The sequence below is a fragment of the Streptomyces sp. NPDC007095 genome, assembly GCF_040634475.1.
GTDB lineage: Bacteria > Actinomycetota > Actinomycetes > Streptomycetales > Streptomycetaceae > Streptomyces.
Window position 1 is genome coordinate 1 of record NZ_JBEYFS010000051.1, and the last position, 57671, is coordinate 57671.

The window sequence follows — 57671 nt, forward strand, 5'->3', positions numbered from 1 at the left end:
ACAGCCGTCAGTCTGATGGGCATGCGGCACTATCTGCTCGACCAGGTCGACACGGAACTGTCCAAGACGCGGGAGTCGCTGACCGGTTCGAGTGCCGTCGTAACTGGAGATGAGGCAGACCGCCGTGATGCGCAGTCTGATCGTGCGGGCCTCGGGACGCAGGGCGAACTCGGGCCACACGTCCGGGCCGCACGACCGCGAACCGAGTCCGTGCTGAGCCGCGTCGATGGTCAGACGGCTCGTCGTCGAGGCGGGGAGCTCATACGGGTGTCCGGCCCGTGCGAGCTCCTGGGGCGTGTGGCGGCTGAGCGTGAAGCCGGGCCGCCGTCCGTGCGTGTCGGGCAGGGCCTCGACACGGAGCACCTCCGCACCCGTGCTCGTGAGGGCCAGCCGACGCAGCCCGGACCGGTGTCCGGTCTCCTGGGGACGTGCGTAGTCGACCGAGAGGTCGTCGATGCCGGAGGAGAAACGGCCGGTGCGTGCCGCCCGCAGACTGTCGGGATACGACTCCGACGGGCCGAGCCCGAACCACTCGGCGCCGTCGACGGGTGCCGCGCCGTCGGGCAGGTCGAAGCGGATTCCGATCCGCGGCCACACCGTGGTCCAGCCGCTCGACGGCTCGATCTCCACGCGGAGTTCCAGCTCGCCGGCTTCGAGCGACCAGACGGACTCCACCATCACGAACAGGGTGGAGTTCGCCGCGGAGACCTTGTCGAGCGTGCGCAGCGCGTTCGCCTTGTCGTGGGGTCGCTCCACCGACACGCGACGTGTGGTCAGCCGGTCGAGACCGTCGCGACGCCACAGCTCGGCGTTGGACACCCCGGGGACACTCGCGTCGCTCTCCTCCACCCCGTCCGACGGGCTCTCGTCGTTGTCGGTCGGGGCGCGGAACAACTCCAGCCGTGGTCCCGTCACGGCGCGGCCGGCGAGGCTCACGAGGGAACCGTCCACGAACTGGGCGGCCCCGAGAACCAGCGTTCCGGCGTCCGGTCGCCAGCCCGTCCGGTGCCGGACGGCGGGCACGGGGACGTCCGGCGAACGGTCCGACTGGACGGTGGCCACCACATGGCCCGCGGGGGCCCAGGACGCGGCGGTCGCCAGGACCGCGTCGATCGTCAGCCATGTCTCGCCCTTGTGCGCCACCGGGACCGGCGGGAGGGACACCCACCCCGACTCGCCCGCCGCGACCACCGGGACCTCCAGGTCCCCGGCGTCCACAGGCGTTCCGTCGTGCTCGACGCGCCAGCGAAAGCGCAGGTCGGAGGTGTCGGCCGAGTGCCGCAGGTTCGTCACCGCGACCTTGTCGCCGTCGAAGACGAAACGGACCGGCTGTACCACCGCCTTGTACTCGTACAGGCTGGGCGTCGGGACGTCGTCGCTCAGCAGCATGCCGTCCATCACGAAGTTGCCGTCGTGCACGACCTCCCCGAAGTCGCCTCCGTAGGCGTGGTACGGCGTGCCGTCCGGCGCCGTGGCCAGGATGCCGTGGTCGCGCCACTCCCAGACGAACCCGCCGTGCAGCCGCGGATGTTCGTGCACCAGCGCCTCGTACTGGTCGAGCGCCCCAGGTCCGTTGCCCATGGCGTGGGCGTACTCGCACAGCAGGAACGGCTTGGCCCGCTGCCGCGCGCTCTGCGCGGGGGTGCAGTTCAGCAGCGGCGTGTCCGTGCCGTCCTTGCCGATGCGCTCGGTCTCCGGCACCGACGCGTACATGCGGGAGTACACGTCGGTGTACTCGCCGGTGTAGTCGCCCTCGTAGTGGACGGGGCGTTCGGCGTCCCGGGCGTGCACCCAGGCCGACATGGCGGCGAGGTTGCTACCGGTACCCGACTCGTTGCCGAGCGACCAGATCACGATGCTCGGGTGGTTCTTGTCCCGTTCGACCGTCCGCCGGATGCGGTCGAGGTACGCCTCCCGCCACGCCGGGTCGTCGCTCGGGTTGCCCGCCCAGCCGCCCTTTTCGAAGCCGTGCGTCTCCAGGTCGCATTCGAGCACGACCCAGAAGCCGAGTTCGTCGGCGAGGTCGAGCAGACGCGGATGCGGCGGGTAGTGGCTGGTGCGGATGGCGTTCACGTTGAACCGCTTCATACGGGCCAGGTCCTCGCGGGCGTGCTCCTCGTCGAAGACCCGGCCCCGCACGGGATGTGCCTCGTGGCGGTTGACCCCGTGGAACACGACACGACGGCCGTTGACCAGGAACCGGTCACCGCGGATCTCGACCGTCCGGAAGCCCACGCGCAGCGCGATGCTCTCCGCCGCCGTCGACACGGTGGCGTCGTACAGGCGGGGCCGCTCGGCCGACCAGGGCTCCACCTCGCCGGCGTCGACCGGCCTCACGTCGGCCGCGGTCGCCCAGACCTGCTCGACGCCGAGTTCGGGGATGCGCAGGGTGACCGGGAACGCGGACGCCTCGGCGGTGATCTCCGCCTCGAGGCGCCCGCGGCCGTCGCGGAACCCGGTCCGCAGCCAGGCGTCCTCGATGCCGCCGAGGGGCCGGGCGGTCAGCGTGACGTCGCGGAAGATGCCCGGCAGCCACCACTGATCCTGGTCCTCGACGTAACTGGCCGCCGACCACTGATGCACCCGCACGGCTACGACGTTGTCGCCCGGACGCACCGCCCGCGTGACGTCGAACTCGTGGGCGAGCCGGCTGCCGCCGGCGCTGCCGATGTCGACACCGTTGACCCAGACCCGGAAGAGCGACTCGACACCGTCGAACCGCAGCACGATCCGCTCGGCGTCGGACCATCCGGCGGGCATGGCGAAGTGACGCCGGTAGTCGCCGGTGGGGTTCTCGTCCGGGACGTGGGGCGGGTCGATCGGGAACGGGAACTGGATGTTGGTGTAGATCGGCCGGCCGTGGGCTCCGTCGCCCTCCAGCACCCAGTGGGACGGCACCGGGATGCTCTCCCAGCCGTGGTCGTCGAATCCTTCGGCCGCGAAGTCCTGTGCCACCGACGCCGTGGGCGACAGCCGGAAACGCCAGGATCCGTTCAGCGAGAGCGAGGGAGCGTCGGAGTGCAGCCACGAACGCGCCGGGCGTAGCGCACCGCGCCCGGGTGTGGGGTCCGAAACGTACGCGGAAAGCTCGGAGGGCAAGAGGTCACAACTTTCTTGGTGGCAGCGGGGAGATTCTTTTTTTGGGTGGGGCTAGCGGAGGACCACGGTGCGGATCTCCCAGGGGCCGAGGGCGAGTTCGAGGCCGTCGCCGGACGGTTCCGCCTCCGCGGAGAGCGGTCTGCCGAGCAGGTCGACCGTCGTCGCCTCGGTGAACGCGCCCGTCACCCGGACGACCGAGCCGGTGGCGCTCATCGCGGCCAGCCGCACCTCGGTTCCGGACCCGCGCCCGTCGTCGGTGACGCGGCGGACGCTGGAGACGAGGACATCCCTGCCGTCGACCCGGAGTCCGGTCGCGTCGTCCGGAAGGTCGCCTCCGCCGGGCGCGGTGCCGCGGGTGACGAGCACGTCGCCCCGGAACTCCTCGGCGAGGGCGACCGCGTCGGCCCCCTGCCAGCCGGTCGCGGAGGGCAGCACGGCGAAGCGGTTCGTGATCCGCATCCCGAGGTCCTGCGCACCCGGCGCGGGGATCTCGGTGGCAGCGGGTTCGTCGCGCAGGGGGTGGATGTTCACGCTGATCGAGCCGATCGCGCGCAGCAGGGTGACGGCCAGTTCCGCGCCGCCGTCGACGAGTTCGTACTCGCTGGAGTGGTCCAGCAGCACGGTCGCCGGTCCGGCCGACACGAACGAGCTCGCCGGGAAGGTCGGGAGCGGGTACTCGCCCCAGCCGCCCTCGGCGGTGAGCCCGCGCTCGGTCACGGCGAACTGCCCGGCGGACGCGGAGACGGCCACCGGCTCGGGCAGCGGCACGTGGAAACGCAGCCGGTGGTCGGCGGACTGGTTCAGGAACGACGTGGAGACCCGGACGAACGGCTCGCCCGCGCGCAGCTCCACGAGCGTCTCCACCGGAGTCGCCACGGTCCTGGCGGCGCGCAGATCGCGGTCGGCGGAGAGCGCGGCGGGCCACGCGTAGACCCGGGTGACCCGCAGCCTGGAACGCAGCGGGCCGGATTCGAGGAGGTCTACGGTCGTCTCCACGGGCTCCGACACGAGTACGTCCCGCGCCGGGGGCGCGTAGTTGTAGCTGTCGCCGCGGTCACCGCCGTCGACGAGGCGGCCGACGCCGCGCAGGACGGTGCCGTCGGCCCCGGTCACGGTCAGGGTGCCGTCGGCGGCGACCTCGACGTCGACCAGGCTGTTGGACACGCCCCGGGGCGTCGCCGTGGCGTTCGCGAGCGTGGTCGACGGGGCGGCCGGCCACTCGCTCGGCGTGACCCGGAAGCTCGCCAGCCCGGAGGCCGGCACGTGCACGGGCACCAGCGCGGTCGCCCGCGCCTCCTCCAGCGTCAGCACCCGCCACTCGCCCAGGTGCGCGGCGGCCGCCTCGGCGACCTCCCGGCGCAGGATCAGCAGGTCGAACGGTCCGCTGGTGGGCACCTCGGCGAGGTGGAAGACGAGCGAGTTCGGGGTGAGTTCGTAGTGGTCGATCAGCCGGCCGAACAGCTCGCGGCGGTGGATACGGCGCAGGACGCGTTCGAGCTGGGAGGCGTCCATGCGCTCGTCGCTCAGCACGGACGGGGCCTGCGAGATGAGCTGCACGGGGTGCGTGGAGCCGTCGGCGGCGGTCGCGACCAGCCCGGCTCCCGCCGGTGGTGCCACGACGTCCACCTCGAGCAGCGCCGTACGGGCGAACGGCAGCGGGTTGGCGACGAGATGTGCGTCGCTCGGCACCCGGGCGGCGGGCTCGGCGAGCGCGGCGTCCCGTACGGCGCGTGCGGTCTGCGCGGCCTCGGCCAGGCGGGCGTCGACCTGGTCGCAGGTCTCGTCGGTGCCCGAGCCGACGACCGAGTCGTGCGCCGTCGACTCGATGATCTTGTGCCAGGCGAGTGACAGGAACGGCGCGTCGTCTCGCCGGGACCACAGGGCGTTCACGCGCTCGGCGTGGTCGACGGTGCGCTCGGCGACGGCCATCCGCTGCTTGAGCCCGAGCCGCACGGAGAGTACGCCGGGCAGGATGTTGCCGCGGACATGGCTGCGCAGCTCGCCGGTGACGACGGCGGACACCTCGTCCCGCACGTGCTCGCGGATGTACTCGTCGAGTGTCGCGATCGTGATGGCGCGCTCGTCGTCGCAAGCACGCCGCAGCCAGTCCGCGAGCCGCGGGTCGGGCGCGTTGTGGTCGGTGCCGGCCATCGCCAGCACCGGGTCGCCGCCCCAGCGCGCGGCCGTCATTCGCGCGTAGTCGCCGAGGGCGGGGCCGATCCGGTCGGGCACCAGCAGGACGTCGAGACCGTTGTCGTAGCCGTCGAAGAGGAACTCGGTGCGCACCTCGGAGCCGTCCGGCGCGCGCCAGCGGAAGGCGTGGCCGTCGACGGAACCGGGCACACCGCGCCACAGCGCCGCGTGCTCGATCCCGGCGCGGGCGAGGATCTGCGGCATCTGCGCGATGTGGCCGAACATGTCCGGCAGATAGCCGACGGGCATCGCGCCGCCCAGTCGCTCCGCCGCGGCCCAGCCCATCTGCAGGTTGCGTACGATCGTCTCGCCCGAGCAGAGGAACTCGTCGAGCAGGATCAGCCACGGTCCGATGGCGAGGCGGCCCTCGCGCACCAGTGCCACGAGCCGGTCGCGGTTCTCCGGCCGCATCTCCAGGTAGTCCTCGACCGCGGCCATCTGCCCGTCGACGGTGAACCGGAAGTCCGGGTTCGCCTCGGCCGTCTCCAGTACGGTGTCCAGGGCGGTGACGAGCCGGTGCCGGAACACCTGGAACGGCTCGTACCACTCCCTGTCCCAGTGGAAATGGGGCACGAAGACGGCGGAGTTCTGCATGGCGACGGGGACCTTCTGTGCGGACGTGCGGGGGAGAGCGGTCACTTGAGGGAACCGGCGGCGAGCCCGGTGCGCCAGAACCGCTGGAGGAGGATGAACACGATGATCACGGGCACGATCGAAACCAGCGAGCCGGTGATCACGGACTCCTGGAGCAGTGGGGCCCGGGCGGTCTGGCCGTTCCACTCGTACAGGCCGAGCGTGATCGGGAACAGTGACTCCTTCTGGAGCATCACCATCGGCAGGAAGAAGTTGTTCCAGATGGCCACGAACTGGAACAGGAAGATGGTCACCAGGGCCGGTGTCATCAGCCTGGACGACACCGAGAAGAACGTGCGGAACTCGCCCGCGCCGTCCAGCCGCGCCGACTCGATCAGCTCCTGCGGGACGGCGGCGTTGGCGAAGATGCGCGCCAGGTAGACACCGAAGGGGCTGACGATGCTGGGCAGGAACACCGCGAGGTAGGTGTTGACGATCCCGGTCGCCGAGAAGAGCAGGAACAACGGCAGGGCGAGCGCGGTGGTCGGGACGAGGACACCGCCGAGGACGACGGAGAAGAGGAACTCCTTGCCGCGGAAGCGGAACTTGGCCAGAGCGTAGCCGCACAGGGCCGAGATCAGGGTGCCCACGGCCGCGCCCAGCACCGCGTAGATGACGGTGTTGAGGGCCCAGCGGCCGAAGATGCCGTTGCTGCGGGTGAACAGGACGCGCAGGTTCTCGAACAGGTTGAAGTGCGAGAACGCCAGCCCGTTGGTGGCGGCGAGGTCACCCTGCGGCTTCGTCGCCGCGACGATCAGGAAGTAGACCGGCAGCAGGAAGTAGACGGCCAGGAGGAACATCAGGGCCATGACGGCCGTACGGCTGCCCCGGCTCTCGCGGATCGTGGATGGGTTGCTCACAGTCCCGCCTTCTTCGAGGTGAGTCGCATGAACCCGAAGCTCAGGACGAAGGTGATGACGGCGATGACCACCGAAATGGCCGCGGCCTGCTGGTAGTCGTTCCCGGAGGCCACCGCGTACGCCAGCATGTTCGGGGTGAACGTGCTGGAGATGTTCGAGGAGATCTGGCGCAGCACGGCCGGCTCGGCGTAGAGCTGGAGTGTGCCGATGATCGAGAACACCGTGGTCAGGACGATCGACGGGGCGATGATCGGGACCTTGATCCGCCATGCGATCGTCCAGTTGGTCGCACCGTCGATCTTGGCGGCCTCGTAGAGCTCCTGCGGGATCGACTGGAGCGCCGAGTACATGATCAGCATGTTGTAGCCGGTCCAGAGCCAGGTGGAGACGTTCGCCGCCGACCACAGCACGGCGCCCGGACCGAGGAAGTCGGGATGCAGGCCGATGCGCTGGAACAGGTCGACGACCGGGCTGAGCTGCGGCGAGTACAGGTACGACCACATGATCGCGGCGATGACGCCGGGCACGGCGTACGGCATGAACGCGGTGATGCGGAAGAACGCCTTGAGCTTCAGCAGGGGCGTGTCCAGCAGCAGTGCCATGACCAGCGCGACGAACAGCATGACGGGCACCTGCACGATGCCGAACAGCCCGATGCGGCCGATGCTGTTCCAGAACTCGCTGTTCTGGAACACCTGCGTGTACTGGTCGAATCCGCCGAAAGTCGTGTACGAGGTCCCGTACTGCCCTCCGGTGCGGCGCACGACGCGGAAGCTCTGCCAGAGCGCGTAGCCGACGGGCACCAGGTAGAACAGCACGAACGGCAGGAAGAACGGGGTGAGGAACGCGATGACGGTGCCTGCCCGGGGGCCGCCGCCGTTGATGCGGCGGCGGCCACCTGACGTCACCGCGCGAGGTGCGATGTCGGTCATTCCGTGGTCACTTGCCCGCCGTGGCCGGGATCGCCTGGGCCTTCATCGACTTCAGGGCGGCGGCCTGGGCGGCGGAGAGCGCGTCGGCCAGCGTGCCGTCACCGGCCGCGGCCTTGGCCATCGCGTCCTGGAGGGCCAGGTTCACCGTCTTCTGGGTGGGGCCCCAGGCGAATTCGGTGTCGATCTTCTTGGACGAATCGGCGAAGACGTCGAAGATCTTCTCGTTGTTGTAGTACGGCACGCCCTTCGACAGCGCGGGCAGCTCGAGCCCCGCGTCGGCCGCCGGGTAGAGGCCGCCCAGCTGGTTCTCCAGCGCCAGCGCCTCCGGGTCGGAGTTCAGCCACGTGTTGAACTTGACCGACTCGTAGAGGTGCTTGCTGCCCTTCATGAACGCGACGGTCGAACCGCCCCAGTCACCGGAGGCGCCGTTCGCGCCCCATGTCGGTATCGGTACGATCGACCACTTGCCGGCCTGCTTGGGCAGGTTGTCGCGGAACATGCTGTAGCCCCAGGCGGCACCGACGTAGCTGGCGATCTGGTCCTTCTGGTACGCGGCGTACATCTGCGTCGAACCGTTGGCGAGGTCGGTGCGCACGAGCTTGCCGACGATCAGCTTCTGCCAGTAGTCGGCGACCTGCTTGCTCTGGTCCGACGCGACGGTGACGTGCCACTTGTCGCCGGAGTAGCTGTACATCTGGGCGCTGTTCTGCCAGAGGAGCCCGTTGAACCACTCGGCGTTGTTCGGGTCGAAGAACGTGATGTCGAGGTTGGGGTCCGCCTTGTGCAGCTTCTGCGCGGCCGCCGCGTACTCGTCCCAGGTGGTGGGGATCGCGATGTCGTGCTTCTTGAAGATGTCACTGCGCACGAACAGGGCCATCGGGCCGGTGTCCTGCGGGAGGGCGAAGACGCCCGTGCCGCCGAAGCTGGTCTGGGACCAGGTCCACGGCACGAACTTCGACTTGGCCGCGGTGGCCGCAGAGCACGCCGAGGCGTCCACGAAGGCGTTCTGGGTGCGCAGGTTGGGGAGCTCGTCGTAGCCCACCTGAGCGAGGTCCGGCGCCTTGCCCGCCTTGAGGGCGTTGCCGAGGGTGCCGTACTGGTCGTTGGAGATGTTCTTCGTCTGGACCTGGATGTCCGGGTTCTTCTTGTTCCACAGGTCCACGACCTTGTCCATGCCCGGAACGGTGTTCCAGTACTGGAGGGTGACCTTCCCCTTGGCGGGGGTACAGGAGGCCGCGGACGCCTTGTCCGAGGGAGCGGGCGACGAGCACCCGGCGAGTACGACGAGAGTGGCTGCCGCGGCGACGGCGGCGAGACGGGTGCGCGTGACTCTCTTGCTCATGTTTTCCGTTCCAGAGAACGACTAGCGGCGGCGCTAGGCGGGTCGACGTTGACAGCTCGGGCGGGGAGGCCTTCTGGTTGGGATAAGGTCCGTGAGCGTTCACGTGAGCGTTCACGTGAACGTTCACGGGAGCGCTCACGGGAGCGTGCTATGAATTGATTCGGAGTCTGCGCCGCGGCACGGCCGAGTGTCAAGACTCTCGGGTCGTCCATGGGTCCGGCAGGTTAAGGAGAGCTCATATGACACCGCTGACCACCGGTGATGGCCTGGCGCCACCGGCGAAGGGCTCACGACGGCCATGATCGTCGAGGGCCCGCGCAAAAGGTCGCACCATGGCTTCGGCCCGGTGCATACTCAGTGTCCCAACGGCGCGGCCGCGTCGACACAGGTACGGAGGTAGTGATGGCGTCGTCGGGGACCGGACCCCGCAGAGTGACGATTCACGATGTGGCCCGGACCGCCGGAGTGTCCCGGCAGACGGTGTCGCGGGCGCTCAACGACAAGGGCGAGATCGACGTCACCACCAAGCAGCGCGTCCTCGACGCGGCGCTCGCGCTGGGGTACCGCCCCAGCAGGTTCGCCAGGGGGCTCGTGCGGCAGGACACCATCAGCGTCGGGCTGGTGATCCCCGACCTGCTCAACCCGTTCTTCACCGAGGTCGCCGCGGCCGCTCTGGACGCGGCGCGGACCCGTGGCTGGCACGTCGTCGTGTACGACACCGGTGACCGCATCGAGGAGGAGCGCGGCACGCTCCAGGTGATCGCCTCCCAGGTGGACGCCGTGGTCGGCTATCTGAGCCAGCCCGAGGACGAGATCGAAAAACTGGCACGCGGGCTGCCCGTGGTACTCATCGACCGGGAGCACCGCACCGAACGGTTCAGCTCCATCCGGATCGACGGCGAGAAGGGCGTCCGCGCGGCGATCGCGCACCTCGTCGAGGCCGGGCACCGGCACATCGGCATGCTCGACCACGCGGGCCGGTCCGAGCCCAGCATCCGCCACGCCTGGTTCGCCGACGCGATGGCAGCCTGCGGGCTCGACGCCGGGCCGGTGAGCCGCGCCGACCAGAGCGTGGAGGGCGGGGAGAGCGCGCTGAAGGTCCTGCTCACCCAGCACCCGGACGTGACAGCCGTGTTCGCCTTCAACGACATTGTCGCCATAGGCGCGCTGCGCGGAGCGCGCCGGCTCGGACGCGCGGTTCCTCGCGACCTCGCGGTGATCGGCTTCGACGGCCTCCAACTGGGGGCGCTCGTCGAGCCGCCGCTGTCCACCGTGGCCCTGGACACGCGGGCGCTCGGGGCACTCGTCGTGGAACAGACGGCCCGGCTGCTGACCGGCGAGGATCCGCTCGGCCAGGACGAACTGGTGGTAGGGGCGGAGCTGAGGCTGCGTGAGTCCGCGTAGGCCGTGTTCGGAGAGCCGTTCGCACGGCCTGCCTCGCGTCGGGACGCTCGCGCGGTGGGGCGATGCGGTGCGGACCGCCGACGGACGTTGCCGCACCTGTCGGTGTCAGGCGCGAGCGTGGCCAGGCCACCGCGCCGACAGCCGAGCGCGCCGGAACGACATGTCAGAGGGTTCTTCTACGGTGCCCGCATGAAGCATCGCCCTGGCGCCTGGGCCGCCGTCGGCCCAGGCGTTGAGACGAAGTGCGCACACGGACTCATCGCTCGCATGTCTTTCGACAGAGCTTGAACGCTGCTGTCGGCCGCGGGCCATGGCGATGGAGCCCGAGAGCCGTTCCCCTGCTTCGTAGATCATGTAGGGCACGCCCCCGTCGGTGCCGAACGAGGGGGCGGCAGCGCGACCGTTCTCAGGTGCACTGCTGCGGGAGTTGTAGAAGGCTCCAAGGTGGTTACGCCTGCTGAAGTCGTTGCCCACCTCCGTGATCATCAGGTCGCCGCCACTCTCCTTGTCCATGTTGTAGACGACGTAAGTGCTGTTGTCGCGGTACAGCAGATGCGGACCGCCGACGTTGACGGCACTGACGTCGGAGTGGCGGATCAGGGGCTGTTGGTCGTAGGTCCAGGTGCGCCCGTCGGCCGACCAACCCCAGTGGATGTCACGGTGGTCGGTGGTGTTGTCCAGCATGAAGACCATGACGTGGTGGGCGCCGCGAGAGGGCAGCTCGTGCGGGAAGACACGGGCGTACGACGTCTCGGTCGTGCCGCTCGGCAGCATCGACGTGGACAGGACGACCTTGTCGTACGTGAAGTTGATGCCGTCCTTCGAGCGAGCCAGGCGCGTGGTGGTGTTCTCGCCGTGGAAGTACAGCCACAGCTCTTTCGTGCTCGCGTGCCACATCACGTGCGGGGACGCGACGTGGCTGACGGAGTAGTGGGGCTGCCAGTAGTTGGCGACGATCGGGTTGTCCGGGTATTCCGTGAAGGGCCGTTCCAGGGAGTTGCCATAGGCCAGGCAGATGCCGCCGGGCGCGTCGTGCGGCCCGTAGTACAGGTAGTAGCGGCCGAGTGGGGTGCTCAGCTTGTCGTGGACGCCCCTGACGCAGGGGAAGATGATCTCACCGGTCGGGTTGTACTTCAGTTGGGACGGCGTGAGCAGGGTGCGGACGTAGGTGTAGTCGGGGAATCCGCCGGGTGCGGCGGTCTGGGTACTGGTGAGGTCGGCGACTCCGAAGACCTGGTTGTACGAGGTGGCCATGCCGAGGACGGCCGCGGCCGGGTAGATGCCCGTGGCGATGAGAACGCCGGAGACCCCGGCGCCGAGCCCGAAGACGTTCAGCGGCCCGCGGTAGAGGCACAGCGGGACGAGCAGCGTGAAGACGAGGACGAACAGCACCGAGTTGTGCGGGCTGACCGCCTTCATCGGCCCAGCCGCAGGGCGGTGTGACCGAGCACCTCCTTGAGCGCGGTCCGCATCGCCTTGCGGTGGAGCAGTGCGTGCGCGGTCTCGTGGGCGAGGGCCGCGGCGCGCACGGACCCGACGGGATACCAGGAGCGCCAGCCGAGTTCGTCGGTCAGCGACTCGGCCCGGTCGATGGTGTCGGTGTAGAGCTCGACGGTGGCCGGACGCGAGGTGTAGCGGGCGAGCAACAGCTGGAGCCCGTCGCCGCGCTCCACGATCCGGGCGCGGCACGGCAGGCCGGGGTCGAGCGCGGCGCCGAACGCGTCGGCGGCCAGAGCCCATTGGCGCAGCTCGGCGGGGTCGCGCTTCTCATTGATACGGCGCGACTCGCGGACGTACGGGGCCTTCGCCAGGCCGTCCGCGGTACCGGTCACGTCGGGGCGCGGCCGGAGGCCGGGGAAGCCGGTGCCGCCGTCCGGCCGGGGTACTTCGGTCTGCAGCCAGTACAGGACCGACAGGGACAACTGCCGTGCCTCGGTGACCGCTTCGGCTCCGGTCTCCGCCCCCGCTCCGACGAGCGGCTTCAGCCAGTAGTCGTTGAGCGGCCGGTTGACGAGCGTGATGTCGGAGTCGAAGGCTCCGGGGCGGTGCAGCTTGCGTGCCAGGATGCGAGGGCGACCGCGCCGGCCCCCAGACGATGGCCACCTGGAAAAGTGGGTGGCCCCGTGACGTTCCGCGACGTCGAGCAGGTCACCATCGTCCAGTGGGCTGTGGCCGCCACCCAGCGCGAAGAACGGCATGAAGGCTATGCCGGCTCGCGCGCACTCGTCGACCAGCGCGGCGTTGCTTTGCTCCAGGACGCCGAAGCGGTTCTGAACGGCGGCGACCGGGGCGATCGAACGGGCCTCGGCGCCGAGCCCGTCGCCACTCAGCTCGCGACCCTCGACGCGGTGGCACAGCAGCGCGCCGCCGAGGCCCAGGGCGCCGACGCGGCAGCAAGGCCGGCTCCCTGTGGCAGGCCGAGCAGCTGCTGCCGCGGGTGAACAGCCCCAAGGAGCCGGCTGTCATCGACGCCGCCGGACACGTCTTTCTCTACGACGTCCCCGAGTACGTCGACCAAGTCACGGCCCACCTGCCGCCGTTCTTCATGAAGCACCTCTGACCCGGCGGCGACCCGGCGGCGAGAAAGAGGCGAAGGAAACGAAGACGAACGCCACCTTCCCCAGCAGCGGGCTGAACCTCGCCGCACACCTCTACACGCCCGACGATCACGACGGTGGCCGCCTGCCGGCCGTGGGCGTCGGCCACCCCTTCACCGGGGTTGGCGCCGCCACCGCAGCGCATCACAGCGTCGCGGTCGTCTCCGTCCCGGACGCGCTGCCCGCGAGCCACTGGTCCCATCCCAGGTTGAAGTCGGCGTACCCGTTGTCGGCCGGGGCCTTGGCGCGGGGCGAGCCGGTGATGGTGACGGGGTCGCCCTGCTTGACCTGGCCGTAGAACCACTTGGCGTCCGACATGGACAGGTGGACGCAGCCGTGCGAGCCGCGGGCGCTGCCGCTGCCCGGATTCGGGTCGCCGGTCGAGTAGTGGACGTACGTGCCGGACTGGGTCAGGTGGATGTCCCAGGGCAGCGTCAGGTCGTAGTAGTTGGGGCTGCCCTTGTCGCAGCTGATGCCGACGCTGCAGGAGGTCATGTGGACCTTCTCCTCCTTGTCGATGACGGCCATCGTGCCGTTCCACGTCGGATACTCGGCGCTGCCCGCATTGATCGACAGGGTGCGCACCGGCTTGCTGTTCCGGGTCACCTTCATGGTGTGCCCCGTCACCGAGACATCCGCGCGCACGTCGTCGCCGATCTGGAAGGTGTGTGTGTAGTTGTGCACGCCGTAGCGTCCGTTGCCGTTGCTGACGCCGTTCATGTCAGCGTCGATCTTCACCTTCGTGCCGGAGGGCCAGTACGTCTTCGGTCGCCAGTCGGCGCGCTTGTCGCCGAACCAGTGCCAGGCGCCGGCGACCGGCTGCGAGGCGCTCACCTTCATGTGCTTCTCCACCGTGGCCCGTGCCTTTGCCGCCACCGGGTTGGTGAAGACCACCGAGATCGGCATGGCCACGCCGACCGTGGTTCCCGTCTGTGGGGTGATCGTCTCCAGCAGCATCGGCGGGCCCGCGGGCTTAGTCGGTGACGGAGAGGCGCTCGCACTCGGCTTTCCCGGCGCCTTCGCGTCGTTCCCGCCCGCCTTGTCACTGCTGCCCCCGCCGCAGGCACTCGTGCCCACCAGCATCACACCTGTGACGAGTGCGATCCCTATGCCGCCCTTGCGCCGTCCCACGACGTGCCCCGCTCTCTCGCTTCTTCGGCCCTGACGGGGCCCGACTCCTTGTCAGACAGTGACGGGGTGGGCGGCAGTTGCGCGCGTCGTGTAAAGCGTGTCTCAAGTCTCGGTGCGTACCTCCTGGAAACGCAACGGCAAGACCATCACCGGTGCCACCCAGTCCACCTACGTGCTGGTGAAGGCCGACAGGGGCCAGAAGATCACTGTGAAGGTGACCGCCCACCGCCACGGCTGGACCGACGGATCGGCCACCACCGCATCGGTCACGGTGCACTGAGGGGACCCGCCCCGGCCGCACCCACGCCGAACTGGTCGGGCGGGCCACTGGAGGGCCTGCTGCGCTTCGAAACCCGTCCGTATTTTCGTCTCGCTGCTCCGGTCCGTGCCGGTGGGGAGTGCCGGTACGGACCGGGCGAGGGCGATGGAGACGGGGCAGTCCAGCCGTCCATCCTGTGGCGAGGTCGGCGTTGGTGCGTGCCACGGACACGAGAACCCCTGCCCGGGCTCACCAAAAGATGTCGCGTGGAGGGTCGTCTCCCCTCAGGATGACGGCCATGCAGTGCATCGAATTCCTGAACTACCCGATCAGCGAGCAGCCGTCGGACCTCCAGTGGGGCTTCCGTATCGACGGCACGGATCTGCGCGTGTACGCCGCCGAGGCCACTCGCGGCCTCTGGCGCCAGGAGAGCGAGGATGAGGGCCCGGAAGAGGAGGAACGCTTCCTGCTCGCCCAGCACGGCGGCCTCAGTCTGTCCGAGACCGGCGATCCCGTACGCCATTTCCTCGGTGACCCGGTCCCGGGGTTCGCCGATCCCTCCACCGGCACCACACCGGTCCTGGGCTGCTCCTGCGGCCTCTGGGGCTGCTGGCCCCTGCTGACGGTCATTACCACCACTCCCGAGACCGTCACCTGGTCATCCTTCCGGCAGCCCTTCCGTAAGGAGTGGGGTGAGCTTGCCATGGGCCCGTACGTCTTCGCCCGCCCTGCCTACGAGGCCGCGCTCGCAGAGCCGGTCCGCCTTGCCGCGGATCCGCTGCGAACGCTTGGGGAAAAGAAGCGGTGACCCGCGGTCGGGGCAGACGTGCAGGGAGGCACATCCCACCGTCGGCTGGACACCTGCGACGTCGGCGAGGCTGTGAGCCGTCCGGTGTGAACAGCGAAGCGATGCGGTCGTAGTCGCGCATCATCACCGCGTCGGTGAACTCACCGTGTAGCGCCTCGATCTCGACGCGATCCGCGATGGCCTGAAAGTCATTCATCGATTTCCTCCTCATGGTGGAGCGCGTCGCCGCCGAACGGGACGCGCGTGACTGACGGCGGGCGACGGACCCTGGCTCCCGGACCGCCTCCCGGCATCCGGGACCGGCACGACGAAGGAGGGGCATGGCACTCACCGCTTGCACGCCGCCGGCGAAGGGCTCGCCGCTGTTCGACCTGCCCGAAGACGCGGTCGAGATGGGCGTGGGCATCCACGGCGAACCGGGCCGGAAGCGGGAGAAGCTCCAGTCGGCGGACGCGATGGTGAGCGAGCTCGTCAGCGCGGTGGTGGACGACCTGCCGTACTCCTCCGGCGACCGCGTCGCACTGATGGTCAACGGCCTCGGCGGCACACCGATCGGCGAGCTCTACTTGGTGTACGGACGGGCCCACAAACAGCTGACCGAGCGAGGCATCGACATCGGGCGCAGCTACGTGGGCGAGTGCTGCACCTCGCTCGACATGGCCGGCGTCTCCATCACACTGGTCCGGCTGGAAGACGAGATCTCCGATCTGCTCGCCGACCCTGCCGAGATCCCGATCCGCGTGTTCTGAGGGGGCTCATCCGGTCTCCTCGGGGCCACTGCGGGGCCGCGGAACATTGCAGCGCCGACGCATGCTCAACTAAAATTCAAGATCATCGGTATCCGACCGGTTCAGCCGGAGCGGAGGCCCCACCGATGGAGGACGGCCATGGCAAAGATCCTTGCGGTGCTCTATCCCGACCCCGTGGGCGGATATCCTCCCGACTACGCCCGCGACGAGATTCCGGCCATCACCGGATATCCGGGCGGTCAGACAACGCCGACTCCACAAACCATAGATTTCACCCCGGGGCAGCTTCTCGGCTGCGTCTCGGGAGAACTGGGACTACGCCGGTTCCTGGAGGACCGAGGCGACACCTATGTCGTCACCAGCGACAAGGAAGCACCGGACTCCACCCTGGACCGCGAGCTGCCCGACGCCGACGTGGTGATCTCGCAGCCCTTCTGGCCCGCTTATCTGACCCCCGAGCGGATCGCCTCCGCTCCCCGGCTCAAACTCGCGATCACGGCGGGGATCGGGTCGGACCACGTAGACCTGCCCAGCGCCATCGACCACGGCATGACGGTGGCGGAGGTGACCTACAGCAACAGCATCAGCGTGTCCGAGCACGCCGTCATGCAGATCCTCACTCTGGTGCACGACTACATGCCGGCCCACGACTGGGTGACCGCCAAGAAGGGCTGGAACATCGCCGACAGCGTCTCGCGCGCCTACGACCTCGAAGGCATGGACGTCGGTGTTCTCGGCTCCGGCCGTATCGGCCAGGCGGTACTGCGCCGACTCCAGCCGTTCGACGTCACGCTGCACTACAGCGACGTGCACCGGCTGCCCAAGGAGGTCGAGGAGGAACTGGAGCTGACCTGGCATCCCGACGCTCGCTCGCTGGCCTCCTCGGTCGACGTGCTGTCGATCCACACTCCGCTGCATCCGCAGACGCAGAACCTCTTCGACGACGACCTGATCGGAGTCATGAAGCGCGGTTCGTACATCGTCAACACAGCACGCGCGCTCATCGTCGACCGGGACGCCGTGGTGCGGGCCCTCAACAGCGGCCGACTGGCCGGTTACGCCGGTGACGTCTGGTATCCGCAGCCGCCACCGCCCGACCATCCCTGGCGCACCATGCCGCACGAGGCGATGACCCCGCACGTGTCCGGTTCGACCCTCTCGGCGCAGGCCCGCTACGCCGCGGGTACCCGGGAGATCCTGGAATGCTGGTTCGACGGGCGCCCCATCCGCCCGGACTACCTGATCGTCGACGGTGGTGGGCTTGCCGGGACGGGAGCGCGCTCCTACACGGTTGCCGGATAACGCACCTCGAGTGCCTTTCCGCCGTCAGGTGTCGGCTCGACCAATTCCGCTGAATGGCCGGGGCCGGCTCTGCGGTACGTCCCTGACGAACACGATGCCGTCGCTGTCCGCCAGGTGGGCCGGGTCGAGCGGGGCGTAGCCGAACCAGGGGGAGACGCGGGGCGCGGGCCGCGTCTCGCCGACGGCGGTGGCCAGCCGCGCGGCGTCGATGACGCAGCGGTCCTCCGGGAGCGCGTAGAGGAGTCCTTCGACGGTGTCCGGCGGCGGGGTGTCCACTCCCTGGTGCCGGATCGTGCCGAGGGCCGTGGCCACGAAGGCGTACTCCTTGCCGAGCCGGGCGCTCACCAGCGCACCGGCGCTCCACCACTCCAGCGGCATGCCGCCCATCCGCATCGAGCTCTTGGTCCGTTGGAGATGGGAGTTGTGGGCGTGGATGAGCGCCGGGCCCCGTTCGGCGACGCCGAGAAGGTTGTGGGCCATCATCTGGTCCCGGACGCCCAGCAGCCGGGTCATGCGGGCCGGTGAGGTGTCGGCCATCCAGTGGTGGTAGCGCAGCAGGCCGGTCGCGGTGCGCCCGTACAGGCGCGCCCGGTCCCAGTCGTCCCGCGAGGTCGTCACGAGCAGGTGCGGCGTCTGCTGGTCGAGCAGTGCCACCAGATCGTCGGCGAGCAGCCGCAGTTGGTCGGCCTCGGCCGACTGCCCCGTGGACTGGCCCGGGTCCATCATCGCGGCGGGATCGGTCCACCGGCCGTCGGTGCCGAGCAGGCGGTCGAGTGTGTCCGCGGTGCAGGGGAGCAGGTCCGCGTCCACCCGGGCCGAGAGGTAGCCGTGGAGTGCGGTCAAGGCCTGCCGGGGGCTCGCGGCGTGGCTGATCTCCAGCGGGCCGTCGAAACCGGCGAAGCGGAGCCGCTCGGACGCGGGTCGGCCGTCGTTGTCGGCGCGGACGTTGTAGGCGCGCATCCAGCGCACGAGCTCGCGGTTGGCCGCGAAGGTGCCCCAACCGTGGCTGATTCCCTGCTCCATGACTTCGTCGAGGGTGCCCGTGCCCGAGGTGATGTGGTCGTCGACGACCAGGCCCATCATGCAGTCGCTCTCGATCGTGATCGTCCGGTAGCCCTCTTGCTCGACAAGCTGCCGGAAGAGCTCGTTGCGCAGGTCGAGCAGAGTGTCCTCGCCGTGGGTGGGCTCGCCCAGGGCGAGCAGCCGGGGCCGGGCCGGGAGCAGCCTCATGACGGCGGCGGTCTCGACGGCTTGGGCGGTGTCCTTGATGTCGGTGGCCATGCCTTCAACGCTATCGTTGAACCATCGGTTGAAACTTTTCCGCGACATCGGCAGGCTCATGGGACGAAACCTTCAAATCCGCGAGCGACTCAGGCCGGTTGATCTGGCGCGCGGGCACGGTCTGTCCACGCAGGCGATCAGGAACTACGAGGAGGCCGGCATCCTTCCGGCCGCCGGTCGCACGCCCCACGGCTACCGCACCTACACCCCGCTGCACGCGGGAGCCCTGCGCGCGTTTCTTGCCCTGGTGCCCGGCCACGGCCATCAGACGGCGACGTCGATCATGCGGGCGGTGAACCAGGGCGCGGCTGAGGAGGCGTTCCGCCTGATCGACGAGAGCCACGCCCAACTCCTCGACGACCGCCGGACCCTCCAGGCCGTCGAAAGCGCCCTCCGCGACCTGGAGCCCACGGGGGCGTCCGAGCCCGAGCCGACCACGGTGCCTGGGGCCGACGGCACGTTCATCGGGCCGCTGGCAGGCAAGCTCGGGATCCGACCCGCGACGCTGCGCAAATGGGAGCGCGCCGGACTCGTGAGCCCACGCCGCGACCCGCAGACCGGCTACCGCATCTACGACGAGGCCGACGTGCGGGACGCCCGGCTGGCCCACCAGCTCAGGCGGGGCGGCTACCTGCTGGAGCAGATCGCCCCGCTGATCGCCCAGGTGCGGGCGGCCGGCGGCCTGGAGCCGCTGCAGGCCGCCCTGCGCGACTGGCACGGTCGGCTGTCCGCCCGCGGACGCGCGATGCTGGCCGGGGCCGCCGAGCTCGAGGCGTACCTCCACGAGCTCAGACCGACTAGGGCCTGACCTGCGCCTTCGAGGTTGAAAGACGCCTACTGAACCGGAACGACGCAGTCGCCGCCAGGCAACGTTGTCGTGCGTGCGGGGTCACCGCCGTTGGCCATGGCTGTCCTTCCTGAAGGGTACGAGGTGGACACGGCGTCGCACCGCGACGGGCCGGCGCGGGTGTGCGACGGCCGGCATCGTGGAGTCGGCTCGCTTTGCGGTTCGAGTCGCTTTGCGGTTCGAACCGGGGTGCCTTCGCGGACGAGCAGGCGGCCCTTCCTCAGCGTGCGGGACGCGCGGCTCGGCGCGATTCAACCGAGGCACACCAGGAGCAGGCAGATCTGCGAGGGTGAAGTCGTCGTCGGCGCGGGGCTCGCCTGCGGTGCTCCCGAGGCCGTGTCATCGGAGCGGGCAGGCGCGGACGTCTCCTTCGCCGCCGTAGTGGTGCGGTCGGGCACCGTTCCAACGGAGGACGGGGCGGCGCTCCGAGGCCCCGGGGTCGCCGACGTCGCCGTCGGATGAGGAGAGGCAGCATCGAACGGCCGAGCGCTCGGCGGCGCGACGTGGGACGGGGCAGCGGCGGACTCCCGGCGCGGAAGGTCGGTCGTGAGTGACTGCGAGGGGGGAGTGTGCGAGGACAGGCGGGTTTCAGGGTGTGTCGACGACGGGCGGGGCTGCTCAGCCGCCTGTTCGTCCGCGGTGCCCATGGCCTTGACCTCCGGCGCCGAGGCCGCCTGTGCTCGGTCGGCGGAGTTCCGGTCCATCGAGGCGACGGTCAGGCCACCTCCGACGAGTGCGACGGCAGTCGCCACCACGGCCCGGCGCTGGTTCTTCTTCCAGCGGGCCAGCTGGCGACGCCGCGCCGCCCGCCCTTGTGGTGCGGGCGACGCGCCCTCGAAGTCGCCGTACGCGTCGGTCTGCGGGGCCTCCTCCAGGCCGGCCCCGGCCGCTGCCTCGTCACGAAGACGGCCGTCGTGCCACGTGTTTGAGGCCGTGTACTCCCACGGCACCGATGCGCTCACCGCTGTGCCCGTCGTCGCCATGCCGGCCCAGGTCGGGACGACGTCACCGTCGGCGATGACCGGTGCGATGTCCGGAGCGTAGGCACCACACCCGGGACACACCAGGGCGCCGTTGAGATGCCGGCGACACGAGGAGCAGTAGTCCATTTGCGGTCTTCCTGAGTTCACTTGCCGTCGCCCCGCCGGGCCTGGTCACGTTCGCACGTGGGATCGAGCAGCCAGCAACGCTAACGAGGCTTTCGAAAGCCTGTGTGCAGTCCGTGTGGCGCTGTTGTGCGGATTCTCCGGGCCCCTCGCGTGTGTGCCGTACGTGTCCGGGTGCCGGAGCCGCGTGCGGTCCTCTTTGCCGGATCGCATGGCGAATCCTCGACAGCAGCGGGTTGCGCCGGTTCGGGTCCTGGTTGAGGTCGGTCAGGCAGAGGGGAGGGGGGACGGAGGCTGTGCCGCGGTGACGTCATAGCGCCAGAACGGTTGTACAAGCAGTGCGCCGACGATGACGACGATCACGCAGAGCAGTGAGCTGCCTGTCCACGCGACGCCGAGACCGGTGGCGGAGGCCATGGCGCCGGCGCGCAGGTCTCCGAGCCGGGGACCGCCGGCGACGACGACGGTGAAGACGCCTTGCAGACGGCCGCGCATGGCGTCAGGTGCGTAGGTCTGCAGAATCGTCTCGCGGTAGACCGCGCTGACGAGGTCCGCCGCCCCGGCCGCGGCCAGTAGGGCCGCGGCGGCGAGGAGGTGGTGGACGGTGCCCGCGAGGGCGATGGCCGCCGCCCAGGCGGTGACGGCGATGGCCAGCGCCCTGCCCTGGCGGCGCACGCGTCCGATCCATCCGCTGAACAGCCCGGCCGCGATCGACCCGATGGCGATGGCCGAGTACAGCAGCCCCACCCCTCCGCTGAAACGCACCTGCGCCGCTTCCGGGAACAGGGCGGTGGGCATGGCCAGCGCCATCGCCGCGATGTCGACCGCGAAGGACATCCAGAGCACGGGGGCGGCAGCGATGAACCGCAGCCCGTCGAAGACCGAGCGCAGCCCACCGGTCCGGGCCCCCGGTCCGGTCGGCATGATCGGGGGCAGATGAACGGCCGAGTACAGCAGGAGTGAAAACAGGACGGCGTCGGCGCCGTATGCCCAGCAGTAGCCGTTCGGCAGCGAGATCAGGATGCCCGCTACAAGCGGCCCGGCGACCTGCCCGACATTGCCGGCGGTGAAGTACAGCGTGTTCGCGGCAGGTACCAGGGGCGTGGGAACGATGCGGGGAATGATCGCGCCCCGGGCGGCGGACGACACGGCGAAGGCGCCGGACTGGACGGCGACGAGGGCGAGGATGAGGGGGACCGAGCGCAGATCGGCGACTGCCTGAAGCAGCAGGGCGAGTGTGGTCACCCAGGTGAGGCATGCCGAGGCCAGGTACAGCAGACGGCGGTCGAACCGGTCGGCGACGGCGCCGCCGTACAGCCCGAAGACCACGAGCGGCACGAGACCGGCCAGTCCCGTCAGCCCTACGGACAGCGACGACTGCGACAGTGCGTATATCTGCACCGGGATGGTGACGCCGGTGACCATGGTCCCGACGTATGCCGCGCTCTGGCCGATCAACAGGCGCCGGAAGACGGGGTGGGCCAGCGGGCGGGTGTCGAGGGCGACGCCGCGCAGACCGGAGGCCAGCCGGACCTTGAGCGTCGGCGGGGCGGCGGGAGGAAGATCACGCGGGGTGTGAGACGTCGTGGGCATGGCCATCACGCTCGCAGGACCGCACGGTGCGCCGCTTCCGTTAATCTGCCGTCATATGTCGGAAAACAGTCAGGCAGAGAAGGCGGCGGCGGAACCCAAGGACAGCACCCATGCCCACCTCGCGGGTGAGGTCATCGGCCGCCACCAGCATGGCTATCACCAGCTTCTCTACGTCAGCGCCGGCGTGCTGGCGGTGCGGACGGGTGAGGCGTCCTGGGTGGCGTCCAGCGCGCGCGCCATGTGGATTCCCGCGGGCATCTGGCATCAGCACCGGGTACACGGGCACAGCTCTGTGCACACGCTCGGCTTCGCCGCCCACGACATGCTGCTGAGGTCGCGGACACCGGTCGTCGTGGCCGTCGACGCCCTGGTGCGCGAGCTGATCATCGCGTGCAGTGAACCGTCCCTGTCAGAGCAGGAAGCACGGCGCCTGCGTGCCGTGCTGCGGGACCGGCTGCGGCGGGCCCTCGTCGAGCCGTTGACGCTGCCCACCCCCACCAACTCCCTGCTGAGGCAGGCGTGTTCGCTGGTGACCGAGGACCTGCGGCAGCCGCGGACTGCCGCCTGGCTCGCACGGCGCATCGGTGTGAGCGAGCGCACCCTGGCCCGGCTGTTCAGGACCGAGTTCGGCATGACGTATCCGCAATGGAGGACCAACATCCGGGTCTTTCACGCCATGGTGCTGCTGGCGGAGGGAGCGAGTGTCAGCGAAACGGGACGACAGTGCGGATGGGCCACGACCAGTGCGTTCATCGACACGTTCAGCCGCACCATGGGCCAGACACCGGGAACCTATCGCATCGGACCCGGGGTTAGATCCACGAGCCGCCTGCGTGGTCGAGCGACCTGGGCGCCCCCGCAGGACCCGCCCGGACACCCAGGCCTGATCCAAAAGACGGGCCCCAGGTCGCACAGCTCTTGACCCGGCAGCCGATGCTTCGAGCACGGCCGACGGGTTCCTGGATGTCAGGGTTCCTGGAAGTCAGAGCGACGTCATGACGTGCTTGATCCGGGTGTAGTCCTCGAAGCCGTACGCGGAGAGGTCCTTGCCGTAGCCGGACTTCTTGAACCCGCCGTGCGGCATCTCGGCGACGAGGGCCATGTGGGTGTTGATCCACACACAGCCGAAATCGAGGTTCTTCGACATCCGCATCGCCCGCGCGTGGTCCTTGGTCCACACCGAGGAGGCCAGTGCGTAGTCGACGCCGTTGGCGTACTGCACGGCCTGGGCCTCGTCCGTGAAGGACTGGACGGTCATGACAGGGCCGAAGACCTCGTTCTGGATGATCTCGTCGTCCTGCTTGAGCCCGGAGACCACGGTCGGGGCGTAGAAGTAGCCCTGCTCGCCGACCCGGTGGCCGCCCGCCTCGATCCTGGCGTGCTCGGGGAGGCGCTCGATGAAGCCACTGACCTGGGCGAGCTGGCCCGCGTTGTTCAGCGGTCCGTAGAGCACGTCCTCGTCGTCCGGCAGCCCGGTCCTGGTGTCGGCCGCGGCCTTGGCGAGGGAGGCGACGAACTCGTCGTGAACCGACTCGTGGACCAGGACGCGGGTCGCGGCCGTGCAGTCCTGACCGGCGTTGAAGAAGCCGCCGACCACCAGGTCCTCGACCGCCTTCGTCAGGTCGGCATCCTCGAAGATCACAGCCGGGGCCTTGCCTCCGAGCTCCAGGTGGACCCGCTTCACGTCCTTGGCCGCGCTCTGCGCGACCTGGATGCCGGCGCGCACCGAACCGGTGATCGAGGCCATCGCGGGGGTCGGGTGCTCCACCATCAGGCGGCCGGTCTCACGGTCGCCGCAGACCACGTTGAAGATTCCGCCCAGCAGTGCCAGCTCCTCCAGGACACCGCCGATGATCTCGGCGATCAGCACCGTGGAGGCCGGGGTGGTGTCCGAGGGCTTGAGGACCACCGCGTTGCCCGCCGCGAGCGCCGGGGCGAACTTCCACACCGCCATCAGCAGGGGGTAGTTCCACGGCGCGACCTGCGCGCACACACCGACCGGCTCGCGGCGGATGATGGAGGTCATTCCCTCCATGTACTCGCCGGCCGAGCGGCCCTCCAGCATGCGGGCCGCGCCCGCGAAGAAGCGGACCTGGTCGATGGCGGGGGCGAGTTCCTCGCTGCGGGTGAGGTGGAGCGGCTTGCCGGTGTCCCGGCTCTCCGCGGCGACCAGTTCGTCGGCCCGTGCCTCCATCGCGTCGGCGATCTTCAGCAGCGCGCGCTGCCGCACGGCCGGTGTGGTGTCGCGCCAGACGGGGAACGCCGCGGCCGCGGCCGCCATCGCCGCGTCGACGTCTGCCGCCCCCGAGAGCGGGGAGGTCGCGTAGATGTCACCAGTGGTGGGGTCCACCACATCGAGCGTGCGGCCGTCCGAGGCGTCCGCGAACGCACCGTCGATGTAGTTGCGGAAGGTGGTGCTCATGGAACGTCTCTCCTGGTCAGGCGGCGGTACGGGCGGACAGGTGCTCGTGGACGGCGACCCAGCCGCCGTTGTCGGCGCGGGTGAAGACGATGGTCTCCCGTTCGTGGACCGTCTCCTCGCCCGCATTGGTGGCGACCTGGGTTTTGACGTCGTGACTGAAAACGGCGGTGTCGCCGAAGTGCTGGATCAGCTGGGCGGACGAGGTGCAGCCGAGGATGCGGAAGCCGTCCTCTTCCACCCACTGCTGCCAGAGGGCGCGGTACTCGGCCGTGGAGCCGAGCCGCCGCGGGGTGGTGTGGAAGATGAAGGTCGCGTCGGGGGCGAAAGCGCCGAAGTAGTCGTCGAGGCGGCCCTCGGCGAAGGCGGCGACAAGCGCGTCCGCGGCGGTCCGGACTTCCTGGACGGTGGTGGTGCTCATGCACGGCTCCTGGTCACGGGCGTTCGGCGGCGGGGCCGGAACGGCGGGGCGGTCGGTTATGGGGGCGACGGAGGGGCCTCAGTGGGCCACGGCGGGCTCGGGGACGGTCTCCTCGGTACCGCCGGTGATCGGCGGCACCGGGGCGTCCGACGCCCGGACGAAGCGGGGTCCGGCCGGTCCGTACACGGCGCGCGGCTCGGGGAACAGAGTGAGCAGGGCGAGGTAGAGCACGACCGCGAGGGCGAGGCCGACCGGCAGCGAGATGTCCGTACCGCCCGCGAGGTTGCCCAGTGGGCCGACGAACTGGCCGGGCAGGTTGGTGAAGAGGAGCGCCACGACGGCGGAGACGAGCCAGGTGGACATGCCGCGCCAGTTCCAGCCGTGCGTGAACCAGTAGCGGCCACCGCGCCGGCGGCGGTTGAAGACCTGCAGCGCCTCCGTGTCGTACCAGCCGCGCCGGGTGACATAGCCGAGCGTCATGACGATCATCCACGGTGCCGTGCAGGTGATGATCAGCGTGGCGAAGGTGGAGATGGACTGCGCGAGGTTGAGCGCGAAGCGGCCGGCGAATATGAACGCGATGGACAGGGCGCCGATGAAGAAGGTGGCCTGGACGCGGCTGAAGCGCGTGAAGACGCTGGAGAAGTCGAGCCCCGTGCCGTACAGGGACGTCGTGCCGGTGGAGAGGCCGCCGATCAGGGCGATCAGGCAGAGCGGCAGGAAGTACCAGCCGGGCGAGATCGCGAGCAGTCCGCCCACGTAGTTCGGGGCGGCCGGGTCGACGTATTTCGCGGCCTTGGACGCGATGATCGACGCGGTGGCCAGGCCGAAGAGGAACGGCAGCAGGGTGGCGATCTGCGCGAGGAACGCCGCCCCCATCACCCGGCGGCGCGGAGTTTCGGCCGGGATGTAGCGGGACCAGTCACCGAGGAACGCGCCGAAGGAGACCGGGTTGGAGAGCACGATCAGCGCGGCGCCGATGAACGACGGCCAGAACAGCGGGTCGGCGCTGGAGGTGAAGGTTCCCGCGTAACCGGGGTCGAAGTCCCCCGCGAAGGCGAAGGCACCGAGCACGAAGAGGGCCGATGCCGCCAGCACCGCGATCTTGTTGACCAGCAGCATGAACCGGAAACCGTAGATGCAGACGACGAGTACGAGCCCCGCGAAGATCGCGTACGCGATGCCGTAGGTGACGTCCGACTCGGGGACGTGGACGAGCCGGTGCGCGCCGCCGACGAGCGCGTCCCCCGAGGACCACACGGAGATCGAGAAGAACGCGACGGCGGTGAGCAAGGAGAGGAACGAGCCGACGACCCGGCCGTGCACGCCCAGGTGCGCGGAGGAAGAGACGGCGTTGTTCGTGCCGTTGGCAGGGCCGAACAACGCCATCGGGGCCAGCAGCAGCGCACCCGCCACGAGACCGAGGACGGTCGCCGCGAGCCCCTGCCAGAAGGAGAGCCCGAAGAGGATCGGGAAGGCGCCCAGCACACAGGTCGCGAAGGTGTTGGCACCGCCGAAGGCGAGCCGGAACAGATCGATCGGGCGGGCCGTGCGGTCCTCGTCCGGGATTCGCTCGACACCATAGGTCTCGATTTCGGTGATCGAGCTCGTCACGGGCGCTTCACCTTCCGTTCATGCAAGGGGGACGGTTTCACAGTCTGTGGCCCATGGCTGACCAGCGACAATTGTGTCCATCACGGAGACGTACGCTGTTTTGTGTGGCCAGCAACAAACTCACCGTCGGGGACCTGCTCTCCTTCCCGGCGCTCCAGCTCTCCGTGAAGGCCGGCAGCGGCGGTCTGAACCGGTCCGTGTCCTGGGCGCACGCCAGCGAGCTCGCCGATCCGACGCCCTGGCTCCTGGGCGCCGAGGTGATCATGACGGCGGGCCTGGCGGTCCCCCGAACCGCGGCCGGACAGCGTGCCTATCTGGAGCGGCTGGACGACGCCGGGGTATCCGCTCTGGCGCTCTCCGCGCAGTTGCACATGCCCCCGCTGCACGACGCGTTCTTCCAGGCGGCGGAGGAGCGGGGCTTCCCGGTCCTCGAAGTGCCGCTCGCCGTTCCGTTCATCGCTGTCGCCCAAGAGATCGCGGCCGCGGCCCAGGAGGACGCCCGGCACCGGCTGGGCGCGCAGCTCCAGGTCTTCGGCGCGCTGCGCTGGCTGGTCGCCGAGAACCTCGACACGCCGACACTTCTGCGCCGTCTCGAAGGCCTGTCGGGTTACGACGTCTACCTCTGCACACCGCAGGGCCGTCCCCTCCTGCCCGGCGTTCCCGTACCGGATCCCGCTGTCCTGCCCGCTTCCGTCGACGCTCCACCGACGATCCCCGGCGGATTCGTCCTCCCGGTGCCCGCGCCCGGGGGCCCGGCGGGCTTTCTCGTCGCGTACGAGCGTCAGGGCGCCCAACCCTCGGGACTCGCCGTCGTCCAGCACATCGCCACCGTGGCGGCGCTGCGGCTGGCGATGGTACGCAACGAGCGCGAGACGCTGCGCCGCGAGGGTGCCGAGACGCTGGCCGAACTGCTGCAGGAGGTGCTCGACCCGGAGGCGGCACGCCGCCGGCTCGCCCGGCACGCGATCGAGGGCGACACCGTACTCCTCGTGGTGCGCCACACCACCGACGAGGCACTGCTGCGCTGTCTGGAGGACCAACCCCATCTGCTGCTCACCCGAGGCGAGGACCGCTACGTCCTGGGGGCGCCGGAGCTGGCAGTGGCCGTCGGTGAGCTGCCGGCCGTCGCAGCCGGGATCAGCCGCCCCTTCCTGCCGGGCGCCGCACTGAAGATCGCCCAGCGCGAGGCGCTCTGGGCGGTCTCCAAGGCGGTGGAGTCGGGCCGCCCGGTCGTCCGATACGGCGACGACTCGACGGGCCGGTGGCTGCCCGACGACCCCGCTGTCCTGACCGCGCTGGTCGAGCACGTGCTCGGCGAGGTCCTGCGCTACGACGAGGCCCATGACTCGCAGCTGCTGGTCTCCGCCCGCACCTGGATGGAGCGCGACCGCCGTACCGAGACGGCTGCGGCGGCGCTCCACATCCACCCCAACACCCTCGCCTACCGGCTGCGCCGCTTCGGCGCTCTCGCGGATCGTGATCTGACGTCGACGGGGGCCCTGGCCGAGGTCTGGCTGGCGATCCAGGCGGCGGGGGCGCTGGGCCTCACCGACTGAGCGGGTTCGTCGGGGTCTGCCGGCGCGTTTCGGCAAGTGGACGACCGTGTGCGAGAGGCACGGACGATGGTCGGCGGACGGCACCTGGGAGAAGATCTTCGCAGCCGTCCTGGCCGGTGCCGACGCCGAAGGCCGCATCGACTGGTCGATGGTGAGCGTGGACTCCACCTCCTGCCGAGCCCACCAGCACGCTGCCGGAGCGCGCAAGAGCCCCCCCGAGGGTGCCGGGAAAAGACGCACGCCTCGGCAGCACCGCCCCGACGAGGGACTTGGACGCTCCGGGGCGGCCTGACCTGCGAGATCCACCTCGCCGGGGAAGGCGGCCGCCGCCCTCTGGCCCTACTGATCACCCCGGGCCAGTGGGGCGACGCCCCGCAGCTCATCCCCGTCATGGAACGAATCCGGGTCGGCCGACTCGGCGGTGGACGTCCCCGGACCCGGCCGGATCACCTCGGCGGCGACAGGGCGTACTCCTCCCTGCGCAACCGCCGTCACCTGCGCGGACGCCAGATTGCGCGGTCGGCCGTCCGTCCTTGCGGAACTGCTCGCCGCGGGTCTCGTACGGCTGCGGCCAGCCTGTCGGGGAGTCCTCCCAGATCTCCTGGATCTCCTGCCGTCCGTAGACGGTCATGTCGAGGATGCCGTAGGAGGGTGTCATGCGCTCGACACCTCGGCCGGTGGTCCAGTACGTCTCGTACACGCCGTTGCGGAGGTAGCACGCCTTCATGCCGAAGCGGCGGCCGGCGAGGAGCCGTTCATGGGACTCGGCGGGTACGGAGTACCAGGGCATCTCCCAGCTCATGAAGCGGCGGTAGCGTTCGGACCCCTCGTAGGGACCCTGGCAGAAGGAGGCGAAGGTGACGTCACGCTGGTGCAGATGGGACAGTTCGCGGACCTGGCCGGTGAAGAAGGTGCAGCCCTCACATTGGTCGGCGGCTGGGCGGCCGTCGTGCCACATGTGGTACGACGTGAACAGCTGGGTACGGCCGTCGAAGGCGTCGATCAGGGGAACTTCTCCGTTGCTTCCCGACGAGCGGAGTCGACGGGGCGACCTCGGTCATGGGAAGCCGTCGCCGTGCGGCGGCGATCGCATCGCCCTCCCGGGTGTGTCTCCCGGGCGCGCAGGGTGTCGCTCGCGGCCGGCCACTCCGAGCGGGAGACGACCGGCGGCTTGTTCGTAGCAGTGCCCGTACTGACCCGGCAGCCGACAGAAACTCATCGGCGGGGTCCGAGGCGTGCGGCCCAAGCGTCCGCAGCCAGTCCACGATCCGCCCGCCGTCATCGGCACGCCGGACAACTTCACACGACCAGCCGGACCGAACAACTCGGCCAGGCAGGCAACGTGTTGATTCTCGCCGACACCCGGTTTCGTGAAGAAGGGCACCACCTCTGCAGGGGCGCAGCGCCGGTACTCCGGCACGGTCGGGCGGAAAGAGAAGTCGCCAGACCGGTGTCTTCGCCGCCTGCGCCACTGCCCGCGGCAACGCCTTGCTCGACCGCTAGTGCCGCGGCAGGCAACGTTTGCCCGTCAAGGAGCGGCGTCCGGTGCGTGCTCTCGGCGTGCCGGCCGGAAGTCCTCGTACTGGACGTACTTGGGCTTTCGTCCGGTGCGGCGAGAGTGCGTGCCGGGCGTCGCGACGGGGCGAACGTTGCCTGTTGCGGCACTAGCTCTACCTGCCCAAGTCCTGGACAGGCGACCGGGAACGCTTGTCGGCGGGGCCGGGAGCCATGGGCGAACGGTTCTACGACTGGGCCGCCGCTCCGTGGGCTGGTACCGGCACATCACGCTGGCCATGCTCGCCCACGCGTTCCTCGCCGTGAACTGGTTCCGATGGCGGCGGCGTCCCCACCAGGCGCGTGCCCGACGCTGTCATTACATGCGGCGCGGGCACTCGTTGGTGGGACCGTCGGCCCAAGACCGTCCCACCCATGCCAAACCCTCGCTAAACTCCCCACCGCCAGGCCGTTGACCAGGAGAAATACAGAAGTCCGGCTGGAGTACTAGCCTTGAAGACCGGAGTACTGGCGTTGAAGAAGAGAGTCCTCCGCATTCGCCGACGGAAGTGATGATCATGGACATCAATGGTTCGGTAGCCCTTGTCACGGGAGCCAACCGCGGCATCGGAATGGCCTTCACGGAGGCCCTGCTCGCTCACGGCGCAGCCAAGGTCTACGCCGGTGTCCGGGACCCGAAGACCGTCCTGGCCTCCGGGCTCACCCCGTTGCGACTGGACGTCACCGACGAGGAGCAGGTCGCCGCAGCCGCACGTGCCGCCGATGATGTCAGCATTGTCATCAACAACGCCGGGGTCACCGGTGGCCCGTCCCTTCTGGAGGGTTCATTGGACGGTGCCAGGCGCGAGATGGAGGTCAACTACTTCGGCACCTGGGCTGTCTCGCGTGCGTTCGCGCCCGTGTTGGCCGCCAATGGCGGGGGAGCGCTGGTGAACATGCTGTCCGTGGCGTCGTGGGTGGCCAATCGGCGGTATCCGAGCTACGCGGCCTCCAAGTCCGCTCAGTGGTCGCTGACGAACGCCTTCCGGCTGGCACTGCGGGAGCAGGGCACGCTGGTGGTCGGCGTGCATGCCGGCTATGTCGACACCGACTTGGCGGCGGACGTCGACTCCCCGAAAATCCTTGCGGGCGACGTGGCCGAGGCGGCGATGACGGGGCTGCTCAATGATGAACCCGAAGTGCTGGTCGACGATGTCACCCGCCAGGTGCGCGCCGCGCTCTCGGGGGGACTGGACGAGCTGTACGCCAATCGGTGAGTGCCCAAGGCCACTGTGATCCCGGCCGTCGAGCAGGCCGGGGCTGCGCGTTCGTTCCTGCCCTTCCTTACGAAGCCGGTGTCGTCGAGATCAACGGCGAACTGAAGAACGTCGTCGTGAACGGCGTCGACATCGCACCGCTCGTCGAAGCCGAACTGAACCGTCGCATGCCCGAGCGGGCGAGGATGCGCCCCGACGACACCGACGGATTCCGTGAGGCGTGGGCCATCCTCGAGCGGTTGCGGGAGGGCACCGTCGCGCGTGCGAGGACATTTCCCGAAGCGGCGCTCCACCGCAGCATCGATGACGAGTGGTCCTTCATCCAGACCTTGCGGCACCGAATCCCCGGCCGGTCCCGACACGCCGACCGATTCCTTTCGGAGCTGACCCGAGTCTTCATATTCGAGGGCCGGAACGTCCGACCCCGAGAACGGAGACCATCATGCGCAAGCTCATCGCGGGGGCATTCGTCACGCTTGACGGTGTGGTCCAGGATCCGGGCGGATTCAGCGAGATCGAACGCGGCGGCTGGGCACTGGACTACTTCGACGATCCCTCACGCCGGCGGGCCACCGACGCGCTCTTGGCGAGCGACACCTTTCTGCTGGGGCGGGCGACCTTTGAGATCATCGAGAAGGCCTGGTCGGGCAACACCGGGCCGTATGCCGAGGCGATGAACAACATTCCCAAACTCGTCGTGACGAGGACCCTGCGCGGCCCGTTGCCCTGGAACGCCATCGCCCTCACCGGTGAGGCGGCGCAGACGGTCGCGAAGCTCAAGCAGGAGCCCGGCGGCAACATCGTGATGTACGGCAGTTCCACGCTCATGCGAACTCTGCTCCAGCACAATCTGATCGACGAGCTGAACCTCGGCGTCCACCCCTTGGTCGTCGGCGCGGGAAAGCGGCTCTTCGAGGGTGCGCTGCCGGGCTCGCTGCGGTTCGTGGCCGCAACGCCGAGTGCGACAGGCGTCGTCACGCTCACCTACGCCCCGTAATGTCGATCGGGATGGGCGATTTCGCAACGGACACGGAACCCTACCGGCGCGAGCTGCTGGCGCACTGCTATCGCATGCTCGGATCGGTGGACGACGCCGAGGACGTGGTCCAGGAGACCTACCTGCGTGCCTGGCGTTCGTACGAGACGTTCGAGGGCAGGTCGTCGGTGCGTACCTGGCTCCACCGGATCGCCACCAACGCATGCCTTTCCGCGTTGTCGCACCGTAGTAGGCGTTTCCTGCCGTCGGGCCTCGGCGGACCTGCTGATGACCCCATGAACCCACCGATGGCTGCGCAAGCGCAGTGGGTTCAGCCCATTCCCGACTCGATGCTCGACCCGGCAGCGATCGTCACGGCGCGCGACAGCCTGCGGATCACGCTGATCGCCGTGCTCCAGCAGTTGCCGGGCCGCCAGCGGGCGGTGTTCATCCTGCGCGACGTCCTGGCGTGGCCGGCAGCGGACGTCGCGCAGGTGATGGGCATCAGCACGGCAGCGGTCAAGAGCACGCTGCAGCGCGCGCGTGCGCGACTGGAACAGGCGCCACCTGACGTCGGGGAATCGGTCGAGCCCGGCGAACTGAGCGCCGTCCTCGCCCACTACATCGCCGCAGTCGAGGAGGCCGACGGCGCGGCGCTCGAACAGCTACTGCGTGTCGATGCCAGGGTCGAGGCAACACCTTGGCGCACCTGGTTCTCCGGCCGCGCCACCTGCGTGCCCTTTCTCGTGCAGCGGGTCCTGGGCTCGCCGGGCACGTGGCGGTTGCTGCCGACCAGCGCGAACGGCCGGCCGGCGGCGGTCGGCTACCGCGACGGTCAGCCCTACGGCATCCTCCTGCTCACCGTGACCCCGGCGGGCATCGCGAGAATCATCGCCTTCGGAGATCCGGGACTTGTCAAGCGGTTCGGCTTTCCAGCGTCCGTGTGAGCGCGAAGACCCGCTCGGGGTTGGACAGCCGCGCCGAAGGTCACGATCTACGGCTGGAGTACCAGGAGTTCACCTGGCGTCCGCGCGACAACGACGAGGCAGGCTCGGTCTTCGACGAGCCTTATGAGCGCTACCTGGACTCGGAGGACGTGATCGCACCGCCGTTGCCATGCCCCGGGCCCGGTCGTCCATCTGCGCATGTCCTACAGCGGGGCCGAGGAAGCCTCTGAGTACGCGGCCGCATTGGCTCACGAGCACGGGCTCATCTGCTTTGATCCGCAAGGAGAAGCCCTGCGGTCCTGAACCGCATGCCCCGATCGGCGGGCGGCGGGCCCCGGCGGCATGTTGGTGGGCACGACGATCGTGGAATCCACCGCCACCCCAGTCACCCGTACTGCCCCATCCCAGGGTTTCCGGACATGATCGGTCATTCCGAGGAGAAGAAGTGCCATGACGGCTGACAGCCGCCGAACCCACGTCGGGAAGGGAAAGACATGCGCCTGGACCTCACGGGACGGACCGCGCTGGTGACGGGATCCACCCAAGGCATCGGAGCCGCGATCGCGGCCGGACTCGCGCGGGCCGGCGCGCGGGTCGGGGTCAACGGACGCGACCGGGACAGGGTCGAGGACGCCATCAAACACCTCAGAGCCGACGTGCCGGACGGCGACTTCCTTCCGGTCACCGCCGATGTCGCGTCCGAGGAAGGCGCCGTCGTCGCCCGGGAAGCCCTGCCGGACGTCGACATCCTCATCAACAATCTCGGCATCTTCGGCGCCAAGGACCCGTTGGAGATCACGGATGACGAATGGCGTCGCTACTTCGAAGTGAACGTGCTGGCCGCCGTCCGTCTCACCCGTACCTACCTGCCGCAGATGATCCAACGGGGCTGGGGCCGAGTCCAATACATCGCAAGTGACTCCGCAGTGGTGATCCCCGCCGAGATGATCCACTACGGCATGTCGAAGACCGCCCTGCTCGCGGTCGGCCGTGGCTTCGCAAAGCACGCCTCAGGGACCCACGTCACCGTGAATTCCGTCATCGCCGGCCCTACCCACACCGCTGGTGTGGAGGATTTCGTGTACCAGCTCGTCGACCGTGACCTTCCCTGGGACGAGGCGCAGCGAGCCTTCATGCGAGAGCACCGCCCGCAGTCGCTGTTGCAGCGGCTGATCGAACCAGAGGAGATCGCCAACATGGTGGTGTACCTGAGTTCCGACCTGGCGTCCGCCACCACAGGCGGCGCACTGCGGGTCGACGGAGGGTACGTCGATTCCATCCTCCCCTAGGTATGGCCCGAACTCCATCACCCATGTCCGAAGAGGTCGGAACGTTCATCATGCCCCGCGCCGACCGGACCCATCTGCGTGACGGTGTCGCTGAGCAGTCTGTGGACGTCCAGGGTCTTCTGCCGGTCAGCGGACGATGTCGCTCGCCAGCTCCCACAGTCGCTCGGCGTTCGCCGGGTCCAGCGCGTAGGGGGCCACGCCGGGGACGCCCAACTGGGTGGGCCGGGCACGGACGCGAGGCGCTTCGTTGACGTCCTCGAAATAGCGGCCGCCTACGCCTTCGACCAGCGGGGAAGCGGCGAGGAACACGGTGGTCGCGGCCCCCTGCTCGATCGTCTTGCGGTACGGCTCGGGGGTCCGAAGGCCTCCGGTGTGCCGCTGGAGGTTGGTGGCGATCGCGCCCGGGTGCAGGGAGTTGGCCGTGATGCCGTCGCCGGACCAGCGGCGCTGCGCCTCGACGGCCAGGAGGATGGCGGCGGTCTTGGACTGGCCGTAGGCGACGAGCGCGTCGTACGGGCGGAAGCGGAAGTCGATGTCGTCGAAGACGACGGGAGAGAAGAGATGGCCGCTCGAGGAGACCGAGACCAGGCGCGCGCCGTCGCCGTCGGCGAGGGCGCGGTGCAGCCCCAGGGTCAGGGCGAAGTGCCCCAGGTAGTTGGTGGCGAACTGCTGCTCGTGGCCGCCGATGCCCCGCTCGAGTTCCGGCGGCATCATGATGCCGGCGTTGTTGATCAGGATGTGCAGCGGCCCCTGCCAGCCGGTGGCGAGCGCCCGCACCGATTCCAGGTCGGCCACGTCCAGACGGGCGACGTGGATCGCGTCGTTCCCTGTGGCCTTGCGCAGATCGGCCGCGACCTGCTCGCCGGCTTCCGGACGTCGGACGGCGAGCGTGACCTCGGCGCCGCCTGCCGCCAGAGCGCGGGCGGTCTCGACTCCGATGCCCGAGCCCGCGCCCGTGACGATAGCGCGCCTGCCTGACAGGTCGACGCCTTCGATCACCTCCGAGGCGGTGCTGTCGCGGCCGAGTGGGGTCGTGAAGAGCTGGGACATGTGATGCGTTCCTCCGGTCGTTCGAACTGCGCCGTCATGGTGCGCCGACCGGTGTGGGGTGAACCAGGACGGGTCGAGACTGGGACTGACAGGGCCACCCATGAACCCGGAACGCGTTCGTACGCTGGAAACATGACAGCCACCGCAGACGCCAACGCACTGGGCCGGTATCTGCGCGCCCGCAGGGAACTGGTCCAGCCCGACGAAGCCTGGGATCAGGGCAACCGGCGTGTCCCGGGGCTGCGCCGCGAGGAGGTCGCCTTCTTCGCGGGCATCAGCTCCGACTACTACAACCGCTTGGAGCAGGGCCGCGACAGGAACCCCTCGGAGCAGGTCCTGCGCAGCATCGCCCGGGCCCTGCGACTGGACGAGGAGGCGACGACCTACCTGCTGGAGATCGCCACACGCAAGAGCCCGCGGCGCAAACGGCCTCGCAAGCCGGAGCAGGTCGGTGACGGCATGCGCACGCTCATCGACTCCTGGCCACTCACCCCGGCGTACATCCACGGCGCATACATGGACGTCCTGGCCGCCAACAGCCTCGCCATCGCGCTCTCACCCTTCAACGCGCCGGGACACAACGGCATTCTGGCCGCGTTCCTGGAACCCGAGATGCGGGAACTCCACCAGGACTGGGAAGACATGACCGCCCGGGTCGTCCCGTACCTGCGCTCGGTGGTCGGCGCGGACATCGAGGACCCGCGCCTTGTCGAGATCGTCGGAGAGCTCTCCCTGCGCAGCGAGCGCTTCCGCACTCTCTGGGCCCGGCAGGACGTCAAACACAAGACCACGGGCACCAGCCTGCTTCGTCACCCCCAGGCCGGCCCGCTGGAACTGCACTACGAAAAGCTGCTGGTCCCGGGCACTGGCGGGCAAACGCTGATCACCTACCACGCACGGCCCGGCAGCGCCTCCGAAGAACGCCTGCGCCTGCTGGCCAGCATGAACGCCCCCGACCATGTCGGCGGTACACGGCCCGCGGGCGACCAGACCCGAATGCCCGGACGCACCATGCCCTGAGGTGCTCCCCGGACATCGGCGACCGGTCCGGTCGCCGACACACGCGTCCTTCTTCGTCACGCTGGGTGAGCCGACTGCCACCTCACGCGGTCAGCCTCCGTGCGGTCAGCCCTCCGCGCGGGCGGGCAGCCGCCATCCCGGGCGCGGGAAGTGGCAGGTGTAGCCATCGGGGTAACGCTCCAGGTAGTCCTGGTGCTCGGGTTCGGCCTCCCAGAAGGGGCCGACCGGCTCGACCTCGGTGACGACCTTGCCCGGCCACAGGCCGGAGGCGTCCACGTCCGCGATGGTGTCCTCGGCGATCCGCTTCTGCTCGTCATCCACGTAGTAGATCGCCGAGCGGTAGCTGAGACCGATGTCGTTGCCCTGGCGGTTCTTGGTGCTCGGGTCGTGGATCTGGAAGAAGAACTCCAAGATCGCGCGGAAGTCGGTCTTCTCGGGGTCGAAAAGGATCTCGATGGCCTCCGCGTGGGTGCCGTGGTTACGGTACGTGGCGTTCGGTACGTCACCCCCGGTGTATCCGACCCGGGTCGCCGTCACGCCCGGGAGCCGGCGGGTCAAGTCCTCCATCCCCCAGAAGCATCCGCCCGCCAGTACGGCCCTCTGCGTCTGCGCTGCCATTTCGGCCCCTCCAATGTCTGTCGCCTCGGTCACTCGGGCTGCTCGGCTCGCACACCGGCGGCATCCCATGCCCTCTGGCTTCATCAGCACGCGAGGGTTCCAAACAATTCCGTGCCCGCCCGCCTCGTCGGCGATCAGCCGGGGACGGGGCACCGCCGCAGCCTGCGGAAACCGTCCCGGGGGCGGTGTCTACGCCACCGCGAGATCCCGTTTTTAAGTTGATTAGCAATTAATATAGACAGGCTTGAGGGGTGCTCGTCCGCCCCGGTGGCTGTTCTGCCGCATCGAGACCGACGACGGCGTCGTCGGCTGGGGCGAGCCGGTGGTGGAGGGCCGGGCCGAGGTGGTCCGGTCAGCCGTCGAGGTGCTGGCGGAGTACCTGGTGGGCCAGGACCCGCTGCGCATCCAGGACCACTGGCAGGTGCTGAGCAAGGGCGGCTTCCACCGAGGCGGCCCGGTCCTCTCCAGCGCCGTCGCCGGCATCGACCAGGCCTTGTGGGACATCGCGGGCCGTGCCCTCGGGGTGCCGGTGCACACCCCGCTCGGCGGCCCGGTCCGCGACACCGTCCGGGTGTACGCCTGGGTCGGCGGCGACGAACCCGAGCGGCTCAAGGAGGAGGTCACCGCCCAGGTGGAGGCCGGCTTCACCGCCGTCAAGATGAACGCCGCCGGGCGCACCCCGCCGATCGGCAGCCCCGCCGAGACGGCTGCCGTCGTCGAGCGCGTGGCGGCCGTGCGCGAGGCCCTGGGCCCGCACCGAGACGTCGCCGTCGACTTCCACGGCCGTTTCAGCGCCGCCAACGCGCGGCGTGTGCTCCACGAGATGGCCCCGCTGCACCCGCTGTTCGTCGAGGAACCCGTCCTGCCCGAGCAGGCACACCTGCTGCCCGGGCTGGTCGCCGCCTCGTCCGTACCGTCGGCCACCGGCGAACGGCTGTACGGGCGGGCCGACTTCCTCCCGGTGCTGACCGCGGGCGTCGCCGTCGCCCAGCCGGACCTGTCGCACGCCGGAGGGATATCGGAGGTGACCCGGATCGCCTCGCTCGCCGAGACCTTCGGGGCCCACCTGGCGCCGCACTGCCCGCTCGGTCCCATCGCGCCGGCAGCCAGCCTCCAGGTCGCCTTCGCCACGCCCAACTTCCTGATCCAGGAGCAGAGTCGGGGCATCCACTACAACAAGGACGCCGACTTGCTCTCCTACCTGGTCGACACCGAACCCTGCCGCTTCGTCGACGACCAGGCGCACCGCACCGGACTGCCCGGACTCGGCCTCGCCGTCGACGAGGACGCGGTCCGCGCGGCCGAACGGTCCGGCCACGCCTGGCGCAACCCCGTCTGGCGGCACGCCGACGGCTCCTTCGCCGAATGCTGAGCGCCACGCGGCTGCCCGTCCACGTCGCCACCGACCCGGACCACGGCGGACGCTGGACGTCGCTGACCGCGGGCGGCCGCGAATGGCTGTGGCACCGCGCCGGGCCCCGCCGCCTCGTGGTCCGGCCCGGTGACCCCTTCGCCGACGACGGCGGACTGGAGGAATGTGTGCCCACCGTGCGCGGGCTGCCCGACCACGGGGACACCTGGTCGCGGCCCTGGCGAAGGACGGGGGAGGAGGACGTCGCGGAATGCCCCGACTTCCGCCTGACCCGGCGCATCGGCGAGCGAGGGGACGCGCTCGTCGCCGACTACACGCTCGCCGATGCGCCCGGCTACCGCTTCGTGTGGGCCGCCCAACGCCCTGCTGGACCTCTCCCCAGCTGCCCGGATCGGCGTCGTCGGACCGGCGGTGACCCGGCTCTACGCGGACGAGGGCGACCGCTGGGTCGCCGGCAACTGGCCCAGCGTCGACGGCGTACCGCTGGACCGCATCGGCCCGGACGACGGGAGCGCCGTCGGAGCGGTCGTCCTCACCTCCCGGGTGTCCGTGCACGACGGCGCAGACACGCTGCACCTGTCCGTCGAGGCCGAAGGGCAGCCGGTCGCGGTCGCCCTCTGGCGCAATCTCGGCGGCTTCCCCCAGGGCGCGCCGTACCGCTCGGCCGGCGTCGAGCCGATGCTCGGCCGCGTCTTCGACCGCGCCGCGGCGGAGGACGGCGACAGCGCCGTGGCGCCGCCGACCGGCGAGGTCACCTGGCGGCTCACCGTCACCGCGACCCGCCGCACCTGAACCCCCATCACCAGAAGGGATGTCGGATGAACCTGCTCGACGCGCTGCGCGCCCACCGGCTCCTCGCCATCGTCCGCGGCAGCGACCCGGACGCCGCGCTGACCACCGTGCTCACCCTCGGTGCTTCGAGTGCAGGCTCAGCCCCGGTTGTCGTCCTGATGTCCCGCACCCGCCGGCACTTCCTCGGCGGTGGATTCCTCTTCGTGGGACAGGCGGTATGCCACGGCGAGTCCCCAGGGGACACCGAAGAGGAGGACGAGGGCGAAGCCGAGAACGAGGGGAGCCGGGCGTGCCGCACCGACTCCCGCACACACGACGGCCACGACGACGCAGGTGCGGGTCAGCGGCCGGTAGAGCCCGCGTTCCTCACGCCAGACGCGCAGGGAGGCCGCGAGCACCATCGTCGCGCAGAGCACGACGGCCGCGCCGCCGCCGAGCACCCAGGCCGTGGCGGCGGGGGTCCGGCTGTCGTGGGCGTGCTCGACGAGGCCGGCCGTCGCGGCGCCCACGGCGGCCGTCGCGGCGCCCATGGCGGCCACCGCGGCCGTGAGCGGCATGTGAACCAGCATCCACTCCACGGTGTTCGCGCGTGTGGGCCTCGGCCGCCGGTGTCCGGCGACGTCGAAGTACGTCCACCAGGCACCGAAGCCGATGACGACGGCGACGAGCCCGACGGCCAGGGTGAGCGCGTTGGTCGGCTCGTGGGCCAGTCCGTCGACGACGCCGGTCACGGTCTCGACGAGCACGATGACGATGCCGCCGGCCCGGCGGCGGGACCGAGATGGCGCACCGGCTCAGCCAGCTCCTGGACGAGGGCGAATACGCGAGCCGCGTACGCCGCGAGCCGGGATCGGAGAGTCGCCATTTGCTGCGACGGGACACCCTTCACACGGCAGCCGGACAGGTCCTCGCGACCCCTGCCCGGTTTGACGAGGGGCCAGTCTCACCGCGTCGGCCTGCTTGCGCTGCTTGGCGTAGGCCAGAGCCGTCTCGTAGCCCGCGATGGTGGCGCCGATCGCCTCCCAGTCGACGCAGAAGCGCGAGGCCGGCAGGGCGCAACCGGTCCCGCCACAGGCGCGATGCGCCTGCCCCTGGGAGCCAACGACCGGATGCGAGAGCCGGCTCGGTCCGAGTGGAGGCCGACCCCCCAACGGCCCGACCCGTCGGCGGTGAGCCGAACTCGGCGACGCGCACGAGCTCTTGGGCGCGAGGTTCGTTCATGGAGGGACGTGCGGTGATCAGGTGAGACCGAGCTGCTGCAGCATGCCGAGCTCATCGCTGCTGCCCCAGCGCTCGACCATCTTCCCGTCGGCGAACCGGCTGATCTGCATGCCTCGGTAACGCACCGTCTTTCCCGTCGCACTGTGCCCCATCAGTTCACCGAGATGTGTGCCCGTGATGGTGTATGCGAACGCGATTTCGTCGTCGGTGGCCATGACGTGCTCGACCTCGATGTGCAGATCGGGGAAGGCCCGCCTCATCGTGGCGAACATCTCCTCATAACCTTCCGGTCCCGGAACCTGTCCTGGGGCCGGGTCGTGGTCCACGGAGTCGGGCGCCACGTATTCCTCGAGCTCGCCGAGGTGGTCAGTGTTCACCGCTGATCCGAAGCCCTCCAGGACGGCGGCGTTGCTGCTGCGCGACATGACGCGCTCCTTGACGTTGCAGCCCTGGGCGTACACATCGAGGATGTGCAGTCGCCCCTTCCTCCCATCCACGATAGGTCTGGCGGCCTGAGGCGGCCTGCCGACGCCGGGGAGGGCGGCCAGGGCGTCGGCGGATGCGCTCTTCACTTGAGGCCGCTGAGCATGACGCCGCGGATGTAGTACTTCTGGAGCAGCAGGAAGAGGATCAGGACCGGCAGGATGCTCAGCACGAGGCCGGCCATGACGATGGGCATCGTGCGGGTCGGGTCGACGTAGTCCTGCAGGAGCTGGATGCCGACGGGCAGGGTCATCACGTCCGGGTCGGCAGTCGAGACGAGCAACGCCCAGATGTACTCGTTCCAGGCGTCGACGAAGGTCAGCAGCCCGAGGGTCACCATGACCGGCTTGGTCTGCGGCACTACGATCCGCCACCACACGGCGAACTCGCCGGCACCGTCGATGCGCGCGGCCTCGAGGACCTCGTCCGGGATCGAGACCATGAACTGGCGCATCAGGAAGATCCCGAATCCGTTGACGAGGAACGGCATGGCGAGCGCCGTGATGCTGACGGTCAGGCCCGCGCCGCCGCGCCCGAACAGGTCGTTGCCGCCCGCCAGCGGCCAGTGCACCAGGATCAGGAAGTGCGGGATGAAGAAGAGGAACGGGGGGAACATCATCGTCGACAGCACAAGACGGAAGATGAAGTGCCGGCCGGGGAAGCGGAGTTTGGCGAGCGCGTAGCCGGCGAGTGACGACGTGAGCAGCACCGATCCGGTGATCACGGCGGTGGCGATCACGCTGTTGCGGAAGAGCACCGGCAGGTTGAGCTGGTCGATCGCCGCCCGGTAGTTGGACAGGTCGAAAGCCTCGGGAAGGAACCGGTACGGCAGTGTGCCGGACTCGCCGGGCCCCTTGAAGGACGTCATCACCATGTCGAGGAACGGCACCACCGTGAGCACGGCGCCGGTCACGACCACCAGATACGAGAACCACGGGAAACGGCGGCGGATCACGTGTCCTCCCCCTTGCGCCGGAAGATCCACAACTGCACCAGGGTGACCACGAGGACCACCACGAACAGCACGAAGGCGGCGGCGCTCGCGGTGCCCCAGTCGCCGTACGAGAAGGCCTGCCGGTACATCTCCAGCGCGGCCACATTGGTCGCGTCACCCGGGCCGCCCTTGGTCATCACGATGATCAGTGCGAACGACTGCAGGCCGGTGATGAACTGGGTGATGCACACGAACAGCAGGGACGGCCGCAGCAGCGGCAGTGTGATCTTCCAGAAGACGGTGACGGGGCAGGCCCCGTCGAGCGCGGCGGCCTCGTAGTACGACTCGGGAATGGACTTCAGCCCGGCGGTCAGGATGAGGATCGCCGTGCCGACCGAGGCCCAGGCCTGTACGACCACGACCGAGGGCAGCGCGGTGTCCGGGTCCTGGAGGAACGCCACCGAGCCGAGCCCAAGGGTGTTGAGGACGCCGTTGACGAGGCCGCCCGGCTCGTACATGTACTTCCATACGTTGCCGATGGCGACGACGGTCGTGACGATCGGCAGGAAGTACAGGGTGCGCCACAGCCCCTGGAACCGCAGCTTGTCGATGCAGGTGGCGACGAGCACGGAGCCGGCGAGCGCGAGGGCCACGGTGCCCAGGGCGAACAGCAGCGTATTGGTGAGGATCGGCGCAAGGAACGTCGATCCGTCCACGAAGAGGCCGGTGAAGTTGTCCAGGCCGACCGGATCGATGTCGCCGAGGTCGAACCCGGCCCAGCGAGACATGGACAGCAGCAGCGCGAAGCCGAGCGGCAGGATCAGGAAGACCGCGAAGAACAGCAACGTCGGCGCCAGGAAAAGATAGGCGACGAGGGCCTGGCGGCGTCGGGGCCGGGTCCGGCGGCGGCCGTCGATGGCGGACCCGGTGGACCCGGCGTCCCGCGGGCTGTGCACCCGCTCGGTCGTCTCCGGTGCCAAGGCGTTCACCATGAGCGCGACACCTCCTGATCGACCTGACGGCGGATGGTGCGCAGTGACTCGTCGACCGACTGCTGACCGGTCCACAACGCCTCGATGTTCTTGCGCAGCAGCGACTTGGCCTGCTGCGCGCCCGGCACGTTCGGCTCCGGCACCGCGTACGCCAGCGCGTCCAGGAACGGGCGCAGGTTCGGATCGCTGCCTTCGCCCAGGAGTGTCCGCATGTCGTCGGCGCGGCCGGTCAGGGAGCCGACCGACACCTGCAGGGAGCTCATCCGGGTCGCCGTCGTACCCTTCTTGGCGCCCTTCACGCGCACCTTCTCGGTGTTGAGCCAGCGCAGGAACTCCCAGGCCTCGCGCGGGTGGTTACTGGCCGCGTTGACCCCCAGCATGAAGCCGGTGGAGAGCGTGGCGAGCTTGTCGTCCGCCTCAGGGACGGGCAGCGGCGCGACGCCGACATCGTGGTACTCATGGCCCATCTGGGTCTTCAGGCTTCCGGTCCACCAGCCGGCGCTGACCACCATGGCCACCTGCCCGGACTGGAACGCCTTGTAGACGTTGACGCCGGGGGCGCTCGCACCTTTGACGACGAGGCGGTGCTCCAGATCGAACACGGCCCGGCCGGCCGGCGAGTCGATGGCGGTGCTCCTGCCGTCAGCGGAGACGAACGTTCCGCCGGCGGCGTTGAGCAGAGCGAGCGTCTGGCCGACGGTGGTGGAGTCGTCGTAGGTCGACAGCCCGAACCCCTGGACCAGCGTGTTGCCGTACCGGTCCCGCTTGGCGGTTCGGTAGGCCGCCTCCTCCAGCTCCCGCCAGGTGCGCGGAGGGCCCTCGATGCCGGCCTCGCGCAGCAGCCGCTTGTTGTAGTAAAGGGCGTACGTCTGCACCTCGGTGGGGTAGCCGTAGACCTTGCCCCCCACCGACGACGCGCCGACCGTGGCCTCGCCGTAGCCGCGCCTGATCTCCTCGGCGTGCTCGGACGGAGCGGCCCGCAGGACGCCGGCCTGGACGAGCTGGCCGTTCCACAGGCAGTACGGGTGGAGGATGTCGGCGCCCTGGCCCGCGGCCTGCCGGACCATGAACGTGGTCAGCAGGTCCGTGAACTCGACGGCCTTCGTCCGCACCTTGACCCGGTCATGAGTGGCGTTCCACTCGTCGACCGGGCGCTGCAGGGCCTCCTTGAGCTCCCCGCTCGCGTAGTGGGAGAGCAGAGTGAGGACGATCGGATCCCCGGGCTGCCCGGTGCCCTGGTACGGCGCGGCGCATCCGGACGTGAGCAGCGCCGGTGCGAGCAGCATCGAGGGGAGCGCGAGGGCGAAGTGACGGCGGCTCAGGCCGCCGGTGTGGTGTGACGGCGTCATCGGGCGGCCTCACGGCGCAGCACGCGAAACACCCGGGTCGTGGTGAAACCGCTCCTGCGGTACAGGTGGCCCGCCGGGGACTGCTCGCCGGTCCACAGGAACCACGCGGAGTGCGCACGGTGCGCCCGCATCCGCTCCAGGACGAGGTGGAGCAGGACCTTGCCGAGTCCGGTGCCGCGCATCTCCTCCAGCACGCCGAACGGCCCGAACCGCTCGTCCACCGAATCGAACGTGCCGTGCATCGCCCAGCCGACCAGGCGGCCCGAGGGATCCCGGGCGACGACGATCCGGTCGAGCGGCGTGCCCGCGGCCAGACACTGCCGGATCGTGCACGCCCAGTCCGGGCCGAAGTGGTTCCCGGCGAGCGCGAACAGGTCCACCAAGTCGTCGTCGCACGGAGTGGCGAACCGGTAGCCCTGCGCCGTCAGTTCGTCCAAGCGGCACGCGACATCGTCCGGGATGCGATAGCCGACCAGGCGGCGGTCCATCGCCGCCGCCTCGTACAGAGTGCGAAAGCCCAGGGACTCAAGCAGCCCGGCCGCTTCCGGGTAAGCCTCGGCGTCCAGGCCGGGCAGGACGTAGTTCGGCGTGTACGAGGAGAAATCCACCCGGTTGCGGCCGTGGCTGTGCAGCCAGTCGAGGGCGTCGGTCAGCAGCCGGCGGCCGAGGCCGCGGCCACGGACGGCCGGGTCGACGAAGAAGAACGGGATCCAGCCCTGCTCCGGCTCCAGGTCGGTCCCGGTCATCGGCGTCAGACGGCGCACCGCGTAGGCCGCGCCAACGACACGGTCGCCGTCGACGGCGACCCGAAGCCCCTCCGCGTCGAAGTTGGCGTCGAGCAGCACCAGGGAGCGGAAGCGGTCAGGGGTGATGGGGTCGGCCGGCGCACTCCGGCGCCACGCCTCCACCAACCGAGGGCCGTCGCCGGCGCGAAAGCCACGAACCTCGACCCGGGATGTCGCTGTGCGATCGGTCATCGACGGGGTTGTCGTCATCAATGGGGTTGTCCTTCCATACGCAGCTCGCGAACGGTGTCGAATGTCGCCCGCGGTGTCGGCGACGGGGCCAGGTCCTGTCGTCACATTCCCGTCGTCCGCCCGGAGGGCGGGCCCTGCGGCGTCAGGTGCGTGCTCTCGGCGTGCCGGGCGCAGGCCCCTCGTACTGGATGAAAGCGTGGCGTTGGTGGCGGGCGACGCGTCGCGGCGGCGGGCCAGGAGGTCTCAGGAGTAGAGCAGTACGTCGTCGCCGGCCCACCGGCCGGGCGGCGCCGGCGGATCGCACAGCGGCAGCGGATCGTCGCCCGCGTCGACGGCGTGCCGCAACCGGTCGGACCCCCACAGCAGGTCGATGAAGTGACGGTGGCCGGTCCCTTCCACGCCGCCGTCCGCGGTGCGCCAGTCGAAGTCGGCCGGGTACAGCCGCCGCAGCGTGGCGAGCATCGCGACGGCGGTACGTACGGGCGCGAACACCTCGCGATCGGTGATGTGGAGCTGGACCCCGCGCAGCGGCCGTCCGGCGTGTTTGTGGAAGGTCGGTACGTACCGCAGATCACGGAAGTGCACTCCAGGCAGGGCGAGCTCGGCGAGCGAGGGCGCGAACCGCGCGTCGATGTACGGGGCCCCGACGATCTCGAATGGCTGCGTGGTGCCACGGCCCTCCGAGAGGTTCGTCCCCTCGAACAGGCAGGTGCCGGGGTAGAAGGTGGCAGTGGCCGGCGTCGGGATGTTCGGCGAGGGCGCGACCCACGGCAGGCCGGTGGCCTCCGCGTCCATGGCACGCTGCCAGCCGGCAGCCTCGATCACCGTCAAGTCAGCGGCACTGCCGGCCAATTGGGGCACGGTCGAGGTGTTGAGACACAGGGCGAGTTCGCCGCAGGTGAGGCCGTGGCGGACGGGTACCGCGGCGCGCCCGACGAAGCTGGCCCACGCCGGGTCGAGTAGAGGGCCCTCGCTGACGACTCCACCGAGGGGATTCGGCCGGTCGGCGACCACGAACCGTACGCCTGTCCGGGCCGCCGAGACCATCAGGTCAAACATGGTCCACACGTAGGTGTAGAACCTGGCCCCGATGTCCTGCAGGTCGTACACGAGGGCGTCGACGCCGCTGTCGACCAGCAGTTTGTCGAGGCGCTCGCCGCTGCACCGGTATGTGTCGTGGACCGGCAGGCCGGTGGTGGGGTCGGCCTGGGCGGCCTCGCTCTCGCCGGCCTGGCCGGTCCCGTGCAGCCCGTGCTCGGGACCGAACAGGGCGACCAGTCGTACGCCGGCCTCGAGCAGCGCGGGCGCGGCCGGGCGCAGGTCGGGGAGGACGCCGGTGTGGTTGGTCACCAGCCCGAGGCGGCCGGGCCCGGCAAGTCCGGGCGACGCGTGCAGTCGGGCGATCCCGGTCGACACCGCGACGCGGTCGTCCCTGCTCACCCCTTGGCCCGTCTGGCGGTGACATCTCGAAGCAGTCGTCGGAAATGTACTTGCATGTCCCGGAATGTTGCCATGATTTGCCACCAGTTCGCGCCAAGGGCGGACGCGGGATCTCGTGCGGCGGCCGGAGCGGTGCGGCGGTGCGAGGAGCGCCGGAGCGCCTCTGAGGAGAAGCTGCGAGTGGTGCCGCCTCGGGCCCGGACCGCGGAGCGCACGTGGAGCCGGACGCGCCCCTCGGCCTTGCCGGTCAGGACGTCGCCGAGCGCGTCGAGTCGCAGGGTGCCGTCGGCGACGAGGTCCGCGATGTTCTGGAACTCGCCGATGGCCACTGACCGGGTGGGCAGGTCGCAGAGCAACCGGGCCTTTTCCAGCAGCGCGGGCGGAAGTTCCTGTTTGCCGCGACCGGGCGACGACGCGGATCGTGTCAAAGGGACGGACCCTGCTCATGGCAGCACATTCCTACAGTGCCTGGTGCCCCGTCCCGAAGACGGCCAGCGCCGACGCGTCGGCACGCGCCAGTGCGTCGACGGCGACGGCGACGGCCGTCCGCTACACGTTCACCGTTCCGGCCTCGACCATGGCGGCGATCCGGCCGACGGTCCGGTCGAAGAGCAGGACGATCGAGTTGTGCCGGGGGATACCCAGGTCCGCGTTGCCCGGCCAGTAGCTGCCGATCTTTACCCCGGCGAGTTCCCGCGACGCGGCCGATTTGACGGTGAATCGGTTCTCGGAATCCGACCCGTGTCCCAGCACGGTGGCAAAGGAGTCGGCCCCCTCGGCCGCGGCGATCAGCGCCTCCCGCACAGCGGTGAAGGCAAGCTTTTCGCTGATGAGGGCGGCGGACTCAGCCTCGGAGACGAAACGCACGATGGTCTCTCCTTCACCGGCCCCGGACGCACTGCCAGCGAGAGCGCACGGTCCGGGACCGAGGGGCGGTCACGTAGTAGACGTCGTGCTGCGCGGCGGTCGCGCAGGCGTGGACGGGCAGGATGCGCAGCCGGGTGCCGACCGGGATGTCGGACAGTTCGGCGCCACTTCCCGGACGGATCGAGAGAATGCCGTGTTCCTGGCTGGCGTCAACCATCGCCAGGTCCTCGTACAGGGCGCCGTCGAGATCCGCGACGAGACCGTACCCCTGGTCCACGCGCTGGACGGAGATGCCGCGGTCGCACGAGGTCGCCATCCGTCCGCCGTCGGTGACGATCCATCCCTTCTCCGGGCGGTGTCCGATGACCGTGGTGACGACTGTCATCGCGAGATCATCAAAGGTGCACACTCCGATGCCGGCCATCACGAGGTCGAAGAAGACGAAGTTCCCCGCCCGGACCTCGGTGCCGGTGAGGTCGGTCGCGAAGTGCGCGATCGGTGTGGAACCTACGCTCACGACAGGGGCTCGGTGGCCCGCCGCGCGCAGGTCTTCGGCGGCCTTCAGGGCGCAGCGGCGTTCGTTGTCAGCGGCGGCGGCGAGCGCCACCGGGCCGTCCGCAAAGTACGACTCGAGGCGGCCACTGTCACGTGCCGCCTGTGCCACACCCTTCGCGGGCAGAGTCGTCAGCCCTCCTCCGGTCCCTGTCGCCGATCGGCAAGGCGATGTTGGTCCGCGGCGTCGCCTGCCAGCGCCTCGGTGCGGCGGCTGGTGGCGAGATAGTCCAGGACGATCAACTCGACCGCGTCCTGCGGACTTCTGGTGCCGGCCAGCAACATGACCTCGATCGCCAGATCGCTGTCGAGACTGATGGTGACCTTCGCCATGGCGGCTCCCCCTGAAAGGCTTGCCGCGCAGCCTACCCCCGTGAGCCGGGTCGACGAGCGGACTCATGTGCGACGGAGCCGGGACGCGTTCGGGCCGCAGGGACGGAGGCAGACCCACAGCGCGGGCCGGGAGTGATCCCGGCCCGCGCTTTACTGGTTGACTTGCAGCCGCTGGGGGTCAGCCGAGCAGCTTGCTCGCCAGGGTCGCGGCGTTGTACGAGCCCCATCCGGTGGTGAAGTCCCAGCCGGTGGCGGCGGAGTAGTCGCCGTTGCTGCCGCTGGTGATGTCGTGGAAGCCGGTGCCGCTCGCCGTGTAGAGGGCGGGGTTGGCGAATCCGAGGTTGGCCTTCCCGGCCGCCGCGGCCTGCTGGTTGTACAGCGCCGCGAACGCCGCCCATTCGGGCGCGGCGGCGCTGGTGCCGCCGACCGAAGACCAGGAGCCCTGCGAGTAGATCGAGACACCGGGGCTGGGGTTGGCGTGGGCCGAGACGTCCGGCACCTGGCGGTAGCCGCCGCCGGCGCTCTTCTGCACCGCGGTCTGCCAGCTGGGGATCTTGAAGACGGAGGACTTGCCGCCGCCGCCCCCGGACCAGGCCACCTCCTTGCTCCACGCGTTGGCCGAGGTGACGGTCAGCTTGGTGCCGCCGACGCCGGTGACGTACGGGTCGCTTGCCGGGTAGTCGACGGAGGTGCCGCCGTCGCCCGCGTCGTCGGAGCCGTCGTCCCCGGAGGCCGCGTAGAAGCCGAGGCCCTCGGCGGCGCCCGCCTTGAAGACGGCGTCCACGGCGTTGATGTTGGAGGTGGTGCGCGCGCTCTCGGCGGCGCCCCAGCTGATCGACGTGGTCGGGATGCCGCTGTCGACGATGGCCTGGTAGGTGTCGACTTCACCGGCGTCGGAGTTGGGACCCTCGAAGACGGTGACGTTCGCCTTGGGGGCGATCGCGTGCAGGACCTCGATGTCCAGCTCCACCTCGACCTGGCCGTCGCCGAGCGCGCCGGAGCCGCCGTCCACGTTCTGCACGGTCGGGGTGGGCGAGCCCAGGCTGTAGTTGGTGTCGTACTTGGTGATGTTCGACTGCTGGAAGCCGTCGAACTCGAGGAGCGCGATCTTCTGGCCGCTGCCGGTGTACGTACCGGAGACGTTGTAGCCGCCCTTGAGCTGGGCCGGGGTGTAGCCGCCGCCAGGGCCGTTGTGGGGGGTCACGGTGGAGGGCGTCTGGTGGTGCAGCTGGGCGCGGTTGTTGAGGCCGGACACGTCGCTGACGAGGGAGGCGATGACGGTCGGCAGGGTCGGCGCGGTGTCGTTGGCGTAGAACGAGCGCCCCGACGCGGCGTCCTTCCACGTCGACAGCTTGGTGCCGAAGGCCTTCTCCAGCTGGGCGGCGGTGCCGCTGGCGTCGACCAGCAGGTTCCCCGAGTGGACGGTGCCTACGGTGAGCCCCTGCGCGCGCAGGTAGTCCTTGAGCTGATTGATCTCGGCGTCGGTCCGGCCGAAGCGGGCGGCGAACTGACGCTTCGTCAAGTAGTGACCGTAGGAGCTCGACCGCGGGTTGCTGACCTTGGCGACGAAGGTGTCGAGCGCCTTGTCGTGTCTGGGGGCCAGGCTGATCGCCACCGATATCCGCTTCCCGGCGGCGACGCTGCCGGTGTGGGTCGCGTTCTGGTTCAGGTCCTTCAGGACATCTCCGGTGATCGCCGCGCGGGTTGAGTGCGGCTGGGGGGTGCCGGCGGCGTAGGCGGTGGGGACGGCGGCGGCGAGCAGGGCCGGCACGGCGACCAGGCCGAACAGTTTCAGGCGTGACTTCACTGAGGTCCTCCGGAGAGTGGGGGTGGTGTCCCGGAAGCGGAACGGCTTCACCGTAGGAACATCAGCCCCACCCGCATAAGCGGGGGAACCCTTGCGTCACGTGTTAACTGCGGATGTCGTGTGAACTGCGGATGTCACGTCAACGGCGCGTGTCGAGGCGCCGGGGAATCCGCACCCGGTCGGCCTGACTCGTCATCACCGCCTGGGTAGGGGGCTTCACTTGGTCGTCGTCGCCGGAATCCACGGCCGCCCCGGCCGCGATGACGGCGACCGCCATCGCATGGGCGAGCGCGGTGCGCGAGCGCACCCCGACCTTGCGGTAGACCCGCGACAGGGCGCCTTCCACCGTCTTGACGCTGATGAACAGCTCCGCGGCGACTTCCCGGTTGGTGGCCCCGCCGCCGACCAGTCCGGCGATCCTGGCTTCCGTGGGGGTGAGTTCGGGCCTCCCCGTGCCTGCCTCACCGCTCCGCTCTCCGGCTTCCAGCCGCGCCAGCTCGTCCCTGGCCCGCGCCGCCAGCGGAGCGGCGCCGATCCGTGTCGCGGTCTCCAGGGCCTCGCCGAGGACCGCTCGCGCCGCATTCCTGCGGCGCGCGCGGCGCTCGACCGCGCCGAGCGCGATCAGGGTGCGCACCAGCTCCACGGGCAGAGGAAGTTGACGCAGGCGGTCCACGGCCGCACGCAGCCGTACCGCCCCCTCCTTCGCCCGGCCGAGCCCCGCCTCACGCAGCCCCTCCGCCCGCTCCAGAGCTGCCAGTACGCTCCCGGGCGCATCGCCGGAGGCACGCGTGCGGGCCTCGCGGATCACAGCCCCGGCCGCGTCCGTCTCGCCCAGGACGACCAGGGCCTCGGCCAAGTCGCCGTGCCAGTGCAGCAAGGGCGGGTCTGCGGCGGACATGGCCTCGCCGAGTTCCTTGACGCGTCGCAGCGCCTCGACCGCAGCCGCGGCCCCCCGTGGGTCGCCGACGAGTAGCTCGGCCTGCCCGAGCACCGCCAGCGCGCGCAGCAGGAACAACCGGTCGCCGTCCGCCTCCGAGGCCCGTACCGCCTGCTCGGCGAGGTGGCGGGCCTCGTCGGCGGTGCCGCCCGCGGTCGCCGCGAGCGCCGCCGCGTACAGCGCCGGAGCCGCCTGTACGCCCGTCTCGTCCATGGCGCGCGAGCAGCGGGCGGCCGTGCGCAGCGCCTCCCGGCAGTGCCCGGAGCGCACCTGAATACGGGTCAGCGACACCAAGGTCGCCATGACCTCCTCGACCCCGGCGAACTCGCCGATTTCCGCCAGGAGTCCGGCGACCTGGTCCCGGGCCTCGGCCACCTTGTCGGAGTCGAGGGCGAGGATCGCCCGCATCCGGATCAGTCCCCAGCTCTCCGGGCCGGCCTCGGCGCCGCCGACCAGTGTGAGCGCCTCATCGAGCGCGGCGTCGGCGGCGACGGGTTCCCCTGCCAGGGACCGCACCCGGGCGAGGGTGGCGAGCGCCCCGATCCGGGTGTCCGTGTCGCCCGCCCGGGCCGCATGCCGGGCAGCGCGCCGGGCATGCCGGGCCGCCTTCGCCAACTCCCCGCACAGCAGGCCGCGTACCGCCGCCCAGTGGTGCAGCCAGGCCTCGGCCTCCGGGTCGCCGGCAGCGTCCCGGAGGCCCTCCTCTATCAGTTCATGGGCACCCTCCAGCGCCTGCCCGGCGTTGCGCAGCATGATCAGCCGGGCCCGCACCCGCTGCCGTGCCGAGTCCGACCCGGCGAGGACGGCCTCGGCCGCCTGCCCCGCCTCCTCGAGCTGTCCGGCGTCGCACGCGTACTCGGCCGCGGTCAGCAGCCGGTCGGCGCGATCCGCGGAGCGGTCGCCGGGGGTGCGTCGGACAGCGAGCTCGGCCAGTTCAAAGGCGGCATCGGGTGCGCCGTGGCGGCGGGCGGACTCGGCCGCGGACATCAGTGTGCGGGCAGTGGTCTCGTCCTCGTGCGGGTGGGCGAGAGCGAGGTGGCGGGCCTGCTCCACGGGCTCGGTGACCGCGCGAGCCAGCAGGGCGTGCACCTGCCGACGGCTGTACTCCGGGGCGTCGGCATAGACAGCGGCCCGGATCAGCGGATGGCGGAAACGTACGGTTCCGTCGGCGTCGGCCGTCGCGACACCGAGCCGTTCGGCCTCCGCGAGGTCCGCGGCGGGTTCATGGAGTCCGGCGGCCCGCAGCAGAGTGAGGCTGGGGCGGGCGGCGGCGCTCGTGACGAGGAGGGTGCGCCGCACTGACGCCGGCAGGGTACGCGCCTGCTCCAGCAGCAGGGTACGCAGCCTCCGGGGTACGGGCAGCACCCGGCCGAAGCCGACGGGCCCTCCGTCGCGCGTGGCGGCGCGCCCCAACTCCAGTGCGTACCAAGGGTTCCCGGCAGCGGCGTCCTGGATCGCGCGCAGCACCGCCGGTGGCAGGTCGGCGCCGATGGTGGTGCGCACAAGGTGTGCCACCTCGCCGTCCGCCAGCGGCGGCACGGGAAGTTCGACGGTGCCCGGCGGGCAGCAGCGCAGCCGTTCGGGCTGTTCGCCGTCGGCCACCCGCTCGGTGGCCACCATCCGTATGTCGAGGCCGTCGACCCGGCGTACGGCGAAGGCGAGCACCTCGGCGCTCGGCTCGTCGAGCCACTGGAGTCCGTCGACGACCAGCAGAACGGGGTCGGTGGCGGCGAGGGAACGCAGCACTTCGAGGACGGCGACGCGCACGGCGAGACGGCTCTGCTCGCCGACCGGTTCCCGGCCGCGCAGCAGGGCCTCCCTCAGAGCCGCCCGGGGCGCGGGCGCCAGGGCCTCAAGGAAGCTCTCCGGCACCCGCGAGAACAGGTCGATGAGGCCGACGAACGGGAGTCGGGCGTCCTCCTCCGCGGGCGAGCAGTGCAGCACCGTGCGGGCCGACGGGGCATGCGCGGCCAAGGACGCCATGAGGGCGGCAACGAGCATGGACTTGCCGATCCCCGCGGGACCGTGGAAGAGCACTCCGGGGCGGGCTGTCAACTCGGCCCGGGCGGTGTCGAACAGCTCGCGGCGCCCGGTCAATGACCGTACTCCCATGGCAGTCGCCCGCCCATTGCCCTGGAGGTCGTACCGACGGTCTTCGTGCACGCCGCGCCCAGTGACGGGCTGCAACCGGCGCCGAGGGCTGAGCCGTCGACTCGGCGAGTGCAGCAGGTCCTAAGGCATCGCAGCATGTGTTCATGACAACCTTCGCGGATTCGGCTTGTCAAATGACGTCCGCCGCGCCGCCCGTACGTACAGGTCCCTGCGGGCGCCATGCCCCTCAATGCCGCTGCCGCCCTCCCCGGCTGGTCGGGCAGGTGAGCGCCACAAGGTGCTCATACGTCATCGGGAGATCTCGGCCTTGGGGCCTGTTCGGCGGATCAGGCCGCAGGAAACGGGCGGTGCCTCATCGGCGCGGATGGGCGTGCCAAGCTCCGCGTCCATATCTCAGGTGAAGCGTACTGGCCTGTATCCGTATGTCCGCGTCCAGGACGACGGCCGTGGGCCGTCACTCAGGCGGGCAGGGTGCTGCCGGTCGGAACAGTCCGCAGACCGGCCTGGATCACGCGAAAATGGTCACTAGCCGCCTGTAGGCATTACTTGGGGAGGTCTTGTGAGTCTGAGCCCGCGCGAGGTGTTTCTCCGGCTTGTTCATGGAGTCGCCGGCGGGAACGTCGGCGAGTTGCCCGAATTGTATGGCGAGGTCACCGATGTCCGGCATCCGATGGCGACGCCGGAGTCCGAGCCGTTGACGAGTCGGCGTGCGCTCCAGGGGCACTTCACAGTGCCGCCGGAAGTTCGGGGGTCCTTGCCGAAGAGGCGGGTCGTCGATGTCGTCGTTCACGAGACCGCCGATCCTGAAGTGATCGTCGCCGAGTTCGCCTATGAGTTCACGTCGCCGGACGACTCCATGACCAAGGTGCCCTGCGTCTTCGTCATGCGTGTCCGGGACGGTCAGATTGTCGAGTCACGCGACTACATCGACCCGATCCGTACGTACACGGCACGCGGAGACCTTGACCGCCTCATCGCGTCGTTGCGGAAGGATGCTTCCTGAGGTCCCGGTCTCCGGCTTTCACCAACGAGCCTGTCCCTTGGCATGGGTATGGGGCGAGGAGATCTGACGCATGAAGAGTGGGCCCGGCTGAAGCCGCATCTGCCGAAGTCCGGGCGGGCGGCAATCGAGGTTGGAGCTCGCGCGGACAGGCGCGATGGAGCACCCGAGCAGAAGAAACCAGGGCCTGGGATCGTGGAAGTGGGACGCTCTGTGACGGCTGGGGAGACTAGTGTCTGCCCAGCCGTCATGGCTGGCGCTTCAGCTGATGCGAGCTCCCGTGCCGCTGACACGGACGCGCGGGTCACCCGCGCGCAGCGTCACCGTGAGTTCGCCAGGGCGGCCCAGGTCCTCGCCCTGATGCAGGGTGAGGACGGCGTCCTCGGGGACCAGGCCGAGCTCACGGGCGTACGCACCGAACGCGGCGGCCGCGGCGCCGGTTGCCGGGTCCTCGACGACGCCGCCGACGGGGAACGGGTCACGGACATGGAAGACGGTGGCGGACTCTCGCCACACCAACTGGACCGTGGTCAGGTCCAAGCGGTGCATCAGGGATTCGAGGCGCGCGAAGTCGTACGCGAGATCTGCGAGGCGTGCGCGTGTCGCCGCCGCGAGAACGAGATGGCGGGCACCGGCGAACGCGATATGGGGCGGGAAGGTCGGGTCGAGATCGGCGGCCGGCCAGCCGAGCGCGGCGAGCGCCTCCGTGAGGTCGGCGTCGGCGATCTCCTCGATGTGCGGCTCGACACTGGTGAGTGTGGCCCTGACGGTCCCGCCCTCCTCGGCCACCTCCACCGGCACGGCGCCGACGCGCGTCGCGAATACGAGCTCCCCGGGGCCTATCCGCTCGGCGAGCGCGACGGCGGTCGCGATGGTGGCGTGCCCGCAGAACGGCACCTCGGCCTTGGGGCTGAAGTAACGGATGCTGTAAGCCCGTCCCTCCTGGCCGCCGAGGCCCTCCGGGGGCGCGGTCAGGAACGCGGACTCCGAGTATCCGAGGTCGGCGGCGACAGCCAGCATGTCGCTGTCGTCCAGGGCGGTGGCATCCAGAACGACGCCTGCGGGGTTTCCGCCGTCAGGGGCGTTGGAGAAGGCGGTGTATCGCAGTACCTCGGGCCGCGGCGCATTCGTCGTCATGCCGGTGGCAACGCGGGGCGGGCCCGCGGCTATTCCTGGACGCGGGTGGATGCGGGCATGGGCCCCTGCGGCGAGCCGCACATCGATACAGCCCAGAGGTGTTCTGCCGTACGCCGTTCTTGCTGAGCACCACGATGTCGCGCCGCCAGGCGGTGGCCGTGACCTGGTCGCCGGGCGCGAGCCGCTCCAGGAGCGGCCCCGGGTTGCCGAAGGACACGGTTCCCCGCCAGGAGTCCTGGTACTTCAGAGTTGCCTCGAAGGTGGAGCTCTTCCCCGAGGTCTTGTTCACCGTCTTCTCCACGGTGAGGTGCCAGGTACTCAGGCAGTCCGTCTGCCCGTGCTGCATCGCACGGGAGGAGCACGCCTCGGCCGCGCGGTAGTCCTGGTAGCGCTCGCTGTCGGAGGGCAACCACCAGGAGAACACCAAGTAGCAGGCTGCCGCCGATATCAGGGACATCAGGATCAGCAGCACGCCCATGAACCGCGACCGACCCGGCGACCGCCGCTCGGCACCGTCCTTGCTCGGCGGTCTGCCCGTGCTGTGAGCCCTCACCCGCGCTGTTGTCATGGCCTACCCCCTCCTGGCTTCCATCATCCGGAGACAGGAATACACCCAGATCGCACGGCAGTCTGTGAGAGGGGCAGGTCTCCGCATCCCGGCAAACCCAGCACGAAGGGGGCGCAGGGTGAGGTCTGTCCCTGGTTACCCGCGACCCCGTCTGAATGGCCAGGGTCCAACCTGGCCGGCATGTACCTGCGCGGCGAAGGGGTCCAGTGGCGGGCTGCCTTGCCGTGCGGTGAAACGGCCGACGGGGAGTGCGAGGCGCCTCTTCTGCAGGGTGTGGCTGGAAGGCCCGGACGGCCAACTCAGCGGATACGAGAGTCGGTCGGCGGGGTACTCGCTGTGGTTCCGTACCCGCCGTGCGCTCGCAGATGTTCGAGCAGTTGGTGGTTCAGTGTCTCGGGTGCCTCTTCGGAGATCCAGTGGCTGACGCCCTGGAGGTCCTTGAATCTGCAGGTCCGTTGACCGGTGCACGCCGCTGCCCCTGCGGCGACAGCCTCCCCGCGTGTTGCGGGAGGCGGGTGACATTCGCGTGCCGGGCAGCGACTGTGCGCATTCGGAGGATCTCGTCGTGATCCGCACCTCGTCCTAGACGGACATTCAGGTAGTGAGCCCTACTTCGGTGCCTGGAAGCCGCCGATCCTCTGCTCGAGCAGTTCGGCCAGCCGCAGCGGGGTGCGGTCCTCGAACATCGGACCGATGAGCTGCACTCCCACCGGCAGTCCCTCGGGGGACAGGCCCGTTGGTGTGGCGGTGGCGGGCAGGCCGGGCATGGTGGGCAGACCGGCCCAGACGAGCTGGTCGAAGTACGGGTACTCGACGCCGTCGATGTCGAGCCGGCGTTCCCTCGGATCGGGTTTGTGGTCGTGCGGGAACGCGGGAGTGGGCGTGATGGGACACACCACGGCGTCGAACTCGGTGAAGAGCTGCCGCCAGCCGCGGCGGTGGAGCTCGCGACGGCTGTTCGCCTCGATCCAGTCGCGGTGGCTGAACACCATGCCGCGCAGCCGCGCCGCATCGAGACTCCGGTCGTCTGGCCTCAGTCCGGCGGCGCGGGTCCGCAGTTGCCCGTACGCTTCGACGGGAAGACGTGCGACGGAACTCGAAAACAGCAACTGCGTGTAGAGCACCGCGGCTTCGGCTGAGGACTGAATCTCATGCCCCGACCCAGTGGTCGGCAGTGCCTCGACATCAGCAGGATTCCGGCCCGGTACTGCGGGTCTGCTGGGACGCGTGGCAAGCGCAACGGCGCCCGTCCCCTCAAGGCGGGCGCCGTCTTGCGCTTGCTGTTGTGGGCGTGGGCCTAACCGGCCATGGACGAGGCGTACGGGGACAAGGCCGGAGCGAGTTGCACTCCGAGGGCCAGGCCCAGGGCGACGAGAGCGTCGGGGAGGCCGCGTCCGACGCGGGCCGCCTCCACCGTGCCAGGGGCAGCCAGCGGGCGGCAGCTGCCGGCGATGATGTCGAACAGGTGCTGCACCCGGCCAGGTCCGCGTGGCAGCAGTTGGCCGTGGAAGTCCTCGTGGTGGGCGAGAACGAGGGCGGCAAGACCGGCGACGTGGGCCGACGCCGTGCCGGTGCCGTCGAGAGCCGTGTATCCGCCGAGCGGCGAGCACGACAGAACCGCCACGCCGGGGGCAGCCGCGTCGACCCCGGGGCCGTAGCAGCTGAACGGCGCGGCGAACAGCCCTTCCGGTGTCAGCTGCGGGCCCGAATGGGTGGCTTGGGATGTGTCCGGCGGATAGGACCCGAAGACTCCCAGGGCGCCGACGGTGAACACGGTGGGCAACGAGCCCGGGAAGGCGACCGGTCCAGCCGTGTCGCCCGCCGGGGCGACGCAGGCGATACCCGCCGCGTTGGCATCGGCAAGTTTGCGTGAGACCAGCGCCGACGAGTACGGGGTCGCCACCGCGATATGGGCGATGTCGACCTCGTGTTCGATGCAGTAGTCCAGAGCGCCGATCAGGTCGCTGAAGCAGCCGTCGGG

46 protein-coding genes and 8 pseudogenes (1 of these 54 running past the window's edge) are annotated in these 57671 nt (G+C 69.8%); 19 read left to right on the plus strand and 35 right to left on the minus strand.

Features of this window, described 5'->3' with window-relative positions:
* The 5 genes from ABZ656_RS19045 to ABZ656_RS19065 all read right to left on the minus strand — a co-directional run.
* Window positions 1–3099 (minus strand): glycoside hydrolase family 2 TIM barrel-domain containing protein (locus tag ABZ656_RS19045; RefSeq protein WP_360269355.1); only part of this gene is annotated, 3099 nt, incomplete at its 3' end.
* A 51-nt stretch (window positions 3100–3150) separates the two neighbouring features.
* Window positions 3151–5886, minus strand: a complete 2736-nt coding sequence (locus ABZ656_RS19050) for an alpha-mannosidase (protein ID WP_360269410.1) — start codon at window positions 5884–5886, stop codon at window positions 3151–3153.
* A 41-nt stretch (window positions 5887–5927) separates the two neighbouring features.
* The gene (locus tag ABZ656_RS19055; protein ID WP_360269412.1) at window positions 5928–6734 is read right to left on the minus strand and encodes a carbohydrate ABC transporter permease; all 807 of its coding nucleotides are present in this window, start codon (window positions 6732–6734) and stop codon (window positions 5928–5930) included.
* A gap of 47 nt (window positions 6735–6781) precedes the next feature.
* Window positions 6782–7717, minus strand: a complete 936-nt coding sequence (locus ABZ656_RS19060; protein ID WP_360269357.1) for a sugar ABC transporter permease — start codon at window positions 7715–7717, stop codon at window positions 6782–6784.
* A 7-nt stretch (window positions 7718–7724) separates the two neighbouring features.
* Window positions 7725–9059, minus strand: a complete 1335-nt coding sequence (locus tag ABZ656_RS19065) for an extracellular solute-binding protein (RefSeq protein ID WP_101406698.1) — start codon at window positions 9057–9059, stop codon at window positions 7725–7727.
* 402 nt (window positions 9060–9461) lie between these two features.
* Here ABZ656_RS19065 and ABZ656_RS19070 point away from each other — a divergent pair, with 402 nt between their 5' ends.
* Window positions 9462–10463, plus strand: a complete 1002-nt coding sequence (locus ABZ656_RS19070; RefSeq protein WP_101406697.1) for a LacI family DNA-binding transcriptional regulator — start codon at window positions 9462–9464, stop codon at window positions 10461–10463.
* A gap of 300 nt (window positions 10464–10763) precedes the next feature.
* Here ABZ656_RS19070 and ABZ656_RS19075 read toward each other — a convergent pair.
* The 4 pseudogenes from ABZ656_RS19075 to ABZ656_RS19090 all read right to left on the minus strand — a co-directional run.
* Window positions 10764–11660, minus strand: a pseudogene (locus ABZ656_RS19075) (hypothetical protein); the annotation flags it as partial.
* Window positions 11661–11882 (minus strand): annotated as a pseudogene (locus tag ABZ656_RS19080) (transporter); the annotation flags it as partial.
* Window positions 11882–12238 (minus strand): annotated as a pseudogene (locus ABZ656_RS19085) (hypothetical protein); the annotation flags it as partial. The pseudogenes ABZ656_RS19080 and ABZ656_RS19085, both read right to left, overlap by 1 nt.
* A pseudogene (locus ABZ656_RS19090) lies at window positions 12236–12532 on the minus strand (FAD-dependent oxidoreductase); the annotation flags it as partial. The pseudogenes ABZ656_RS19090 and ABZ656_RS19085, both read right to left, overlap by 3 nt.
* A gap of 99 nt (window positions 12533–12631) precedes the next feature.
* Here ABZ656_RS19090 and ABZ656_RS19095 point away from each other — a divergent pair.
* Entirely contained in the window at window positions 12632–12904 is a 273-nt protein-coding gene (locus tag ABZ656_RS19095) for a hypothetical protein (protein WP_129592365.1), read from the plus strand.
* Window positions 12901–13023, plus strand: a complete 123-nt coding sequence (locus ABZ656_RS19100) for a hypothetical protein (RefSeq protein WP_360269360.1) — start codon at window positions 12901–12903, stop codon at window positions 13021–13023. Before ABZ656_RS19095 ends, ABZ656_RS19100 begins: the two co-directional genes overlap by 4 nt.
* Window positions 13024–13204: 181 nt before the next feature.
* On the opposite strand, the gene ABZ656_RS19105 is transcribed toward ABZ656_RS19100, so the two are convergent.
* The gene (locus tag ABZ656_RS19105; RefSeq protein ID WP_360269362.1) at window positions 13205–14191 is read right to left on the minus strand and encodes a L,D-transpeptidase; all 987 of its coding nucleotides are present in this window, start codon (window positions 14189–14191) and stop codon (window positions 13205–13207) included.
* A gap of 97 nt (window positions 14192–14288) precedes the next feature.
* Between ABZ656_RS19105 and ABZ656_RS19110 the strand changes: the two genes are divergently transcribed.
* From ABZ656_RS19110 to ABZ656_RS19125, 4 genes are all read left to right on the plus strand, one after another.
* Entirely contained in the window at window positions 14289–14471 is a 183-nt protein-coding gene (locus ABZ656_RS19110) for a glycoside hydrolase Chb (protein ID WP_129592364.1), read from the plus strand.
* Window positions 14472–14748: 277 nt separating this feature from the next.
* On the plus strand, window positions 14749–15258 hold the full coding sequence (locus tag ABZ656_RS19115) for a hypothetical protein (protein ID WP_360269364.1): 510 nt from the start codon (window positions 14749–14751) through the stop codon (window positions 15256–15258).
* A gap of 320 nt (window positions 15259–15578) precedes the next feature.
* Complete coding sequence (locus tag ABZ656_RS19120) at window positions 15579–16007, plus strand: dihydroxyacetone kinase subunit DhaK (protein ID WP_360269366.1); 429 nt, start codon at window positions 15579–15581, stop codon at window positions 16005–16007.
* Window positions 16008–16145: 138 nt separating this feature from the next.
* A complete protein-coding gene (locus tag ABZ656_RS19125) occupies window positions 16146–17309 on the plus strand; it encodes an NAD-dependent formate dehydrogenase (protein ID WP_101406694.1) in 1164 nt (387 codons plus the stop codon).
* Between the two features lie 24 nt (window positions 17310–17333).
* Here the strand turns inward: ABZ656_RS19125 and ABZ656_RS19130 are convergent, their stop codons facing one another.
* Window positions 17334–18590 (minus strand): erythromycin esterase family protein, encoded by a 1257-nt coding sequence (locus tag ABZ656_RS19130; protein ID WP_360269368.1) that lies wholly within the window; start codon window positions 18588–18590, stop codon window positions 17334–17336.
* Between the two features lie 58 nt (window positions 18591–18648).
* Here ABZ656_RS19130 and ABZ656_RS19135 point away from each other — a divergent pair, with 58 nt between their 5' ends.
* On the plus strand, window positions 18649–19398 hold the full coding sequence (locus tag ABZ656_RS19135; protein ID WP_101406692.1) for a TioE family transcriptional regulator: 750 nt from the start codon (window positions 18649–18651) through the stop codon (window positions 19396–19398).
* A gap of 290 nt (window positions 19399–19688) precedes the next feature.
* Here the strand turns inward: ABZ656_RS19135 and ABZ656_RS19140 are convergent, their stop codons facing one another.
* Together ABZ656_RS19140 and ABZ656_RS19145 are read right to left on the minus strand one after the other, a co-directional pair.
* Entirely contained in the window at window positions 19689–20546 is an 858-nt protein-coding gene (locus tag ABZ656_RS19140) for a hypothetical protein (protein WP_360269370.1), read from the minus strand.
* Window positions 20547–20810: 264 nt separating this feature from the next.
* A complete protein-coding gene (locus tag ABZ656_RS19145) occupies window positions 20811–22136 on the minus strand; it encodes an MFS transporter (RefSeq protein WP_360269372.1) in 1326 nt (441 codons plus the stop codon).
* Window positions 22137–22191: 55 nt separating this feature from the next.
* Between ABZ656_RS19145 and ABZ656_RS19150 the strand changes: the two genes are divergently transcribed.
* The gene (locus ABZ656_RS19150; RefSeq protein WP_101406689.1) at window positions 22192–23058 is read left to right on the plus strand and encodes a helix-turn-helix transcriptional regulator; all 867 of its coding nucleotides are present in this window, start codon (window positions 22192–22194) and stop codon (window positions 23056–23058) included.
* Window positions 23059–23118: 60 nt separating this feature from the next.
* Here the strand turns inward: ABZ656_RS19150 and ABZ656_RS19155 are convergent, their stop codons facing one another.
* The 3 genes from ABZ656_RS19155 to ABZ656_RS19165 form a co-directional block, all read right to left on the minus strand.
* The gene (locus ABZ656_RS19155) at window positions 23119–24558 is read right to left on the minus strand and encodes a gamma-aminobutyraldehyde dehydrogenase (RefSeq protein ID WP_360269374.1); all 1440 of its coding nucleotides are present in this window, start codon (window positions 24556–24558) and stop codon (window positions 23119–23121) included.
* 16 nt (window positions 24559–24574) lie between these two features.
* On the minus strand, window positions 24575–24976 hold the full coding sequence (locus tag ABZ656_RS19160; protein WP_360269376.1) for a nuclear transport factor 2 family protein: 402 nt from the start codon (window positions 24974–24976) through the stop codon (window positions 24575–24577).
* Window positions 24977–25054: 78 nt separating this feature from the next.
* Window positions 25055–26590: a cytosine permease gene (locus ABZ656_RS19165; protein ID WP_101406686.1), complete on the minus strand. Its 1536-nt coding sequence runs from the start codon at window positions 26588–26590 to the stop codon at window positions 25055–25057.
* 104 nt (window positions 26591–26694) lie between these two features.
* On the opposite strand from ABZ656_RS19165, the gene ABZ656_RS19170 reads away from it, so the two are divergent.
* Both ABZ656_RS19170 and ABZ656_RS19175 read left to right on the plus strand, forming a co-directional pair.
* Window positions 26695–28146 carry a PucR family transcriptional regulator ligand-binding domain-containing protein gene (locus ABZ656_RS19170; protein WP_101406685.1) on the plus strand — a complete coding sequence of 484 codons (1452 nt, stop codon included), beginning with the start codon at window positions 26695–26697 and terminating at the stop codon, window positions 28144–28146.
* Window positions 28147–28162: 16 nt separating this feature from the next.
* A pseudogene (locus tag ABZ656_RS19175) lies at window positions 28163–28659 on the plus strand (IS5 family transposase); the annotation flags it as partial.
* Between the two features lie 112 nt (window positions 28660–28771).
* Here ABZ656_RS19175 and ABZ656_RS19180 read toward each other — a convergent pair.
* Window positions 28772–29152: pseudogene (locus tag ABZ656_RS19180) on the minus strand (DUF899 family protein); the annotation flags it as partial.
* 1066 nt (window positions 29153–30218) lie between these two features.
* Here ABZ656_RS19180 and ABZ656_RS19185 point away from each other — a divergent pair.
* The 4 genes from ABZ656_RS19185 (at window position 30219) to ABZ656_RS19200 (ending at window position 34129) form a co-directional block, all read left to right on the plus strand.
* Window positions 30219–30917, plus strand: a complete 699-nt coding sequence (locus ABZ656_RS19185; protein WP_101408337.1) for an SDR family oxidoreductase — start codon at window positions 30219–30221, stop codon at window positions 30915–30917.
* Between the two features lie 442 nt (window positions 30918–31359).
* Window positions 31360–31914: a dihydrofolate reductase family protein gene (locus ABZ656_RS19190; RefSeq protein WP_101406683.1), complete on the plus strand. Its 555-nt coding sequence runs from the start codon at window positions 31360–31362 to the stop codon at window positions 31912–31914.
* An 11-nt stretch (window positions 31915–31925) separates the two neighbouring features.
* A complete protein-coding gene (locus ABZ656_RS19195) occupies window positions 31926–32840 on the plus strand; it encodes an RNA polymerase subunit sigma-70 (protein ID WP_360269379.1) in 915 nt (304 codons plus the stop codon).
* 494 nt (window positions 32841–33334) lie between these two features.
* On the plus strand, window positions 33335–34129 hold the full coding sequence (locus ABZ656_RS19200; RefSeq protein ID WP_101406682.1) for an SDR family oxidoreductase: 795 nt from the start codon (window positions 33335–33337) through the stop codon (window positions 34127–34129).
* Between the two features lie 126 nt (window positions 34130–34255).
* Here ABZ656_RS19200 and ABZ656_RS19205 read toward each other — a convergent pair whose 3' ends face one another.
* On the minus strand, window positions 34256–35179 hold the full coding sequence (locus ABZ656_RS19205; RefSeq protein WP_360269382.1) for an SDR family NAD(P)-dependent oxidoreductase: 924 nt from the start codon (window positions 35177–35179) through the stop codon (window positions 34256–34258).
* Between the two features lie 132 nt (window positions 35180–35311).
* Between ABZ656_RS19205 and ABZ656_RS19210 the strand changes: the two genes are divergently transcribed.
* Complete coding sequence (locus ABZ656_RS19210) at window positions 35312–36199, plus strand: helix-turn-helix transcriptional regulator (RefSeq protein WP_360269384.1); 888 nt, start codon at window positions 35312–35314, stop codon at window positions 36197–36199.
* Between the two features lie 105 nt (window positions 36200–36304).
* On the opposite strand, the gene msrA is transcribed toward ABZ656_RS19210, so the two are convergent.
* A complete protein-coding gene (gene msrA, locus ABZ656_RS19215) occupies window positions 36305–36817 on the minus strand; it encodes a peptide-methionine (S)-S-oxide reductase MsrA (RefSeq protein ID WP_101406679.1) in 513 nt (170 codons plus the stop codon).
* 244 nt (window positions 36818–37061) lie between these two features.
* Here msrA and dgoD point away from each other — a divergent pair, with 244 nt between their 5' ends.
* Together dgoD and ABZ656_RS19225 are read left to right on the plus strand one after the other, a co-directional pair.
* Window positions 37062–38189 (plus strand): galactonate dehydratase, encoded by a 1128-nt coding sequence (gene dgoD, locus ABZ656_RS19220; RefSeq protein WP_360269386.1) that lies wholly within the window; start codon window positions 37062–37064, stop codon window positions 38187–38189.
* A 324-nt stretch (window positions 38190–38513) separates the two neighbouring features.
* Window positions 38514–38981, plus strand: a complete 468-nt coding sequence (locus tag ABZ656_RS19225; protein ID WP_360269388.1) for a hypothetical protein — start codon at window positions 38514–38516, stop codon at window positions 38979–38981.
* A 137-nt stretch (window positions 38982–39118) separates the two neighbouring features.
* Here ABZ656_RS19225 and ABZ656_RS19230 read toward each other — a convergent pair whose 3' ends face one another.
* The 12 genes and pseudogenes from ABZ656_RS19230 to ABZ656_RS19285 all read right to left on the minus strand — a co-directional run bounded on the left by ABZ656_RS19230 (window position 39119) and on the right by ABZ656_RS19285 (window position 52970).
* Complete coding sequence (locus ABZ656_RS19230) at window positions 39119–39727, minus strand: low temperature requirement protein A (protein ID WP_360269390.1); 609 nt, start codon at window positions 39725–39727, stop codon at window positions 39119–39121.
* Between the two features lie 492 nt (window positions 39728–40219).
* On the minus strand, window positions 40220–40774 hold the full coding sequence (locus ABZ656_RS19235) for an ester cyclase (protein WP_360269392.1): 555 nt from the start codon (window positions 40772–40774) through the stop codon (window positions 40220–40222).
* Complete coding sequence (locus ABZ656_RS19240) at window positions 40771–41640, minus strand: carbohydrate ABC transporter permease (RefSeq protein WP_101406676.1); 870 nt, start codon at window positions 41638–41640, stop codon at window positions 40771–40773. The genes ABZ656_RS19235 and ABZ656_RS19240 overlap by 4 nt, the downstream gene beginning before the upstream one ends.
* Entirely contained in the window at window positions 41637–42611 is a 975-nt protein-coding gene (locus ABZ656_RS19245) for a sugar ABC transporter permease (protein WP_360269395.1), read from the minus strand. Before ABZ656_RS19245 ends, ABZ656_RS19240 begins: the two co-directional genes overlap by 4 nt.
* Complete coding sequence (locus ABZ656_RS19250) at window positions 42605–43960, minus strand: ABC transporter substrate-binding protein (protein WP_360269397.1); 1356 nt, start codon at window positions 43958–43960, stop codon at window positions 42605–42607. Before ABZ656_RS19250 ends, ABZ656_RS19245 begins: the two co-directional genes overlap by 7 nt.
* Window positions 43957–44937: a GNAT family N-acetyltransferase gene (locus tag ABZ656_RS19255; RefSeq protein ID WP_360269399.1), complete on the minus strand. Its 981-nt coding sequence runs from the start codon at window positions 44935–44937 to the stop codon at window positions 43957–43959. Before ABZ656_RS19255 ends, ABZ656_RS19250 begins: the two co-directional genes overlap by 4 nt.
* A 243-nt stretch (window positions 44938–45180) precedes the next feature.
* Window positions 45181–46377 (minus strand): DUF1343 domain-containing protein, encoded by a 1197-nt coding sequence (locus ABZ656_RS19260; RefSeq protein ID WP_101406673.1) that lies wholly within the window; start codon window positions 46375–46377, stop codon window positions 45181–45183.
* Between the two features lie 549 nt (window positions 46378–46926).
* Window positions 46927–47244 (minus strand): hypothetical protein, encoded by a 318-nt coding sequence (locus tag ABZ656_RS19265; protein WP_101406671.1) that lies wholly within the window; start codon window positions 47242–47244, stop codon window positions 46927–46929.
* A 70-nt stretch (window positions 47245–47314) separates the two neighbouring features.
* Window positions 47315–47836 (minus strand): annotated as a pseudogene (locus ABZ656_RS19270) (DSD1 family PLP-dependent enzyme); the annotation flags it as partial.
* 92 nt (window positions 47837–47928) lie between these two features.
* Window positions 47929–48129, minus strand: a complete 201-nt coding sequence (locus ABZ656_RS19275; protein WP_101406669.1) for a hypothetical protein — start codon at window positions 48127–48129, stop codon at window positions 47929–47931.
* 178 nt (window positions 48130–48307) lie between these two features.
* The gene (locus ABZ656_RS19280) at window positions 48308–49936 is read right to left on the minus strand and encodes a S53 family peptidase (RefSeq protein WP_360269401.1); all 1629 of its coding nucleotides are present in this window, start codon (window positions 49934–49936) and stop codon (window positions 48308–48310) included.
* Between the two features lie 139 nt (window positions 49937–50075).
* Window positions 50076–52970, minus strand: coding sequence for an AAA family ATPase (locus ABZ656_RS19285; protein ID WP_360269403.1), 2895 nt, complete (start codon window positions 52968–52970; stop codon window positions 50076–50078).
* 595 nt (window positions 52971–53565) lie between these two features.
* Between ABZ656_RS19285 and ABZ656_RS19290 the strand changes: the two genes are divergently transcribed.
* Window positions 53566–53988, plus strand: coding sequence for a nuclear transport factor 2 family protein (locus tag ABZ656_RS19290; RefSeq protein WP_360269414.1), 423 nt, complete (start codon window positions 53566–53568; stop codon window positions 53986–53988).
* Between the two features lie 258 nt (window positions 53989–54246).
* Here the strand turns inward: ABZ656_RS19290 and ABZ656_RS19295 are convergent, their stop codons facing one another.
* The 4 genes and pseudogenes from ABZ656_RS19295 to ABZ656_RS19310 form a co-directional block, all read right to left on the minus strand.
* The gene (locus ABZ656_RS19295) at window positions 54247–55122 is read right to left on the minus strand and encodes a PhzF family phenazine biosynthesis isomerase (RefSeq protein ID WP_101406666.1); all 876 of its coding nucleotides are present in this window, start codon (window positions 55120–55122) and stop codon (window positions 54247–54249) included.
* A complete protein-coding gene (locus ABZ656_RS19300) occupies window positions 55061–55690 on the minus strand; it encodes a hypothetical protein (RefSeq protein WP_360269406.1) in 630 nt (209 codons plus the stop codon). Before ABZ656_RS19300 ends, ABZ656_RS19295 begins: the two co-directional genes overlap by 62 nt.
* Window positions 55691–56298: 608 nt before the next feature.
* Window positions 56299–56823: pseudogene (locus tag ABZ656_RS19305) on the minus strand (amidase family protein); the annotation flags it as partial.
* A 164-nt stretch (window positions 56824–56987) separates the two neighbouring features.
* Window positions 56988–57671, minus strand: partial view of a S8 family serine peptidase gene (locus ABZ656_RS19310; protein WP_360269408.1) — the 3' end only. Its footprint extends 906 nt past the window's final position; only the last 684 of its 1590 coding nucleotides appear in the window; its start codon lies beyond the right edge, outside the window; the stop codon is at window positions 56988–56990.

What these genes read in the sequence shown, in the direction of transcription:
- ABZ656_RS19135 (WP_101406692.1), top strand. Translation starts at nt 18,649, where the DNA reads ATGGGACGAAACCTTCAAATCCGCGAGCGACTCAGGCCGGTTGATCTG.
- ABZ656_RS19200 (WP_101406682.1), top strand. Translation starts at nt 33,335, where the DNA reads ATGCGCCTGGACCTCACGGGACGGACCGCGCTGGTGACGGGATCCACC.
- ABZ656_RS19190 (WP_101406683.1), top strand. Translation starts at nt 31,360, where the DNA reads ATGCGCAAGCTCATCGCGGGGGCATTCGTCACGCTTGACGGTGTGGTC.
- ABZ656_RS19225 (WP_360269388.1), top strand. Translation starts at nt 38,514, where the DNA reads ATGCGCCCGGCTACCGCTTCGTGTGGGCCGCCCAACGCCCTGCTGGAC.
- ABZ656_RS19255 (WP_360269399.1), bottom strand. Translation starts at nt 44,937, where the DNA reads ATGACCGATCGCACAGCGACATCCCGGGTCGAGGTTCGTGGCTTTCGC.
- ABZ656_RS19155 (WP_360269374.1), bottom strand. Translation starts at nt 24,558, where the DNA reads ATGAGCACCACCTTCCGCAACTACATCGACGGTGCGTTCGCGGACGCC.
- ABZ656_RS19050 (WP_360269410.1), bottom strand. Translation starts at nt 5,886, where the DNA reads ATGCAGAACTCCGCCGTCTTCGTGCCCCATTTCCACTGGGACAGGGAG.
- ABZ656_RS19195 (WP_360269379.1), top strand. Translation starts at nt 31,926, where the DNA reads ATGGGCGATTTCGCAACGGACACGGAACCCTACCGGCGCGAGCTGCTG.
- ABZ656_RS19130 (WP_360269368.1), bottom strand. Translation starts at nt 18,590, where the DNA reads ATGGCCACCGACATCAAGGACACCGCCCAAGCCGTCGAGACCGCCGCC.
- ABZ656_RS19140 (WP_360269370.1), bottom strand. Translation starts at nt 20,546, where the DNA reads ATGGACTACTGCTCCTCGTGTCGCCGGCATCTCAACGGCGCCCTGGTG.
- ABZ656_RS19145 (WP_360269372.1), bottom strand. Translation starts at nt 22,136, where the DNA reads ATGCCCACGACGTCTCACACCCCGCGTGATCTTCCTCCCGCCGCCCCG.
- ABZ656_RS19065 (WP_101406698.1), bottom strand. Translation starts at nt 9,059, where the DNA reads ATGAGCAAGAGAGTCACGCGCACCCGTCTCGCCGCCGTCGCCGCGGCA.
- ABZ656_RS19120 (WP_360269366.1), top strand. Translation starts at nt 15,579, where the DNA reads ATGGCACTCACCGCTTGCACGCCGCCGGCGAAGGGCTCGCCGCTGTTC.
- ABZ656_RS19210 (WP_360269384.1), top strand. Translation starts at nt 35,312, where the DNA reads ATGACAGCCACCGCAGACGCCAACGCACTGGGCCGGTATCTGCGCGCC.
- ABZ656_RS19295 (WP_101406666.1), bottom strand. Translation starts at nt 55,122, where the DNA reads ATGACGACGAATGCGCCGCGGCCCGAGGTACTGCGATACACCGCCTTC.
- ABZ656_RS19250 (WP_360269397.1), bottom strand. Translation starts at nt 43,960, where the DNA reads ATGACGCCGTCACACCACACCGGCGGCCTGAGCCGCCGTCACTTCGCC.
- ABZ656_RS19125 (WP_101406694.1), top strand. Translation starts at nt 16,146, where the DNA reads ATGGCAAAGATCCTTGCGGTGCTCTATCCCGACCCCGTGGGCGGATAT.
- ABZ656_RS19205 (WP_360269382.1), bottom strand. Translation starts at nt 35,179, where the DNA reads ATGTCCCAGCTCTTCACGACCCCACTCGGCCGCGACAGCACCGCCTCG.
- msrA (WP_101406679.1), bottom strand. Translation starts at nt 36,817, where the DNA reads ATGGCAGCGCAGACGCAGAGGGCCGTACTGGCGGGCGGATGCTTCTGG.
- ABZ656_RS19055 (WP_360269412.1), bottom strand. Translation starts at nt 6,734, where the DNA reads ATGGCCCTGATGTTCCTCCTGGCCGTCTACTTCCTGCTGCCGGTCTAC.
- ABZ656_RS19070 (WP_101406697.1), top strand. Translation starts at nt 9,462, where the DNA reads ATGGCGTCGTCGGGGACCGGACCCCGCAGAGTGACGATTCACGATGTG.
- ABZ656_RS19060 (WP_360269357.1), bottom strand. Translation starts at nt 7,717, where the DNA reads ATGACCGACATCGCACCTCGCGCGGTGACGTCAGGTGGCCGCCGCCGC.
- ABZ656_RS19115 (WP_360269364.1), top strand. Translation starts at nt 14,749, where the DNA reads ATGCAGTGCATCGAATTCCTGAACTACCCGATCAGCGAGCAGCCGTCG.
- ABZ656_RS19185 (WP_101408337.1), top strand. Translation starts at nt 30,219, where the DNA reads ATGGACATCAATGGTTCGGTAGCCCTTGTCACGGGAGCCAACCGCGGC.
- ABZ656_RS19245 (WP_360269395.1), bottom strand. Translation starts at nt 42,611, where the DNA reads ATGGTGAACGCCTTGGCACCGGAGACGACCGAGCGGGTGCACAGCCCG.
- ABZ656_RS19300 (WP_360269406.1), bottom strand. Translation starts at nt 55,690, where the DNA reads ATGACAACAGCGCGGGTGAGGGCTCACAGCACGGGCAGACCGCCGAGC.
- ABZ656_RS19160 (WP_360269376.1), bottom strand. Translation starts at nt 24,976, where the DNA reads ATGAGCACCACCACCGTCCAGGAAGTCCGGACCGCCGCGGACGCGCTT.
- ABZ656_RS19150 (WP_101406689.1), top strand. Translation starts at nt 22,192, where the DNA reads ATGTCGGAAAACAGTCAGGCAGAGAAGGCGGCGGCGGAACCCAAGGAC.
- ABZ656_RS19275 (WP_101406669.1), bottom strand. Translation starts at nt 48,129, where the DNA reads ATGGCGAAGGTCACCATCAGTCTCGACAGCGATCTGGCGATCGAGGTC.